Origin of the sequence: Pseudomonas sp. BF-R-30, from assembly GCF_019956175.1 — a bacterium.
Lineage (GTDB): Bacteria > Pseudomonadota > Gammaproteobacteria > Pseudomonadales > Pseudomonadaceae > Aquipseudomonas > Aquipseudomonas jessenii.
Map to the genome: position 1 here is coordinate 115111 of NZ_JAHBDE010000003.1, position 57671 is coordinate 172781.

A 57671-nucleotide genomic window follows, 5' to 3' on the forward strand; every position below is an offset into this window, starting at 1 on the left:
AAATGTACGTTGGTTACCAGGATGGCTCTACCCACTATCAGGACCCTTACGGGCGTACTTCAGGCAGCCATGAGTACCTGAAGAAATCGCCTCCCTCAGAACCCACCGATGATGAAGCCGAATGCGGTTGCGGTAGCGGGTATTCGTTTACAGCGTGTTGCAAGGATATTCCTGAAGCGCATCGGCCTACCTGGTCTGTTGCAAGCATTCGAGAGCGGAACCTAATGTTCGTCGGCAAGGTGAAAAACATCCTTGGACTGGACAACGGCAAAAGCTGGAACGACGTGCGCGCAGAACTCAACGACGAGCACGTCACGCAAATTTATCGGTGCCTTCAAGCACTGTGGCCAGCTGATACAAACTTCAGGGAGCTTTGGCCGCGGCCGGACCCTCGGATTTTCCGGGCGGTTTACATGGGCTGTATCGACCCTCGCACTGTGGTTACCAGTGTGCTCAGTTGGTCCAGCTACTTCGACGAGGTAGTTTTACTCAACCCGTTTATCAATCCGGCGTGTGTACGCCCCGAGTTCAGCCCTGTCGAAAATCCGTCTCAACACCGGGTACAGACCCTGAAAAATGTAATGCTCCTACTGGAGCTTGAGCCCTTCATTCGGGCCGGTATAGTTCATTTTGTTCCTGACCCTGGGGAGGTGGAATTCGCTTTTGGTAAAGCGATGCGGGACATGGCTGAATCACGCGTCAGTGATGCAGGGGACTTTCACGACGACACCGGTATGTTTAGGCTGCTTGCCGAGGACGACACTGAGCGACTGTTCTCACGACTACCACTTGACTCTATCAGCAGTATCATCCGCAAATCGTCGCCTCATCTTAATATTGCCGCTGTCGATGAAATGGCGCGAAAGATCAAGAGGCTTAGGGATGATGACCCATTGGCGCTGCTTCAGCCGACTCAGCCTGGAAAGGATCATAGCCAGCTCATGGCGTTTCGCTGTGCACCGCTTGAACTTTCGATGTTCCTGGCGCAAGTGACCGGCGCCGCAATATTTACGGACCTTCCGATTTTCTGGCGGCAGTTGCATGCCGCAACGCAAGCTCAACCTACAGCTGCATGCTGGCTGCCGTTTACAAATTTGACCGAGCAGTTGATCTTCTCCCTGGCAGAGGTGCCGCACGAAATCTATCGAATGCGGACATCTGTAGATTTAGCCAATTTCCGAGCGGTTTTTAGATCTGTATCAAAGTTGCTTATCGCGCCTGAGGGCGAGATTGCAGGCCAAGTTGAGCAGCTTGCAAATGACACTGGTGTTGCCTCTCTGGTCGCTCAGGATTTTTGGGCAAAGGAATGTCCCGCTGCTTTTACACGACGACTCAGAGTTACGATTCCCGATGAAGGATTTGCCTATGCCAGTGTGCAACGCCAAGTCCTAACCTACGGACATGAGGACGCACTCAAGACCGTTCCACTGGCTCTGTTGATAGAATTGCCATAAAAACTGTTTTTCGAATGTGGCAGCTTTTTCTTGCGTACGATCTGCTCAAGCGGTTGGGATCGATCTGTAAACGATGCCCCCTTTTCCGTTGTGCTCTGGAGCCTCTCCCTACAAATAGGCTAGCAATTGCTGCCTGAAATGCTGGGAAAAGCTCACCTGGTAGCTAGGTCCAGATGCGCCCACGCCCAGTGAGACGATGTTTGTAGGGGCGGCACCGATGAATTGCTGATCTTCGCTTTCAATGTTTTTACCCAGGCCATTGTCATTGCCAACCGGGTCACTCATTCCTAGTTCTGAGCTGAAACTGAAAGCTGGCATCTGCATATCATTTAGCACCGCCAGATCATCCGGCAAGTCTTCTGCAATTCGCTCGGCAAAGCCTTGCAGCGTCGGCTCCGCTAGCATGAATAACCAAGCCTGATTATCCGATTCACCTGTTCGTCGAAGCACTCGTCCTAGCACTTGCCGATAATGCAATTCGGTGCGGATGCGGCTGAGATAGCAGCACACTTGCAGGCGTGGTATGTCGGTGCCTTCACTGATCATCCCAACGGCGACAATCCAACGACAAGAACTTTGCCTGAATGCATTGATCACTTGCTGAGCATCAGGAGTTTTGTTGGTAACGATGCGGCAAGCTTCCCCTCTGGCATTCAGGGCTTGAGCAATTTCTTGAGCGTGCTCAATGTCCGTGGCTACTACCAAACCCGCGGCATCCGGCTTAGTCTCGCGAACCTCTCTCAGCTTGCTGCAGCCAAGATCGAGCAGTTGAGCGATCACCTCATCATGCCGAAGCAGTTCTTCGTAGGTGATTGGAGATTCTCCCAAGAGATTGGCAATGCTGGGAAACACCCTTACGGAGCTATCAGCACCTGTTTCCTCAGTGAGCTTGACTTTCTTATTGTCGAGTAGGGTAATTCGAGGAGAGCGACAAACACCGTCTGCAATTGCTTCTTTTAGGCCATAGCGGTAGTCGCAGATCAAGCGCCCTTCGGGTGTGGAGTATCTTGCCAATGCGATGGCTCGGTCATCAGAGCGCCATGGGGTTCCGGAGAGGGCCAACGTAAAAGCAGCGCGATCCTGTATTCGGTGTAGGATCTGCTGTCCCCAAGCGTTGCACAGCAGCGGATCATGGCCAGCACAGTGGTGGATTTCATCGAAGACCACGAGCACACGATAGTCATCAAGAAGCTGCCAGAAAGCTTCATCTCGATGTTCCATGGCTTGGTAGGTGAATGCCGCACCCGCGGCACCGATCCGACCATCAAGGCGCCTGCCAAGTACGGCAGCAAAGGTTGAGCGAAAACCCTCCACAACCTGGCAGGACGGCGCGAAGCACAAAACTAGCTCGATTCTATCTTGCTCGAGCAATCGGCTAGCCAACTCTGCCGCCATACGCGTTTTGCCGGCGCCAGGCGTTGCCTGGCAGAAAAAATGTGGCATGACAGTAAAGTGAGCCAACGCCGTGTCGATGCATCTGTGTTGCCAGTCTCGGAGCCTAATCATTGTGTGGCGACAAGCGTCTTGAGTGTTTTCTCGATCGCGCGGAGATGGCCCAGCAAACGCGAACTGCGGTCTCTCGCTTCTAGATACTCGCTCTCGACCTTGTCACGCAGATACGGCATCTCATCCAGAAGCAGCTTGTACCGCTCCGCCTCGCCCATCGAAGACAGGAAGTCCAAACGGATTTCTTTATGGAGCGATTCTAAACGCTGATCTGAACCGCTCGGAGGGGCTAGAGGTGCGGCCGCATCATCGAGCATTAAAGGCTCCTGGTGTGGTTCCGGCGCAGTTTTAAGGCTGTTCTCAAAGCCGTTATCGATAAGCTCCAACTGCAAGTGGGCCGGAATGGGTTGTAGGTGGTAGACCTGTCCCCGCGCAAGACGCTCTTCATCGTGTGTGAGCCAGCCAATGCGTAACATTCGGCGGATCTGCTCATACACATAGCGGCGCACATCACCGATACGAAAAGTCATGCCATCCAGGCGTTTGGCATACGCATCACGAAGTTCCCGAGTCGTAAACGTAGAATGCCCTTCCTCGTGAAGCAGCTCATACAGACGCTTATCGAAGATATACGAGGCAGATTTCATTGAGGCACCAGAAGAGTTAACGCAAAAGAAATACGGATTATAATCCGTGGCTCCTGCGTCCGCAAACACACGATAGTGCCGCCTCATGTGAAATTGAGGCGGGCATGGATACGTTGGCGAAAGCGTTAGGGGAACTCATTCGGGCGCAGAGAAAGGCCCGCAGGGTTTCTCAAGATGCATTAGCGCTAGCCTGCAACATCGACCGTAGCTATATGGGGCGGATTGAGCGTGGCGAAGTAAACATCACGGTTGAGAAGCTGTATCGCATCGCAAGCGAGCTCGCTTGTGATCCATCCTGCCTATTACCTCAGCTGTCAGAGCTGTAGATTTGCATTTAATCAGGAACTGCTCTCAAGAAGGCTTGAGGTTGCCACCACTGTCGTCTCGCTTCGTGCACGCGTGCTGTGAGAGGAAGAGCTGAGCCGGCGGGAAGGGTTCTGAACGTCCTTCAAGAATACACTTCCAACCCCAGCTCCGAAATCTAGAGGCGCTCTCAAAGTCTTCGATAATTTCCGGTGAAATATCCTTAATGTCAGGCCTAAGCTCAAATCTTGGTCTCATGGCAAACTCAACGTCCATCCCCATTTTTCCGTGAATTAACCGGTGCATAACTTTGACGCGCTGAGGCCATTCCAGGCTTTTCCCTCTGCGGCTTTTATTTTGATAAACCATTGCGTTCAAATAAGCTGAAGCTTGCACGTAGTCACTGCTCGCCATCGAAACTTTTAAATGAGGTAACACTCCTAGGGGCAATATATGTTCAATAACCCAATCTAAGAATGGAAGTGCTATATGACGAGACTGCAGTTCAATTCCAACCATTAAAAGCACGTTATGCAAAGTATTTACCGCTTTTACAGCCGAGGAGTCGCGATTTTGCTGAATTGCTTCAAGAATTAAGCAAATGAGACAAGCTACACTGTCGAGACTGGCACGCTTTTCAAGCTTATCTAACATACGCTGTGTGATAGGTTCGCGTTTCGAATACGCACACAAACCTGAAAAGCCTGACGAATAGACCGCCTCTTGCACATCGACACTAAGTTTTCTCATGTGCGTGTCTAATTCGATATCCTTCTTAGCTACATGTCGCATTATTTCCCAGAGAGGATGTTCCACTTCTCGAGTTGAACCAGGCGCAAGCAGCTCAACGCGTTTGAGCGTTTTCGATTTCGGCGTATTGAGGTCGTTGTCGTAACCTTCCCACTTACTTCGATAATGTCGAATGGTCCCATTACTGTTTCGTTGGAACGACTCCTTTTCGAAGTATTTCTCCAGAGCATAGGCGGTCGACAAGTGAGTGCGCTGCTTCAGCCCTTCGTACCAATAGCGAGTTCGCATCGAATCAATCGGACTTCGTAGCGGCGATTTTTTTTCACTTGAAAAATTCCGCATCTCATATGGAAACGTTGCGTAGATTTCAGCTATCCGTTGAAAATCAGTCATTTACAGCGGCCTCGTGAAAGTCCGTACCGTAAAAAATGTAGAAGTCTTACGGCTGGAAGGCAAGAGTTTCGTTTATTAACATTAAGCGTGACTACACGGGACAATCGCGTCATGCGAGAAGACATTGAGATAGAGGACCTCGCCTCCGAATTGGAGGACGACCTTGTGGACCGTTACGGGCTTATGCTCGGAAGCAGTGCGCTGTCGCGGGAGTTGGGCTACGCATCGAATGAGGCATTTCGCAAAGCCAAACAGCGAGGGCGAATCGAGGTGCCATTATTCGATGTGCCAAACCGGCGCGGTTCCTTTGCGTTATCGAAAGAGGTGGCTACATGGATTGCCAAGCAGCGTTTGTCGCTTGCGAAGCTGCCGGATGGAATGCAAGAAGAGGCTCAATGAGGTGATCGATTTGATCTGCTACAGGAAAAAGAGGCAATGATATGAGAGCTGACTGAACCCTAATACGGTGGTTCTGGAGCACAAAAAAGCCCGGGGTTGGCGCCCCAGGCTTTTTTTGGTTATGTCAGGTTTCGACGCCAAGACAGTGCCATTCTGTGTTCCCTTGCGTTCGGCGTCAAGCCGGCCAAACCCCGTTCATCTGTAAATTTCACACGGCGCGATTTGTGAGGCGTTCACACGCCTGTCGCGGGGGAGCAACGATGAAACTACCAGTAGAGAAACAACGCGAGGTGTTGCGCCTAGTGGGTGATGAATCGCTGTCTAACCGAGCCATTGGCCGATTAGCGAAGGTATCTCACAATACGGTTCTGGCACTTCGAGATCAACTAAAGCAAAGTGGCGAAACCTGGGAGAGTCTCAAGATTCTCGACAACAAGATGCTCACTGCTCGGCTATACAGCGACGTAAAAGAATCAGTTAATAGAAAAGCTTGTCCAAGGTGGTTACATATCCACGAACAGCTTCAACTATCTGATATGACACTGGAATTGTTATGGCAGGAGTATCGGGAAAATGAGCCTCTGGGCGTTTCTTATGCTCAATTTACACGTCTCTATAAGGCTTGGCTAAACACCCAAAAGATCAGCATGAGACAGATACACTTGCCAGGCGACAAGATGTTCGTCGACTTTTGCGGGCGAACGATGCCTATAACAGACCCACTGACAGGTGTTGTCAGCAATGCTCAAATTTTCGTCGCTTCATTGGGAGCCTCGGGGTACACATTCGCTACAGCCGTTTCAAGTCAGACGACTCCGGATTGGCTTCGTTGTCATGTGCGAGCTTTCGAATTCTTTGAAGGTGCACCAAAATTTGTGGTTCCCGATAATTTGAAGGCGGCAGTACTTAAGACTACACGTGACCAAATTATATTGAATCGTGCGTACTCCGAACTTTCAGAGCACTACGGCGTAACTGTTACGCCAGCTAGGCCTCGAAAACCTAAGGATAAATCATTGGGTGAAATAGGCGTTCAGATTGTTCAAAGGTTCGTGCTTGCGAGGCTTCGCACACGTACATTTTTCTCATTAGAAGAACTCAATGAGCAAATATTTCACTGGATCGGTGTTTTGAACGAGAGAATTACTCGAACTTATCCAAAAAGCCGGATGATGCGTTACCTTGAGATTGACTTGCCAGCTTTGCAGCCACTACCTGAGAAAAGCTACAACTACAGCCAATGGGTTTACCACGTCCGCGTGGGCAGGGATTACCACGTTGAGTTCAATGAGCATAATTATTCGGTCCCTTATCACTTCGCAAACCAGATCGTAGACCTGCGCGTAAGCGATGAGTGGCTTGAAGTCTGCTTTCAACGGCAAATTATCAGCACTCATCGTGTAGAACACAGTAGAGGGTTCAGCACATTAAGAGAGCATTTATCTCCCAACCACGGGCACTTTCAGGATTCCCAACCTGAAATGTTATTAGTATGGGCAGAGAGTGTCGGTCCGGAAACTTTATTTTACGTCAAAAAAAATCTCGAGGATCGTAGGGACTTCGCCACAGGGCTCCGGGCTGTGGCTGCACTTAGGCGCGACGTACGTAAAGGACAAATTTTGTCATCTCGGTTGGAGTCGGCTTGCGCTTACGCCAACTCGTTGAACATCCTGAGCTCAGAACGCCTGCGATCAATTTTACGTAACGAGTCTGATCTGCGCCCTTCGTTCAGAGTTTCAACACCACTCATCGAGCACTCAAACATTCGCGGCGCTCAATATTACGCCACGCAGGGAGATGAACCGGTATGAAACAATCAATGAACACTTCTCAGGGGTTGCTGAGCCTTGGTTTGTCGGGAATGGCAATGGCTTATGAGCGCCAACTGGAGGAGCCATCCCTGCTCAAACAGCCTTTCGATACAAGATTGGGTCTGATGATGGAGGCAGAGACATCCCAACGCGAGACCAGAAAAATTGAGCGATTGCTAAGAGCAGCCAAGCTGCGCGAGTCGGAAGCAACCCTTGAAAATATTGAATTCAAAGCCAGTCGGGGGCTTGATCGCAATGAAGTCATTACTCTGGGTGAATGCGAATGGTTGCGACGTCGACAAAACTTAATCATCACCGGTGCAACCGGTACCGGAAAAACCTGGTTGGCTTGTGCTTTTGGAAATCAGGCTTGTCGATTTGGCAAAACTGCGGTCTATCGCACCGCCATAAAATTATTCGAAGAAATATCCCTGTCGTGTGCGGACCACACGCTCCCGAAACTGCGGCGCCAATTGATCCGAGCCGAGCTCTTGATCATTGATGATCTTGGTATTGGAGGCATCGATGCACAGCTTGGCCCTTTTCTCCTGGATGTTATTGATCAACAGGCTCAAAACGGCTCGTTGCTAATCACCAGCCAATATCCAAAGGAGAAATGGTACGACCTGTTCTCTGACCCAACGATTGCGGACGCCATCCTTGACCGAATCGTGCACAAATCTCATGTCATTCAGCTCAAGGGTGACTCTATGCGCAAGGTCAAAAGCCGCAGGCGCTAAGCCTTTCGCCAAGTGAGGATTGGTGTCTGGCGGTGGGCGCGTCAAAAGCGTTGCGGCCTGTGATGTCCAATACACTGGTCAGATTGAATGCAATTGGTCAGATCGAATGCAAACGTCAGGTCAAATGGCATGCAACTACCTGTTTTATAGGACGTTTCATGGATGAAGCCCGTGTGCCCACGACCTATAATGTTTCGGCTGCGCTTGAGGGATTCTGGCAGCCGTCATTTTTCGGAGCGTTATGGCTAGTCAAAATCTTTCAAATCTCCTCGCTCAAGTCACCCAGATCGTTGAACGCACAGGCGTTTTGCTCTCGAAGGAGTGGAATCGTGCGGATGGACCCCGCGGCCACGGCGACAAGGCCTTAGTTGACGTAGAAATCGAAGATATTTTGAGGCCTGAACTTCTCAACCTACTTGGGTGCGATTTTTGGGGTGAAGAGACGGGGCACTTGCTCACCGGGCATGCCTGGTGTTGGGTTGTAGACCCAAACGACGGCACAAGTGATTTCTTGAAGGGGCTAAAGGGGTCTGCTCTGTCGGTGGGTCTGCTGCATGAGACTATCCCAGTGCTCGGGGTTGTGTATGCCCCTGTCACTCCTGAGGGGCTTCCAGATTGCATCGGTTGGGCAGAAGGTGTTCCACACTTGATTCGCAACGGCAAACCAGTAAGCGTACGTCTTGCTGATAAAAAGCTCTCGAAAGGCAGCACAGTAATGGTCAGCGCCGCGGCGGTGAATAAACCGGAGCACAATCGTGAGCTGTGCGCACCGGCGTTTTTTCATGCAATGCCGTCAATTGCATACAGACTAGCAAGAGTCGCCATCGGCGATGCTGTATGTGGTGTCTCGCTCTATCCTGTCTCAGCTCATGACGTCGTAGCTGGGCATGCGCTATTGAGAGGTGCAGGAGGGGTGTTGTTGGACGAAAACGGAGTCTGTATCCGTTACACGACAGAGGCCGAAATGGCGACTGTATCGAAACGATGCTTCGGCGGATCACCTTCAGCGTGTCACAAATTAGCAACTCGTGAATGGGAACGAGTGCTTCGATAACATTCTTTACGAAAGCGCCGCGGCGTGTTCCGAGCACATCTACATACCGCGTTTAGTGTTATCAACGCTTCGACGTTCCATTGTGTGCGAAATTGCACTCCACTTGAATACCCGTTTGCGTTCGTCCTGACCAGTCATTTGCATTGACCAACGATTGCATCAGATTTGACCAGTACGCTTTGCAAACATCACCGACGGAGAACGGCCAAAAGCAGCAAGTAGGATGCGTCAAAAAACTAGAGGTGATTCGTACGTAGCTTGAAGATTACCGTTAGTGTCATTTTTACCCTACTTGACGGTCAGGCCACACTAAAATTACGCCCAATGCCCTAATCGGCGACACTGGGCGCGCTTTTTCAACTATTTAAATAGGCCTGCTTTAATGAGGTTTAGTGTGCTCCAAATGTTCGTTCAAGCTCCATATCAATTACACGACTAATTGCCTCGGTAGCGCTTTCTCGATCTTCAAACACAGCCACTAATCCACGCCACTGCTCGACGTATTTGCCCGAGCGTCTGAAAGCTGCTGCATCAAACCCAATCAAACCGATCTTCGCTGCAGATCTGTTGATTAGCTCATCAAAATAGTAAGGCGGCCAGTCATTATTGACAGCGAGTTTAAAGTTTTCTAGAAACAGATCACTATCGCCAGGGTCTTCAGTCGCAAATTTCCAAGCAGCGGTTAAGTTTTGAATGATTTTAACTAACTCTGCTAAAAGCGCATCACATCCTTTGCTCCAGTCTATCGGGTCGCCACTATTTTGCGCGTGCCAAATTGCAATGTCTCGAATTTTTTTTTCATTTTCTCTAGAAGTGGGGGGCAAATTATGGCTCTGTTGTGTACGCAGATAATTTATTATGTTTTTCGTTTTGCTATGTAAGCTAAATTTTTCGGGGAATGACGACCGCAATATACCGGTTAATTGTTTTTCTGCTACGGGGAATGCCTCATTTATAAAGACATAACCCCACGCAACTAACCTGCAGAAGTAAAGCTCATCTTTGGGGGGGGCAGGATGGGGGACAGTTATTTCCTGGAAAACTTCCGCACTGCCAAATCCATTTCGAATATTAGTTGCAAGCTCAACCGTCAGGTCCGAGATGTTCTCAAAGCTACTCATCAGGAATGCCTCCAGTAGGAGGTATCTGCGATCGGGCCTCTATAGTTGAAGCTGATAGCAAAAGATCGCACAGTTTTACCTAATGCAAAATCTCGTGTCGAAAAGTCACTCTCCTGCATATCAATGTCTTGATCAAGACCATCAACTTTTACCGACCAGCGCCCAGGCGCTAATGCTCTGACTATATGTCCAGAGAAGCTGATAGGCTTCCCATTTGAGTCAGTAACGGTATGCCTGATAGTAATCCTTTTTGATTCAATATATTCGGTATCTCTAGCAAGCTCCCTCCAGCTTCTAACGGCGTCACTTACATCGCCACACAACCACATAAAAACAGCTGCCAAGTATCGCATCTGCGGGGGCAGATTATTCCCCTCCGCTGCCTGCAACTCAAATATTAGAGATTTGATTCGTTCGCGCGTTTTTTGCTCGTAAGGCAAGGGTTGCCTAAAGCCTCGAAAAATCCATTGACGAGTAGCTCGAAGCCATTCCATTGATATTAAAAGCTGTATTGCGCGAGCATCTAAAGCTACTTTCTTTTTTGCTGACTCAAGATATTCCGCAACATCCGTGGCTTTTTTAATATCGCCATCGGTAACTTCCTCTATACTATCAGGGCGCATGGGGGCAATAGCCTTCGCCCGCAAATAATACCCAAGTGAGGACCCGCTTTGCTCCAGGGACAAAAATGCTTCATCACTCAGAGCTTGGTCTTCCAGTATGTCAGCGGCAAATAGCTTCTGCCTATCGTATAAAGATTTTTCTTTGCGCCCTAAGCTTGTGGGGTCTACAACATCTAGAGTGGCTCGAATATCTGCCTGCAACTCAGCCTTTTGTATATCATCGAGTTTAGTTGCTTTTTTTAGTACGCCAATTGGCACCCATAGAGCGATATCTAAAGGCTGATAGCTGAAAGCTTTTCCTATAGCGATACGCGCAGCTTCTCGGGCAGCACAATAGCTCGCCCAAACTTCATCTTCCCGAACTGCGCTGTCAATTGCCAGAAAACCATAAGTTGCTGCACGCTCTGTGAACAAAAATTCTCTAGTGCGCTTAGCGGCATACAGTTTTGAACTGCTTTCACTATCGATTGCAGACAGCGTATCATTTACAGCACTTGATGCTTCGGCCAAGACTAGTGTCTTAAGCTCTATGTCGATTTCATGATCATGTGTTCTGATATACGCTCTTCTTAGAGCAGATTCTTGGAGCATTAGCCTTGCATTAAGAACGCCTTTTTTAATTCTTAGATTTGTAAGGCAGCGAGCTATCTCCAAATAACTGTCTTTATAGCGCTCACCAACCGGTCCGTCACTGCCCATCGCGTAAACTATATCGACGGCAAAGTGCGCTTCTTCACCACCTTCTGACCCCGCACGATAGGCATTAGATAGCAGTTCTAGTATATATTTTGCTTCGGTCGAAGGCGATCCCAATCGCCTGTTGCAAACCAGTTCCGCTTCGATTTGTAGTCGCGAGCTAATTAATAACTCGCTTTCATCTTGACCGCCATAGTGCCAGCGGAATATATCCTGGCCCTCGAAAACATCGCGTATAAGTTCAAGGTCGATTCCATCAGAGTCTTTGCCACTGTAGGCGGTTACGGCTCTCAATAGAAGATTGATAGGGACCGATCTGTACAATCGGGATACTGCCATTACATAGTCAATTACCCTCGCCGCGGGAGATTCGTACTCGGCCTCCTCAGAAATTTGATTGTCAAAAAAACTAGTAGTGGATTCTGCATAACCAGCTTTAACTAGCGCCAAAGCTAAAGAGCTTAAATTTTTGCGAGGCCTTGGTTTTTCTCCCTTTATACGAAGATAGGTTTCAGTCAAGCGTACTTCACGACTAAGACCATCCGCTATTCCACTTCGGCTATCTGGGAGGCTCCAGTAAAAACGAGCTAGTGCGTGATCAGAAGCGGCATCAAATTTTGAGTCGAGTTGCGAAAATGATCGTGCAAGACTATTCAAAAGCCCCTGTTCCTCATTAGTTAATGAGGTGGGTGCATGTATGTGATAGCTTGCTTTAGTTTCGATTTTATAACTGGTGCCAACAATAACTACTTTGTGACCGCTGCTTCTAAGCGCCTGCAGCAGTTCGTCATATCGGTGAGGAGGAGAATTTGCATCGATCAATATAAGCGTAACTGCTGTCGTACGGCCCATAGCTTCTAGGAAAGGCGCCATTTCAGCCGCCTGCGGTATCCGTTGGCCACTCACCATCAAAACTGCCGCCTTTTCTTTCTCTCTTGCAGTGACAGCAAGACGGCCCAAGGCAATGGTCTTACCAACTCCAGATTGCCCATGAATAATTATGGCGTCTTTTTGTTCGTGATGACGATTAAGTGCTTTAGTTACCTTTCCACGCAATACAGTTTCAAAATTTCGTTCAAAAGCGAATCCTCGCCTGACTCCTTCAACTAGAGCCTTTTCTCCAATGTTGGCACCATGAAAACTCTGAAATGCTACTCGCTTCAAGTTTTCTGAAAACGGTTGTAAAAAGCCAGTCCAGGAATTATCTACAATAGATGCAATTGCCTCTGTTACCAGTCGTAGGCGGGGGCTTACGATGAAGTCCTCACCTGTGCTTAAAGTAATTAGCTCCGGGTCGTCCCAGTGTTGCTCGACCTGCAATAAACCGTTATACAACGCAACAGTATAAGCTTCACCGAGCGTCCGCTCATCACGAACAATTACTCCCGCTTCAACCAAGCCATCAAAATACTCTTGATCATCCTCATTTAAGAATTTTGGTGACTGTCCATACCAAATAACTCCGGACTTTGGCGCGGTGGAAAGGGAACTCAATAAGTCTTCAGCTCGAAACCAATCTTGGTCCGGTTGATAGCCATCTATCAGTATCAGCCCAAGTGCAGTTGCACTTTCCGTCAAGTTTAGCAGCATGGAAGACGTATGTTTTGCTCGTCGCACCGCTAGTTCTTTTTTATTTCTTGGCGGATCCAGCTCTGGTACGCCAACACCAGCCCGTCCATAAAGATAGAAAATTGGAGGTCTGCGGGCACTGCGAATTTCAGTAGGGGCAGGGGTGCCCACTAATATGGCCTCTGGTTGCCTGCCATTTGTACTGAATAAATTTGATAGGGTTGAATCTATCGACGATGTATATATAGCACTGAACGCAATATCTGCAACGCGTAACATACCCTCAGAAGGGGATCTACGGGAGTATCTTTCAGCGACCCAAGTGTACAGAAGACTTTCGACTGACTCTCTGGAAATCAGGTCATTCCAACCGTCACCCTCTCTTCCAGACTTCCGCAACGTCTGCTTAAGGACGGGATCGCCTTCGGAGTTTGTCCAGCCAAAGTTTTGCCCTAAAACAGCGACTAGCGGAACTCTATCAGCGAGAGCCGATATTAGAATCGTCTGCGGATCTGTTTCATCAATTGCAGGCGCATTTGTCATATTTTTCCCTAAACTTTTAAATGTGCTACACGTATTCGAAAGAGGCTTACTGCGCATCCACGGTCTAATCCTACCTGTCTATAAGACCATGCCATGGTCAAGATTCCACTTCACGGATCCTACCCTATCTTCTCACGCTGGTGGAGGGTAAAGCGGTGTCTAGGAATAGCACAACACCCTTTTTGAGACGCCTGAAACAGCCTTTCTGACTTGGCAAATTACCCCGGCCTCCATCGCCTAACCACTCCATAAGTCAGATAACCTTCTCCAACGCAAGTACGCCAATAAATTCAAACCGTTGGGCACTAGGCTAACGGCCACGTCCTGATTGACCGCTATTGGCCGATTTATGCCTGTTGGGAGGGGCAGAATCCGACCCATGGCAGACGATATTGACGTCATGATCACTCCTTGATGTCATCCCCGCTAGCGCTGGTCTCGCGACAGGGGTGTCTGTCAGCGGGCAAATATTCTGGGTAGGCAAGGATCGGCGTTGGCTACAGCAGAACTTGTGAGTGGCTACGCATTTATCCTCTATTACTCCGAAGGTTGATCCAAATTAGACTCCTGAATTTTGTCAAGAAGGTTTCGCAGGTCCGCAAGCTCTGACTTGTAAAAAGTCTTTTTGTAATAGCGTTTTACCCATTCGACTGAGCCTTCCATGAAATGCAGCTTGTTCTTCACATCAGCCAAGGCGTTTGTGGGGAAAAAGACTGTGAACGCCTCACCAGCCTGAAGCGCCAGCTTCACGTGTTCCTCAATTAAAGCCTTCAGCGTTGGCTGATCCAAGAACGGACCGCAGTGCGCGCCCAATCCTTTGGGCGCTAACATCTGAAATCCCTTGTAAGTCGGGTGAGCAGCGAGTTCGCAAAACTGCTTGTACGCAGCTTCACGTTTCTTTTCGGTGAAGCCTTCGTGTTTATCCAGAGCAATCCGAATCGGAGCAGGACCAAACACCTTCTGGCGCGTTTTCTCGTCCGCCATACGCCATGTGGTGATTTTCTCGGGGTGAATTCGTAGATAGGTGATCAGGAATACCGTTTCTAGTAGGTCGCGCTGAATCATGGCTGCTGTCTGGAAGTAACCTCCTGTTATCAAACGAAACGCAGACGCCAGGCCGTTGAACAAGCGGATACCGAACAGTTGGATTGTTTCCTGGTCAGAGCCATCGGCTACATGTTCACGGACGAAGAACTGAATCAAATTCATTGCCCGTTCAATCAGGTCGACATGGGCAGATAAGTCTTGGTCCTGCTCGATGATCTCGATGGCCTTTATCCAAAGGGATTCTTCGCCATTGTGGAGGCTTGCTAGGTTCTCAGGGAGCTTCATCAACCGTGCCCTCTATATGTATGCGCAGGATAGCAGTAGAGCGTCGTCAGGCTATATCTGTCGGTAAAGCGGCATGGCTCGCCGGAAATCTCTTCATCGGCGGCAGCGAGGTGCAACGTAGAGAAGTAGTTAAGATTATGAACCCAAAGCCAGGCAGCGACATTCATATTCTCGATCGCAATGTTCAGCTTGCGGGTGTCATTACTCTCACTGAGGTTTCACCAATAATTAAGGATTAGCTATTAATGGCGTGATTGTTAGTGATGCTGTATCGATTGGTAGCCATTTAGGTTCGCCTTCGTGGATAACAAACTCATAGTATGTTGTGGTCGGATCATCGCTTGAAATCGTCATGGGGTTACCAAGTCGCATAGTAATTAATACCCCTCCACGCCCTACGACGCCATCTGGGATATTGGATAGGTCAACTTCTTGCTTGGGCATTGATTCGCACATTGTAAACTCAGTTGCATCTTCCGTGCAGGACGCACTTAGAGGTGTAATAGCCCTTTCAATAATGTTCTCTAATATTATCGGGTATTGTTTACCCCTATCAATCTCGAGCCCACTTTCAAGCCGTAAATAATGCATGTTGAAGTTGATTTCGTTTATTAGGTAGGGAGTACACCCTGATAAAAATATTGCTGTGGGCTCCTTGAATATTATTTTGTTTGCAAAGCTGCATGGATTGTTTGTCCAAAACTTTGTATCTTGAGCTTGCCAGGTTTCAAGTAATAGTTGCGATAGGTTCTTTACAAATTTTTGTCTGGTGAAAATCATAGCACCGTCAGGTAACTCTTCTTTGGTATAACGGTACAAATCTAAATCAGCGTCAAAATCCATTTCATTTTGTTTTATTTCTATATTTGAGATCTTCGATTTCAGAAGGTTTATAGCTTGGCACTCGAATCCTTGCTCTGCAATTAACACCCCACCTAGATTTATGTCCACAGGTCGTGAGCCATGCATATGGATTTTAAATTTAATTATTCGTCCGGTGTAGCCGAAATCATCGTCATTTGATGGGCGAATTATGAATAGGTCTACTCCTTTACTTTTTGCATAAATTTCTGCGCCGGCCTCAAAGCCCACAGTTGTTATGACGGCATACTTGTCGAGTTTTAAATCTTCCTTTTTGGCCACAGCAATATCAATTATGTCGCCATCAACTTTTTGAGCCCAATATTTGCACTCAATACCAAGCGTAATGATGTGTGGGTTAAAACCAAATGTCACGCGCACGTCGACTTCACGATTTCGTCCTGACGCGCCTTTGGACCTAAAATTGCGCTCGACTTGAATGGCGGTGCTGCTCTTGGAGTACAACTTTTTCACAAACTCTTCAAATTCTTCCCAGTTTTCAATACCCGCAATTTTTGAAATTATTGTTTTGTCGTATTTCATTACATTGTCACCTTCGACGAATTTTTATGTGGAGTTTGATACGGTTGTTCTCACAACTTTATTTCGTTCAGCTCATAATAATTTATCGTCTTGTCGACTTGATCAAATCTTGCTTGGAAGAACCTGAATGTGCTACGACTGTGAACATCGCAAAGCTTCTTGATTTTTTGCATTATAGCTATCTTGTCACTGTCCGAAGTCTTAACTCCAAATATTATGCCCTCAAGACTTTTGAAGTTGTATTTTAGGGTCCGATCTGATGCGTTTTGTAAATTGTATGAACTCGGGTGGAGGATGAGCCTGTATTCGTTTTCGTGTTCCCAGACTTTGAGCTTTGAAGAAGTTGCGTCATAAAATGATTTCCAGTGTGCGTCGCGTGTCTGCTCATTCATGTTTTGAAGCCAGTCTATCGAATTGCTAATATTTCCAAGCTCGTCGCAATACCAGAATTTCTCGAGCGAGCTAGTGCTGGCATTCCCTAGAGATTCAAAAAAATTGATAGGTAAGTGCTCTGCATTGTAAATAACTTTTCTGAATTCAATGTTTTTTTGTTGTTTTATTATTCCCTCGCTTCCGGTTCCGACAGGAGCAAGTAATTTTATTTTGAAAGTTTTGTTGCTTGTTTCGACTCTAAATTTTAAGCAAACGCCTTTGTGATTATCTCCGTAACTCCCCCAGATGGAGGAGTTTTCGCAGTTGGTCATAAAGCACGCTGTGTACCAATTTGGATAGGTGAGGGTTTCTAATGCTTGGAGAAACGCAGAGGGAAATCCCACTAGAAGGAAGTCCATGTTGCCTGAAACTTTTTTCTTGTTTTCAGCCGCTTGGTACTGTTTTTGTAGCCACATTTGGTTAGTGTTAAATACAGTCCGTGTGAAAACATCATCCTCTACTCGATGAGCCTGCGTTGCTCGGTCTTTTAAGAATGGTATTGCGGTATTTTTGAAAAAACTCTCTCTGTCTTTTTCGAAATTCGTCAGAAAGCTCAGTCCCGGCCAAGGCATGTTATTTGCTTCGAATGCTCTATGCACGCAATAAAGCATGTTCTGGTGCAAGCTAAATAGATGCGCTGATAGTTCGTCTCGATAAATCTGTCGAGTAGTTAGGCATTCTATATATTCGGCCATTAAATGGTTTGAGAAGAAGAGCTCGTATACGCTGTCAAGTAGTTTGCGACCCTCTTCATTGGCGACGCTAAGGCTGTCTGGTATTGTTACCGTCTTGTTGAGAGTTGGCTTTTCTCCGAAGATGTAGAGGTCGAGAGCACGGTGGGTAAGGCAGAACAAATAATGTTTGAATAAGTTTTTCCAAACGATTATATCGCCTGACCAAAATATCTCTAAATAGCCTTCGAGAGGGTCATTTAGTTGGTCGGGTGGTGCAAAGTATATTTCTGTATTTTCAAGCTCTCCAGGCCTGGCCTCGTCTCCAAGTAGTCGGGATATGGGTCGAAATCTGTATAGGAAATTTTGCATGTCGATCATCTGTTAACCGATATCCCGTTTCTTTAGGCGAGCCAAACCTTGTGCAATATGGCCTGCATTTTCACCAATCGTTTCCAGCGCCCCGCGGACATTGCCCCCAACATCCTCCGAGCCCCGTTGCTCAACCCAAAGCGTAAGCTCCATCAGGGCAGCCTCCAGGGCCAGTTGGTTGTGGTAGATCCTTTCTAGTACGTCTGACAGCGAGTAATCGTTTGGCATGGTGTCGACTCCTTTCGAAAACAAGCATCAAGGATAGCAGCGACAATGCCAGACACCCGAAGCGCGGGGAGTTTGCTTGATTTTTTGCTGAAGCATCACACTCTCTCACCCTTCGATACCTCCACATTGCTGGGTTAGGATGAGCACTGTTTCTTTTTGTCACTCAGGAAGTCTATGGACGTCAGTAAGTTTCGACACGGTAAACGCGTCAGCATACCGAGAGAAAAGGTAGTGCAGCGCCGGCCTTGGGAAGAATCCTACGGAACGGTGGTAGGAAGCGTTAGCCCGGATGGGGTATCGGTTAGGCTAGACGGTGAATGTGCGACGATCATTAGGCTCCGACCAGGAGACCTGGACGACGAATAGGTCGACTCTGGTCTGCGTGGACAACCAGAGTGTCCACGTTGCTCGCGAGCTTATTCGGAAAAAGATAGAAAATATCCCATATGTCCCGAGGGTTACGATCAAAGCTCAAGGCATGCTCGTGGGGCGGGCTGATAGGAAATCAACTCAAGGTTTATGTGGTTGAGTCTATTAAAATCTATGAGCATGTCCTGTTAGCCCTATGCAACAAGGATTTTAACCAGTCGTGAAGGGCCGCTTCTGGCCGGTTTCGGCCCGTCTTGATAGGCAGAAAACGGCCAGGAGCGGACGTTTAGAGCAACTAGAATAAATTCTGGTCCTCTTTTTCTTCTTAGCACGACACCTAAAAAGTCCATCAACCGGACGCCCAAATGCTACGCTTTTGGGCTCCCTCCGCTGCGCTCCGGCGCCGGTTATGTCCAACATTAGGAGTGACGGATGCTTAAGAAACTACTTATTGGAATCTTTACGGCAGGAGCTGCGGCAGCTTCGCCTGCAACCACTCACCACGTCTTTGGCAACAACGTCTTTTCGCTGGACGCTCCAGCAATTTTCACGCGCAACGCTGGGACAGAGACGTTCCAGTTGGTAGCAACAGACGACCTCGCTGCAATTACGGCCACTGCTTACGCAAAAGCCGACGGCTCACTGGACGAGTTCTGCGATTATCGCTTCTCGACTGTCGAGGATTTCTATAGGGCTATCTCAGGGCCGCGTGTATTTCAGGCCGCTCAAGCCTCAGGCAAGACTCAAGAGTTTGAGGGCACTTGGCCCGGCGAGAGCCGACCCACCTATTATGTCGTTTCGTGCCTTCAGACTGGCAATGCATACGTCTCGCTAAACATAGTCACTACGAGGCAACATTACGCAGCCTATCGCGCCCAGTACGATGCAATGCTTGAGTCCATCCGGCCCGGCACCTAACAATTCTAGGCCGACGCGCGCTGCTCGCGGACTAAACCCCACCAAAACGAATGTCTGCAACGGGTCGGTCCCCGTCCTTCGCCACAGGCAACAACGCCAAAAACGGACAGTCCCGTCCGAAGCCGTAAGGGCATCATCTCGAGTTCTGGCGTGCCGATGGTTTTAGAAATTAGCCCAGAAACCTCGACAGTTATAACTGGATAGCGCTGCGCATTGCTCGTTATGTGTACAATTAAATTTAGTCTTTTGCCGCAGCACATCTAGTTCAAATGGTGATGCCCTGGCTGCGAGCTCTACTAAATGAGTCCTCCCTCAAGGCGTTCGATTTAAGTGATGCTCTTACAATTACCTTCAAAAATATTTCGGCTCAGCTAACGAAATAGATGGATGCGTCGCCCCTCATTCCGTGATGGCGCTTTTAACACATTCAGGTGTGGATTCGCAGTGATCGTCCCTCTATAAACGGTATGAAATTCTCACTCATGCTACCTTTTGTAACACCCATTATAATTATACGCAGAGTAACTTATTGCAAAATATTTTAGCGTGCGAGATTGACGACTGTGAGTTTCAAACTACTATGAACAACAAAAGCTGCGCAGTGCCTAAGAGCATAGCCACTACAGCCATAACCCCATTGATTGACCACAAATAAGGCCGCGGTAATGAAATCCAATTCGGCGCATGTAGCGCTTTACAGCACGAGCGAGTAAAAAAACATCATTGAGCTATATTCTTGCAGGGTATTCCGCCAGCATGCGTATGCTATTACTTTTCTAGGGAAGTATGGAATATAGAGTATATCTACATCTTAAGACCGACCAACCCCAGCTATAGCTGGCCTTCTTCTAAGGAGAATTCGAACATGAGCACAGAAATGGTTGCTGGGAAGGTTTGTGAAATGTTCATGTGCGTAGGTATAGAAGTTGATGGTTTCGCGTGGAAGTGGAACTTCGAGGATTGGGAGCCGGACCACTATCATTGGAGAGGTCCATCTTGGTTCGGATTTAAAACTGATGGAACTATTGAGTTTGGAGCTGCTTATTTAGCCAACATGCAAAGAACTGATCCAATATTTGATGTTGGAACCCCCCGAACATTCGCAGTGAACTGGGCAATGTTTGACTCAGCGGGTAATAAAATATTATATGGCGGACATGCTATTGCTGTTGGTCTTCACTACAAAGACGTAGCACGAAATAGAGTGCAACAGTGGAAATATGGCCAAGCTTACGCTGACAAAATAAAGCAGTCGACAAGGTGTACTGTACAGCGAGTTATAGTCCGACAAATTGTCGAACCTGGGCCAACCATCCCAGGTATTGACATTCCATGGGATCCAAAATAAAAAATTCATCACTGGCTCAAATCAAGGGAGTGAATGTTTTATCCAAAAATTCATTGATTACTGCGTAGGTGAACCTACAGTTTTCTGAACAGTTTTAGATGTGATAAATCCTATTAATACTTTATGGAAAATCGTTGCAATACCGTTTTTTGCCAAATAGTCATCGATAGACTTTTGCTCGGATAAGTTACGGCCCTTCGCGACTGACAGCAGTCGGCCAGAACTCTATTACGCTTGATGATGGCTTAAAGGTTCTTGTTGCTGGCTCAGCAAGCGGCTCTCATCGAAAGGAGTACGATGTGCACGGTCGCGATTTGGGTTCAGCATCGAAACTTAAAATACCTTGCTGCTCAGCACCAGAGCTTTGGACGAGTTTAAGGTTGGTGAAGTGACAGGAAGCTTGGTCGACTACTATGATGGCGAAGACGAAGCTGAAACACATTAGAGAACAAGCACTGTGCTCCAGGTCGCCGAGAGTACACCGCGAGCGACCCGCGTGCATATGCGGATCGGTATGGAGCACAGCCTAGCCGCAAAGCGAGCAATCATCGGTCATCGCGCCGTGACAGTCTGCTTCTGGTCCAGAGTGTGAGATAATGTATGCGCCGTTTTGAAGGCTGCGTTGCTACGTTAAATCTGCTTGTGCTTGTGTTAATCAGCAGACCAGAAATTTGCGTAGGAGCGCGATTTTTGCTCTAGTCCCGACTGTCAAATGTGTTCTAAAACGTTTTTACGCAGCCTCGGCCGAAAGCGGACTGAGCCTACTGTCGGCTACTAGTCAATTTTCTGTTGAAAAAGTCGGTCTTGGTTTCCATGGCCACAAAGTACCCATCTGAGATTGAGATCTTGAATCATCACAGAGAGATTCGGATTCAGATTTCGCGTTGCAGCACGCTAAAAATCCGATTTCATCGATCAGTCTTCTGGGAACATGGAAAATCAACCTTTCAACAGGACCGACCGAAACCAGTCAGTCGTGCGATTTTTGTAATCCTAAGTGGGGAGTGCTGCGCAGAAAGCTACCAGTGCGATCACCGTTAGCTCTGCTGAGGTCTAGGGCAATCCGAGATCTGCATGCGGCGCCCGCGCGGTGAAAATGAATTAATATTGCCATCAACTATAACAAATATTGCCATTGATTCTAATGCGTCGATATCGGCGGGCTACTATCAAGTCGACGAAAAACCGATTTAAATATTTATTTATGTGAGGTCGAGCCTCGGTAGTCATTATAAAAATGCGACTTCAGGGGTTATTAATGTGCCGGGCAAATCCATTGCTAGTAGGCTAATGTAGCCGATACTGGAAACAGTGTTCTGATGAATATATCGGAATCGAGTGCTGATGCAGACGTAAATAATATCTCTAAAAGTTTCTCAGCAATGCGACAGGCTGAACTTGTTCAGAGAGGTCTAGCATGTCGAAACATCAGATTTTCGTGGCGTCAGTGCTGTTAATTTTTTTCTCTTGATCACAAGCTGTTCGCTCTACCATAAGGAATACAGCCCCTGGGTGAGCGAACCAAACTATGAATTGCGTGTCGTGCAAGTCGATGATTTCGGTTCATGGTGGAGATGAGGATGGGACGCTCGGCGAATAATTATGGACTTCAACGGGCAGCCCGCTACGCTCCTCCACCGCCATCCAGCGAAACTGTGTGGTACTGACTGAGGGTACGTGAATGGCACTGACGATCACTTTTAATAAGCTGGCCACGAACAGGTTTGGAGCCGTTACCGGCGACCTCAAGTTGCTAGACGGCGCAACCGTCGTGCGAAGTGCAACCGCTTTTTCCGGGGGCGGCGGCAATAATCCTCTGGACGATGGCCAATATCGTCTGCGTCTCGATATCCGCGGCGATGAGAGCACAAATCAGGCAACAATCGATGGCGCGCTAAAGCCTTTTTACGGCATTCAGAAGGTCGGTACTAACGTCGCTTCCAGTGATGGAATACGTCGGGACATGCAAGTGGAATGGGGAACGATTCGCGCGCGCCTCAATCCCGTAGGCGGCGCGCCCGACCATGGCGACTATATCCACGGCAAGCACCGGCTTGATGACTGGACCCACGGCTGCATCTGTGACCGATCAGAAGTGTTGCTTGCCTATCTTTGGGATTTGCAGAATCCGCCTGTCGGTATCGACGTTACCGTGTCAGGTGGAACAACTTTCAATTTGGAAGAGATCGTCACTAAAAATGTTGGCAACATTGTTGCTGACAAAAAGGTCGCGCCGGATTGACCTGCATTCGGGTCGGCGGCGCTGATAGCTGAAGTAGCGCTCTTAGATCACGAGGTTATAACTACAAAGCTTAGGTCAAAGTCTACGTCCAACCGTTGGGGGCTCGTCGATGATCGAAGGGTTTGTCGCATTTCGCGCGTTCGGGACATTCGCTTGGCCCCCGCTTCCCTACTCTGGCGCCGGCGAGATCGTCGATGAGAAAGACGGTGTTGTCGAAATTCATTATCTAGCGCTTGGCCCCAGCGTGCCACTTGTCGCTTGTTTACGCTGGGTTCCGCGCGCGGACCTCCTCGCTGCAGCCAAGCACTGGGTGCCGCTGCCCTCGCAGGTGACACCGATCCCGTTGTTTCAGACTGACGAAGCGGGACTTAGGATCGCGCTCGGCGATGGCACCCAAGAAACGATCTTCTTATTAGCATCCCGCGAAGCCGCTAATCTCTTGGGCGCACGTCTTAGTTTCGATGGCATCTGCGCTCTCGAACAATTTGCTCCATGGGCGCTGTCATCAGTTGCAACAACGTTCGAAGGTTTAAGTCTTCGTTTGCCTATCGTCCGCTCCCAACGCGGGGCCGGCGACTATAGGCGAAGCCGGTTGAGCGCGCTTGTCGTCGGCCGCGACAATAAGACCGATTATCGGTTCGACCTTGCGCTGTCTTTGCCCCAAGCAGCAATGCTAGCGGAGAACGATAGTCCTCTGTCCATTTGCGGCTGGTCGAGCGTCTACCACTCCTCATTCGACGAAACGGACAATGGCGCTATCGGGGTCAAGGCGCAGAAGATTTTCTTCGGGGTGCGCGGAAATCAGTGCGGCTTAGCGAGCCAGCCGCGCGATAAGACGTTGGGGCGGTTCGAATTTGTGCTTGCCAAGCCGAGCGGCGGTCCGCCCTGGGCGCAGACCCACGCCAATCACTGGTCGATCGCCAAGCAGGCGCCGATCGGGCTGGCCCGAATGTTCGGCCTGAGCGGGCCTGCTTCGCAATCCGCATTCAAAGAAGTGGCGGTCGCACCGCCCAATCTGCCGGTCTTTCCCAGCATCGTCATTGCTGCGAGCGATGGAGGCAGCTTCCGTATAATTCAGCGTACCGCATTCAAGACACCGGGCGTCGTCTCAAACTTACTCGCCTTCCTCGTCGGTAGCAGCGTCGACAGGGATGGGCCCGATCTTCGGATCCAGAATGCCGAATTTCAATTGCGCATTGAGCCCGGACGCGACCGCTGGCTCAAGCTCGGAAAGACTCTCTATGGTGCGATCGTAGCCGAGGGCCGCCTTGATAGCCACGATGTCTGGCGCACGGCTGCCACACCGGTCGATCTTCAGCTGACCCTGGCAGCGTCGATCCGCGTCACCTCGTCCGGCTTGAGTAATACATCGATCGATCTAGCCAAGGGCGCCAGTCCGGCCGAACTGCTCGGCGCCGGTCTCGCTATGGCCAGACCGGTCTACGATCAACTGGCCAGCATCGAACCCCAGCAGCCGCAATCGACCATCCCAACCATGACGTTGTCGGACAAAGAATCCGACACTCTGTTTGCGCTCGTCGCAGATGTCGCCGGCCTACTAGAACGGAATGGGGGGATCCTACGCAGCGATGCGTCCCGACCGCACTATGCGGCCAGTCTGCTCGCCCCTGAGCGATTGGGTAGAGCCGACATTTTGCCTCCATCGATCGGCTTCAGAGCGCGCTGGCCCGCCTTTCACCGACCCCGACAGCCGGATATCACTGTCCGCCTGCGACCTCGGGCGCCGCAAGCTGGTGATGTCGGGTATTTCCTTAGCTTTGCTGTAGTGCAGGAAACGGATATCAAAGTCACTGCCGGCGGCACGCTTGGCGGCCTCGACTTCCGGCGCGCCAATGGCCCGCTTCTTGCGGAATCCGATTTCGAAGCGTCGACATTGCGCATTGGCATCGCCGATACCAAACGCAATGAATCGGGCCACCGGCTGCGACTCGCGGCCAATTTTCGGTTCGCACTCGATGCGGCGACACCGGTTGCGATCGATATCATGCGGGGCGATCGCCGATTTCTCGCGCGGCCGCTCTTGTTCGACGAGGCCGTTGAGCCGGACGGCCGTTATGTTCTGCTGACCGACGAAACCGTTGGCGGGGAGCGTGATCGTCGTCTCACTGCGCAATTGATTGAACAAGTCGAAATGGACCGCACGCGTGGTTCTAGCGTCACGCTCGGCACCGAACCGTTCGTTTTCCGCCGCAATTGGAGCCTGCCGCTCGGCGCGCGGGGTGATCAGTCGACCGCGATCGCCGCCATCTACGACAGCGACACGCGGCTCTGGCAATTTCGCCAGAGCGGCGATCCCTATCATTATGTGCAGCAGGCACAGCTGCGCGCCGAGAGCATGGACAAGCCGGGCCGGCTCGAGCTGCATGATGCGGTGCCGGTCGACGGCGTCGAGATCCTGCCCCCGCTACCCGACGCCCATGCTCGCGGGCTGCGCCGGCATGCAGTCGAATTCCGCCTTTCGCCGCCGGCCGATATCTGGGTCACGCCGAGCGAGGACGAGCGGGCCTATTACCCACCCGAAGCGTCCAGCGACCAGATCTTCAGCGACCGAGAAACCCGCGGCGTCGCGCTGCTCGCGCTGCGTGCCGAGTTCGCCTATGGGCTGCCGACCGCGCTGCTGCCCGCGCTCGAGGAGGGGCCATCCCGGAGTGCGCGTGCCGTCGAGATCGAGGCCTTGCTCGGCAGCTTTCCCGGTGAAGCCAGCCTCGCCGGCCCGGCTTCATCGATGCGCTGGGGCGATGTCCGCCGCGCCATCGCCAGTCGGCCGGAGCGGATCGAGATAATCTCGCGCGTGGCCGATAGTGAGATTGCTTATCCGCCCGCCGCCTTCAAGCGCGCCCGGTTCGCGGTGCGCACGACCGCGCTGCACCGGCCGCCGCTCGCGGTCGATGAAGCATCCGCGATTATCAAGGCGGCGCCGCTACTGAGCCATCCCAAGGGGCCACGGTTTCACTCGTTGGGGCTGTCGGGCGGACCATTCTGGCCGTTCGAATCGCACAACATCCTCGAGATGCTGCTGGCCGATCCCGAACCGATCGGCGGTATTGTCGACAATGTCGCACTCTCGCCAGTCGGCGCGGACGCAGACCAGACCGTCAGTTTCGCAAACGGACGCGTCAAGATCATCACCGAGACCCGCATGGGGCTCATCCAGCGGCAACGGGTAGAAGTGCTCGGTCGCGTCGGAGCCCTCTGGCACCGCTGCAAGCACGTTATAGTTTATGAGAGATCAGTAGCACCTTCGGCGCAGTTCACGCCGATCGCCGAGCCCGGCGACAATGACGCTGCTGCTGCCATTGCCACGCGCTCCCGTCGCGCCGTGCTGCGCAAGTTTTCCGAATATGTCGAGTTCATGCAACCCGAACGACGCTATCCCGATTTTGCCGGTGTCGCGGTCTCGACCTCTTCTTTCCTGAACGCGGTTCGCTTCAACAGTCGCATCATTCCGGTCGATAGCGCCTGGGGCCGCGATGTCGGCGACATCGGCTGGGAAGTGCCGCTATGGAACCGCCACGCCGCACGCCAACGCCCGCAAGTCTATGGCCGGCCCGATGTCAGCTTTCTCACTGCCTGCGAGGGACATGGCGCGCTCGAGGAAGCTGGGCAGGAATGCGACAACCCCGAGAATCTGTACTTCTTCGCCGACACAACCCGTGAGACGGGGGAAGATACGGATGTATGGAAAGAGCGGGCCCTGGTCGACTATAGCCCGCTCGGCCCGCCCGATCCGAAGACGGCGCTCGCCGCGACGCCGCCGGACCTCAGCGGCTCAGCCAAGAGCTTTCAAGGCGAAGCGGCCGCGGTGCCGCTTGGCCTCGGTCGCTTCACCTGGCGACTCGGTCCTCCGTCGCAACGGACGCGAATCAATGCCGGGCGCGGCGAGAAGCCAGTCTATGCTGCGCTACGCACGATCACCTTCATGCGTGCCGGCAAGCCCGTTGAGAATCCCGATGCCGGCACTCCGGGCCTGGCGGCGCTGAACATCGCCCGCAATATCAAGGCTCAGCGGGCAGAGCCGTTGCTCTCGACCTGGCGCCACGGCGAGTCACTCGCCCATGGGCCGGAGACGCTGGTTGCATTGTCGCAAGAGCTCAAGGCGACCGCGACCATGTTTGCAAGCGGCCCCGGCGCACCAGGTGCGAAGGAACGGCTGGTCGCCCTGCGCGACCAGCTCATTGCCCTGCCTAATGATCAGCGTCTCGAGCAGGCGATCGACGCGTTTAAGAAGCCGTTCGTCGACGCGTTGCCACTCGGCAACGCGGCGCAAGCTCTGCTAACGGATGAAGGAACGAAATATTGCGAGCAACTCGGCGCCAATCTCGAAGCGACCTTCCTTGCCCGCAAAAATGCCCTGAGCCGCGAGCTCGGCGCCGTCAAGGCAGAGCTCGACCAAGGCCTACTCGCTACAGTTGATCCCGCGCATTTCCCGCCATGGCTGGCCGACCGGGACGCGCTTCGCGCCTATGTCAGGCAGCTCATTGCCGAAGCGGTCGAGCCCAGCTTCAAGATGACGACGGCAGCGTTCGGGACGGTTCGCCACGCGATCGAAAGCGCACGCGACAACCTCAAGCAATGCCGCGGCGAGCTGTTGGCCGGAGTCGACCGGACGGGCCGCGACCTTGGGGCGCTGAAGCAGACCGTTGACCAGGCCAAGCCCTGGTCGGAGGCGCGCCTTGCCGAGCTCCAGGGCAAGATCGACGACCTGTTTAAGAAGGCCGCGCGGACGCTGGGTCAAGCAATTTCGGACGCGCGTGCTCGCCTGTCGGCCGAGATCGATGCCACCTCCCAAACGGTCGGAGAAGCGGCCGGGCAAGGGCTTGCTGCCCTAACTGTCGGGCAAGCCGATATTATCGGCTATCTGGATCAGGCCCGTTCCCATATCCTCCAGTTGACGACCGCCCTGGGGGCAACGCTGGCCCGGCAATTTGGCCCGAACAGCCCGCTCGAAAAGGCGCGCACGAGACTTTTGCAATGGGCCGACCAACATGATGCGCATGAGGCACAGGCGCGTGCGGCGGCAGCCCAGCTGACTCGCCTCGCTGAATTGCTGCAAGATGCACATGGCAAGCTTGCTGCGCTACCGACGACCGCGGACATCTTGGCAGAGCGGATCGACCGCGAGAGCCAGGTTGCGGTTGCCGAGCTCGCCGCGGCGATAGGAGCCGGCAAGACCGAAGCGGATCAACAGCTGGCCAATCTCGATGCCGATCTGGCTGACGCCGAGGAGACGCTGCGCCAGCATATAGGCGACCTCCTGGCCGATATCCACACGCCGACGTCCAAGGCGATGGACGATCTGTTCACAACCGTTGCCGGGGCTGACCTGGTGCAGGGGGCCGAGTGCTGGACCAATCTCATGATCGATGCGTTCGCATGCGAGGTCGAGGCGGTGCGTCCTTCCATCGAACACGGCATTGCGATGGCGTTCGAAGGGATTGATTGTGCAGCGAACGAACTTCAAGCCAAGGTCGCGGCGGTCGAGAAGCGGCTGCAGCCAGCCGCCTTGTCGAAGGAGGTGGCCGAGGCGTTGATCGATGCCGCGGATGTCGACGGCGCCATCGATCGGTTGCCGGAAGATATCTTCGCCGGAAATGCATCGCAGCATATCGATGCGTTCCGGACCGAACTGGGCCAACTGTTCGAGACGTTCCGCAAGCAGATCGAAGTCGAAGGCGTCGGCAAGCTGTTCGGCGACCTCAAGCAGGAGATTTGCGAAACCCTGGACACCGTCGTTCAGAAGGCATCGGATCTCCGCAATGAACTGGTCAAGCAAGGCCAAGCGGTGCTCGACGAGTGGCGGAAGGCCGCGCAGGATTGGATCGGTTTGTCCGACCAGGACATTGACGACATCATCGCCGATGCCGAGCGATTCCAAGAGCTTTACGATAGCTTCAAGACGCTCGACGACGACGTCCGGAAGGTCGGCGAGACCCTATCGAAAACACGCGAGGCCGCCGAAGCCTACGCCGATCGGATCACCAGCGCGGCATCGAATTTATTCGCGGACGGCGTGCTGGCGGCGCCCGGCAACATATTGCGAGCAATGGCCGCAGCGGCCTCGGTCCCGGAACTTCCGAATCTCGATTTCGTCCGAGACCGCCTCAATTATTATTATGGCGCGCTGCAGGATGTAGTCGAAACCACCGAGATCGAAGCCTATTTCGGCAAGCTCGGCGATAGCCTCAAAGCACTGGGTCTCAGTCTGCCGTTCGACAAGATCGGCGACAATTTACTCCCGGTAGACCTATCGAAGTTCGACATCGGCCGGATCTTCAACAACTTCGGTGGCCTCCAGCTTGACAAATTGTTCAAGGGTGTGAAGCTCCCCAAGGGCCTCGAAGACAATATTAAGGTGTCGCACGACTTCGACAAGAGCAGTTTTCGCGCCTGGGTCCAGATCGACGTCAAGGTCAAGATCGAGAAACGCAGCACATTGTTCGCGATTGGGCCGTTCCAGCTCGAGGTCGTTCAAGCCGAGCTGACCGGCTTCCTCAAGCTCGAGGCATCGAAGGATAAAGGTGAGGTCGAGACCAAGGGCAGGACGACCTTCAAAGCGGATTTCGACTGTGTCGTGGCGGGCCAGACGATGGTCACGCTTCGTGACGTCTCCATCACCTATAGCGAAGGCGGCGGCATGGACGTCGACTTCGATCCCTCGAAGATCAAGCTCAATCCCAGCCTCGAATTCATCCAGAAGTCGCTTGCGACGATCTTTCCCGACGAGGTCGGCGGCGTTGCGCTGATCAAGCGCGACGGCATCCCGATCGGCATTGAACATGTCTTCGACATGCCGCCGATCAGCCTGATGGGCGTTACCAGCGGCGTCCAGAACATCGCCATCGCCAATCGATTCCGGCTGGTCGCCTATCCCGACTTCGTCCTCTCCAATCGGTTCGAGCTGTCGCGCCCGGAACGGCCGTTCATCTTCTCGATCTTCATCCTCGGCGGGACGGGCTGGGTTTCGGTCGACGTCGAATATCGGCCGTTCAAGGACGAGCTTACCGTGATTGTGGATGCCGCGGTCGGAGGATCGGCGTCGATAGGGTTCGCTTTCGTCGGCGTTACCGGAACAATGTTCATTACGCTGAGCGGCGTACTCACCTACCGAAAGCTGATCTCGGGATCCGGCGGCGGCCTCGGCATTTCCCTAGTGTTGCTAATCGCTGGCATTGTCGACGTGCTGGGCATTGCCAGCGGCTACCTCGGCCAGACGCTTCGCATTTGCTATAAGGATGATGGCGGCATGGACGCGCGTGGGGATTTCACGATCGAAATCCGCATTACCCGCTTCTTCAAGGTCCAAGCCGGGGGCGAGGCCAATTATCCGATCAAGAGTGGCGGCGATAGCGCTGGCAACGGCAACCGAAGCGAGGTGCGGTCGGTCGCCGCCTCCGATCTCTCGGTCGACCGCGAAACGCACGAAATCGCACAAGGGCTCGCCGAAGCCAGGAGGGCAGGATGAGCGAGTGGATCAGCTGTATCGCCGAGCGGGAACCTCGGGAAATGCACGTCGACGGGCTCGGCCTCTCGGTCCGTCTCTCGATCGCCACCGAGGAAGTCGATAACGACATCGCCAAGGTGAAGATCATCGAGGCGCTCGAGAGTCTGCCATCGCTTCAATTCGCCATCTACATCGAAAATGGGCCACAGTGGAGATTGGCCGACCCCGCACCACAGATCGCGCGCGCGTTCAATGCCGATGCCCAGCAACGGCTGATCGATTGGCTCCACCATTATCCGCGCCCGAAGATCTTCGCCGAAGCCGGTAATGTTCACGGCCGCAACACTGATTTGGCGCGAACCGCCACCGACATTAATGCCCATGAATTATTGCTTTCGGCGGCCAGCCAGGTTGCCCCGGCGCCGCAGCATTGCGGGCTTGCGGTAATTCTGCTGACCGATGAGCCGGAGTTACTGGCAACTTCCGAGCGCCTGCTAGTCATGCCCTATCCGCCCGGCGCGGAACTGGAGCAGGCATTCAACGGGCCGCCCGGCGGCGGGGTGACGGGTGAATTGCTCCGCCACGCTTACACTGCTCCGATCATTGTCGGCGGAGTCACCTTCCTCGGCTTCGAGTCCCCGCCGGTTGCCGACACAGGAGGCAGGCCGATGATGATCGGCCCGGATGGCTTTGTGCGCCCCTCGGACGAGAGTCCTGATATGTATAAGCTGCTGCGGCGATTCGAGACCCAGGCCGGATCGGTGCTGTCCGGCAATATCCTCGCGCGATCGATCGATTGGACAGAAGGTCTGGAGCTCGAAAAGATCGAGGTGGATCCTCTGCTTTATCTGCGCCGGCTGGTCTGGACCGCCGTCTATGGACTTTCGAGTGCACTCGACACGTTGCTGCTGGCCATGATCATGCCACGTCCCGATCGCGGCCGGCCGGCCGGCGGCGTGCGTGACGGTGCGCTGCTCGCGCCGTTCTTCAAATATCTCGATGATGAATTGGTCAAACGAGCCGATGAACCTTCCCCGCCCGTCCAATATGCCCCGCCCGACCAGCGGCGGCAAATCTTGCGACGCGCCGTGCAACAGCGGGTGGCGGAGTTGGCGATCGCGGGCGGGCGCCGCGCCTTGCCCGATGCCGACAAGCGCCAGCAATTCATCGATGAACTGCGCGACATCGCCGGCCTTACCGGCGCGAGCGCGCCCGAGGTCTGGTTTCTCGATGCGCTACTGACGACCTATCAGTATCTCGACGATCCGGCGCAATGGGCTCTACTCACCGCGACGGCGGCCGATCTAGTGCAGAGCGCCCGCACCGGCGCGAGTGATACGCGCAATTATGCCGACATCCTGTCGCAGTTGCTGACCATGGACCTCGTCAAGGTCGATGCACAAAGCGCCAGCGAGACCGGCACCGAGGCAGCGACGCTCAGGATTCTGAAGCTGATCGAAGATCCTACTGTTTCCTGGATTAGGGACGCGATCCACGACACTCTCGATGACCAACAAATCCGCGGTGCTTGGCAAGCTGCGGTCGAGAGGTTGAGGGCCTTCTTTGACAAGGACGGCGGTAACGGCCTGGAGGCGGCGCGCATTTCCGCAGGATCGCTGTTCACCGACCAGCTCTACGCAGATTTGACCAATATTGACCTGAGTTTGCGCGACCTTCAGGACGCTGTCACCGCCTGGCGGTTCTGGCACGAGCGGTTCATTGCGCATACCGGAGTGTCGATAGAGCCGATCGTCGACGTCCTTGCCCATCCGATCAGTGATCTTGCAAAATTCTTTGCGACGGCCGACCCGGTCGGCTCTCCGCCACTCGACATCGACCAGGACGCCATCGATATTCTGTGCGCGGCCGCCGCGGCTGCCATGCAACCGGCAGTCGACCAATTGCTGCCGTTCGGCGGACGCTTCGTCCCCGACACGGTGCCGCAGCCGATCGCCATCCGCTTCCTGATTGATGCGCACGCCGATGATGATGGCACCACCGACGATTTTGCGGCCGCATTCTCAGGCATCGCGCTGCTGCTCAATCGTGTGTCGGAGCCTGGTCAGGCGGCTCGCTGGTCTTGGACCAATCTTGCCGAGCTTGTCTTCATGCGAGACAAAGCAATCTCGACACCTAGCTTCGACTGCGCGATCCGCCCGATCCCCGTCTCGGAGAATGACGGTCGGCGAGAAGTGTTCCTCCCTTATGACGGCAAGCCGTACACCTTGCTCATGCCCATGGCGCGACCGAACGAAGCTTCCTATCCCTTGGTCAAGACGCGTTATCCCAGGGCGGTGAACTGCGGCGCCGCCGCACCGGCCCTTGGATATGGCTCCGTCATCGAAGCGGTCGGCTGCGCTGTCGGCCGGGCCGGAAGCCTGCCGCACCCGGTCCAAGGCGACGAGCCGTGGCTGCCGAGCGCCGATCCCCGGATCGAAGAGGATTGGATTGCCCGTTATGCGATTTCACGGACTACGGCGATCGGAGCCGCTCAGTTGCTCGAAGGGTCTTCGAAGCGGCGCATCGGCGTAGTTCCCCAAGCCACCAAGACGCTTGCGCTCGACTATCCGCATCTGTCGCTGGGCGGCATCGCCGACAGCAACATCCTCGACATCTTCCGCGGCAAGGACGGGGTCGGTCTGCTCGCCGTCGAGCCCGGCAACGATCAACATATCATCCTGGATGAGATTCGCAGCTGGAAGGGTGATGCGCAGGTCGGCTTTGCGGCGCTCTGCGCTCCCGATACCAGTCTCCAAAAGGACCACAATGGGGCCTATGCATGGGTCCCGATCCCGGCTGGGGCGGCAACAACGGTGGCTTTGCGGATCAGCGAACAGAGCGGTGAAATCTTACTGACCATCTCGATCGACGGGACGACGGTCGGTCAGGTGCTCGCAGCAAGGCCTTCCTCGGTGCCTGTCTGGATCCGGGTCAAGCTGGCCGGCCCTTCGCCCCACACATCGATCAGCTTGCGGGACCCGGCCCACCATAGGGGGGCCGCGCCGCTCCGGCCGGAAAACCTCGTGCTGGCTGCCGCCGACGCGCCGATCTGGACCGAGGCCGTCCGCAAGCCTGCACAATTGATGCTCAGCGCGCCGCGCGTAAGCTCAGTCGACTTTGCTCGGGCGATGGAATATCGCCCGCTGTTCCAAGCCGTGTTCGGCGCAAACCTGGACCGGGGGCATGCGTTTCTTGACCTGCTGATGGGTGCCGAGCTCGATCGCGAACGCGGCGCCTCCTTCTTGCCCTTGCTCGATTCGCTGCCCGATCCACTGGTCGACGAATTGCTGATCGAACTCCTGCCGCAGGACAGTCTCGCCGACCGTCTCGAGGTGATCAGCAGCGCCGGCAGCCTGGCTGCGGCGCATCTCAAACTCAGCCTCCCAAACCTTGGCCGCTTGTTCGAGAAAATCGAGGCGGTGCTGGATATCGACCGCGCTCTGGCCGAACGCCGGCTCGGCGACATCCTCAGCGAAGTCGATCGACTTTGCCGTTTTCCGCTGTCGATTTCCGGCATTGACCAAGGTCCGTTGCGGCTGACCAGTGGCGCCCACGGCCTCAGAATCAACACTCCGGCCGGGTCGGTCAGCCGGCTCCGAGTGCGCTCATTGGTCGCCGCCCGGTACTTTGCGGTCGGCGCCGGGTCGGCGCCCGTGATTGACGACCGCCTGCTGCAATGGGCGGAAGGCACGATCGCAAGCACGGCAGGGGACCACTGGATCTTTGCCGGTCCCGATGTGCAGATCGAGACAATGCTCGGGCCGCTCGTTGCCGGGACAAATGTGCATCCCTGGCAGACGCGGCGTGACGAATGGGCCGCCCTCGTCGACTCAATTGTTGTGCATACGCCGCGCGGTATCGCGCGCAGCTATGAGCTTGCGGTCGACGTCGACCGGCAAGCGCATGACCGGCTCTGGTGCTGGCGCCAAGTTGGCTGGGTGGAGACAGCAACCCAGCGCTGGCGCTTCATGGGCCAGCCGATCTATCATTGGGCCGATCCCCGCTCGATCTCCCGTCCCGTCAAATATCAAGCGCAAGCCTCGCTCGAGCTCGATCTGGCGTCTCCGTCGGATCGTCCGGAATGGGGGAGCGTCAATCGCGGGGCCAGCTGGCTGCGCTTCGAGACCGAAGCCTTTCTCGGCCGCGACGATGCCGACTACGAGCCGCAGACGGTGGACATCACCTCTGGCGGCGCACGCACGCGCCTGGTCGAGATCGAGTGGGAGAAGCCTTCGGCGACGGTTTTTCGGCATCGCTTCACGCTCCGGTCACGCTACGCTGGCGCGATCGCCACCGGCCAGGCGAGTGTCCTGGCGACGTCGCCGCCGGGTAGCAGCAACTTCGAGGAAGGAGCTTGGCGCCGCATCGTCATGCTCGCCGATCGTTCGCACCTGACCTTGCCGCGACCGCAGCTGCGTGCGCTGATGCCGTTGACCCGGCCTCCTGAACGCGACGCACTGGTTGCCCCCCCACTCCTGGCGATGTTGCAGGAACAGCCGTTCGCTTATGGAGGGCTGGCCGATCGTGTCTCCGCGCGGATCGATTCCGCGATTCGCTACAGCATCCTCGACGGCACGCTGGTTATCGAATCAGTCAGCAGCGAGTTCGGGCCCGGTCCCGAGGCGCGGCCGATCGCAATACCGGAGTCGGTCGCCGAACGTTTCGTCACTCCTGCCGAAGGGCCCATCGGCCTCACCTTCGACAGCCTTGCGGCGAGCGCACCAGCGTATGCCAACACCGGCTACCTGCTGGCGCTCAAGACTTTGGGAACGGATGGGACGATCACGCCGGCCTCGATCGACTATGAAAACCACCTCGTTAAGGTCGTTCTTCAGCGTTATCTCGCTGCGGAATGGCTTGTGGCGTCGCCCTCGCCAGTCGACGTTTTTCATTTCGCGCAAACGCATTGGCTGGAGGCACTCGCCGTACCATCGACATTGGCCTTCATGCCCGTGGATGCGGCACCGGCCATGCTGCCAGCGGGCGAGTGGCTCAAGATCGAAAGGGCCGGACCAGACCTTAAGCTATGGATTGCGAAGGTCGCGATAGATCCGACCTTCTGGAGTACCGTAAGCACCCTTCCGCCAGGTGCCTCGCCGGTCGAGCCATGGCTTCGTGTGGCGACCATCGCAGTCGGTGCCGACGTGACAATGAGTATTGGCTTGTTGCTCGTGCCGCTCGATGCGCGCCGCGGGGCGGTCAGCGTCTTCCTGCAGCGACCGGGCGAGGTGCCAATCCTTCTGCGCTCACTAACCTACGGCGTGCCCGACGCGTTTGCAGCTGATACGATCCGTTATAATGGCCTTTCGGCGACACGAACCGAAGCCAGCGATCAGACACCGCCGCAATGGTCGCGGATAAGCCCCAATTTCAATATCATCCATGGGGCCGTACCGGGTTCGGAGGGTGTGACCAAGCCGATGCTTGTCGAGCAAATTGATGCGAGGCTCGACGCAGCCAGCCGACGGATTTCCATGTTTGGGCCCGGTCCCGCCGCAGCTCCGGTGTGGCCGCGCGGCAAGGTCGAGACGCCGCGCTCGCCGAGCCATTATCAGTCGCATGTGGCTGTATTAGTAAGCCAGAGCGTCGAAACACTCGGCACGCCCATCGAACGTCCGCATCTCGCCCGATTGATCAATGGCAACGGATTCAATCTACCCGACGACTTCGCGCTGGAGCACGCCGACTTCGTGCGCTTCATGGAATTCCAAGTTCCCGGAGCGATTTATGGCTACCTGCCGGGGCAAGGCGAACAATTACCCGATATCTACCGCCGCGCACGTTTCGATCTCACGGCGATCGGCTTCGATCGGGCAAGGCCGGCGACGACTTTGGTCTTCTCGGTCTGTTTCAGGTTGCTCGGGGACATCGCCGCGCGCCAAGCACTTCGATCGCTGGAGATCGACCTCGAAGCGGACCAAACGCCGATCGAGGAAGAGTCGGTGCTGGCTCTAGCACCCACCAAGCTCGCGCTGTCGCTCAATCTGCCAAATAGCGTCAACAAGGCGGTAGCGGAAATCCTGCTCGACCTAGAGGTCGGTGAGACCGGCAGTCTCAAGCCTAAAACCACACGCTGCATCTTTGACGATGGTACCAGCCTCGACTTTACCCCCGACGCCGTCGGGGCCAAGCTCCTACCCGCTTTCGACGATCCCGTCGACGAGCGCGCGCAAGGACTCGCTTTCACTAACATACAACCCGTGTTCGCGCGCGGTGATCACTCGATCTGGTTTGAGATCGGTATGCTCGGTACCGGTATGGGGCGAGGCTTTCAGGAGCGACTTGATTTCGATTGGTTCTTCGGAACGGGCGAAGTGCTCGCCGACAAGGGGACATTGTGTGAGGAACTACGGACCATGTTCGAAGCGCAGGCCGTAATGGTGCGCTTTTCGCATGCCGTGCCAATTTCGAGTTCGATCACTACAAAGTGAAACAACTGCCATGGAGGGCATGTCCGTCGAATTATTCGACTGCTATGCTTCTACCTGTCATCGACCCAGTTTGAGCGTCCGGTCCCGACATTCACTGACGGTTGATCGCGTGATGTTCGCTATGGGTGGGAAATTGCATCTCACCAACGGCAGCTATTGGCCCAGAGTGTGTAAAAACGCTCATAACCTGATCGTCTTGGGTCATTGACGTTCGTTGGTTGAGCGATCGCACGGCCAATGCTTCGAGTCGCATCGGTCGCGACCTGGAACACGTAACGCTGTTTTTACAGCCTCTGGGATGGGCCAAAACCAGCCTTTTTTATGCCGACAGCGCCTTCATCAAACCGTTAGCACCAATGATTTTCATGACCCGTTTCAAGTTGTAGGCGAGCACATTCAAGCTCATCTCTGCGCTCACCCCGGCCAGCTTTCGCGTCAGGAAGTGCGTTGCACCCATCCATTGTTTGAGCGTCCCGAAGGGATGCTCAACGGTCCGTTTTCGGACTCGCATCATCTCTGGTGCTTTGCTCAGCCGAAGCTGCATCTCCTCCAATACGTCTTCATGCTCCCAGCGTCGAACTCGTCGTTCCGTGCTCGGTGTGCACTGCAATTTCAACGCGCAGCCCTGGCATTTCGAACTCCAGTAACGATGCAACTTCAGGCCTTTTTCAACGTAGGAGTAGTGCCAGATCAGCGCCTCTCCAGCCGGGCAAATGTATTCGTTTTTTGCCGCGTCATAGACGAAGGCATCGTTATTGAAACGCCCGTCAGCCTTGGCTCCAGAGGTCATCGGTTTGGGCACATAGGCGGTGATGCCGGCATCGTGACAAGCCAGGATTTGTTCGCTTTTGAAATAACCTCGGTCCGCCACCACCGACAACGTTTCTGACGCTATCGCCTCGCGGGCCTGCTTGGCCATTGAACTGAGTTGATCGCGGTCGGAACCGACGTTGGTCACCTCATGTGCAACGATCAAATGGTGCTGAGTATCGACCGCTGTCTGCACGTTGTAGCCGACGATTCCTGTGCCGCGCGTCATCATGGAACGGGCGTCTGGATCGGTCAGTGAGACCTGTTTATCCGGCGATTCATTGAGCTGGATTTCGATCGCCTGAAGCTCCTTCATTTGAGTTTTGAGCTTGGCGATTTTCTCTTCCAGCCGCCCGGCACTGGGCTCGGAAGCTGTGGGTTCTTGCCGATCGGCAGCATCGAGTGCCGCCAGGTAACGGTTGATGCTCGATTCAATTTCTTCCATGCGCCGCTTCAGTTTGGCGCTGGTGAAATTGCGGTCGCGGTTGTTGACTGCTTTGAATTTACTGCCATCAATGGCGACCAGATTTTCTCCAAACAGTCCCAACTGCTGACACAGCACAACGAACTGGCGACAGACGCCTCGGATGGCCTTGCTGTTGTCTTTTCGGAAGTTAGCGATGGTCTTGAAGTCCGGCATCAAACGCCCGGTCAACCACATCAGTTCGACGTTGCGCTGGGCTTCTCGTTCCAGCCGCCGGCTCGACTGGATGCGGTTGAGATAGCCGTAGATGTAGATCTTCAGCAGGATCGCGGGGTGGTAAGCCGGCCGGCCAGTATCGGCTGGAATGGCACCTTCAAAACCCAGATTGACCAGGTCGAGTTCGTCGACGAAGACGTCGACTACCCGCACCGGATTGGTATCGCTGACGTAGTCGTCGAGGCTCTCGGGAAGTAAGGTGCCTTGGCCTCGATGTTCACCTTGGATAAAGCGCTTCATGGGCGATCCCTGCGATGAAATCATCAAAAATCATAGCAAGGGTTCGCGCAGGCGTTTTTACACACTCTGGGCCGTTCTCTGCCGGTCATGTCTCCACAAATCTTGCTGGTCAAATACAGTGCACATGACTGGTCAGGACGAATGCAAATGGGTGGGCAAGTCCGTGCAGTTACCCACTGTGCTATGAAGATGGCCGAGAGCAAAATTCTCATGCTCTGAGGAATCCATTCAAAGCATCTGGTCAAGTCCCATGCAAACAGCTGGTCAGGTCCAATGCAAATGGGTGGTCATATGCAATGCAAACGGGTGGTCAAGTAGGGTGCAATTTCGCAATGTTTGCTGAAATTCTGCGCGAGAATGCCTATGGTGCCTACCGTGTGCGGCTGGAAGCACTTCTCTACATCCCAACGGACGCTTCAGATCAGGATATCCATGAACTGATCGAGGCGGGTTTCTCGGCTGGTAGTGTCAAAGCCCTTTGCGACCTTGGCGCAATAAGCTCGCTAGAGCGCGATCAGATCATTCCACTCAAAGCTCTCAAAACGAGGTTGGCGCGCGGCCAACGATTGACGGTGGAGGAGAGCGATCGCCTGTTCCGTGTTGCACACATCATGGCCATGGCCCAGACGCTCTTCGGGGACGACGAAAAGGCCAAGCACTGGCTCTCCAAGTCCAAGGATCGCTTTTCGGGCAAAAGCCCTATTGCGATGCTTTCCACCACCCAGGGCACCCGACTGATTGAGGAGCTGCTGATTCAGATAGCAGAAGGGTTTGCATTTTGATCCTATGGCGCATTGGTACCTTTGCAAATATCACAGGCCGCGGGGGAAGGGCTGGTCAACGTTAGGGGTATATCGCCGGAAAACCAATCGTTTACCTAGCCTGCATGCCATCGGGGCCATGTTGGAGATTTTTGTATACCTTGAGTACTGAATAGGGAACTTCCCTAAAACACTCAATTTGCTCAAGGTCGAGATCACTTGACTCAGTACGAGACGCCAGACAACGCTCTGCAATAGTTCGACATCACCGGCGCTTAGCTAAGAGTTTTGGTCTGTATTGATCTCGCGTCGAATTCGTTCAAGCAGCGAGTCCAAATCTGTATCCGGATCGAGGAGCAAAAAGCTCTCAAGGAGGAGAGTGAGTGGATGCACACCCATTCTGTCGGCAAGCTCCGATGCCTTTTCCAATGTAACGTTCTTAAGGCCGCGCTCAAGCGTACTCAAATATGTCCTGCTACTGACGATTCCAAAATCTTCTTGGGTCAAACCCCGGCGAAGCCGTGTGTTACGTAACGCAATGGCAAACGCTTCCTTCAGTTCCATTTTGCATAACCCACAAAAGGAACGATGAAGCCTTTTTGAGCTCTATAGAGCTACAATCTATAGTGTTCATTTTGAGAGGGACTTATGCCCGCACTTCAGATTAGCGCCCGTCAGTTATCTGCGACGAGTAATGAGCACAGTCCTTCAACCATGCTGATAGTCGCGGTGGCGAACGTTGCGCAGCCGGAGCAGGGCATAGAGATAGTCAAACGGTTCTCCGGCCAACAGCTGATCGACCTGTTCAACGAAATGGATCGGCCTGATTCAGATAAGGCCATCGTTGGTGTCCTGCTGGCAATTCCTCCAAAACTTAACGGCTCTCCGCGTTGGATCGCTGAGAATGTGCTTAATGTTGGCCGAGTCGAGCTAAGGTTGGCGGATAACACTTGCTTGGATACATACGCCTACCGGCTTGCTTCAAAAGCTGTATTCAGAGACAACGCTAAGGTCGACCCAGCAGATATCCTGGGCTGGAGATCACTCTATGAAACGTCCAATGCGGATGGTGACGATGACCCAGAGCTTGTCGCCCATCAAACATGGTTGTCTATCGTCATTACTCGAATGGTCAACGCAGTAAATCTACCTGATGACGAGGATGCCCCTGAGTAGTTGTCGCTTCTCCATTGGTACCGTAGCTCAATCCCAACGGAGACATTTTTGTAGATCAAACCGGGGAGGAGGGTACGGATTCTTCTGGCTTTCAAACTTATCGACCTCCACGCTAATCATCGCTGCCGGCGTTAGGCCACGACGAGCGCAACGACGAAGCCCCCTTACCCAACAGTGTTCACGAGAGGCGGCCATGAAAGGAAGGCGTAAAGTCAAAACGTCTAAGTGGTTTTTAAAGGCTCAATTTGAGGCCGAAGCTCAGCGCATGATGGCAAATAGATCTAATGAAGTAGCACATAGATTTCTTGATGCGGCCTCGCAATTCGGAATAGAACATGAACCTACTGGGCACCTTGCGGGCGGCTAGCATAACCCTAATCCTCAAGGTGACCGAAGCTCCACACGCCTATTTTCGACCCGTTACATGTGGTCAGATAATGCCCCCAGGATGCATAGACAAATCTGAATTGCCTAGCTGACAGCCTAACCCTCATCAAGCGTCCCAGTATTTCTTCCGATATTGAGAGCCCCATGCACAAATCAGATCTTCCAGTGCTACTCACTCAGACTATCGAGGTAGTTATCCGCGCGGGGCAGCTACTTATTGCGGAATGGGCGAGGGTGAATGGACCACGAGGGAAGGGCGATAAGGCCATAGTAGACATAGAAATCGAACGCGTTCTACGCCAGCAACTTCTAGGACTTTTTTCTTGTGACTTCTGGGGCGAGGAAACCGGACATAGCCTTACGGGACATTCCTGGTGTTGGGTCGTCGATCCTAATGACGGTACGAGTGATTTTCTCAAAGGTCTCAAAGGGTCTGCCATTTCTGTCGGCCTCCTGCATAAGCAAATTCCGGTGTTGGGCGTGGTCTACGCACCAGTCACTGTTGAGGGCTCGCCTGATTGCATCGCCTGGTCTGAGGGACTACCCGATTTGTTACGCAATGGACAGCCAGTAGCAAGAAAGCTCTCTGGACTGGCATTGTCGAGTAGCTCCTACGTGATGGTGAGTGCCGCCGCGATTTTCAAGCCAGAGATCAATCGTGAGCTCTGTACCCCCAGCAGTTTTGTTGCGATGCCCTCAATTGCCTATAGGCTTGCAAAAGTCGCCGCAGGAGATGGCGTCTGCGGAGTTTCTCTGTACGCGGCTTCTGCACATGACGTCGTTGCAGGACACGCGTTGTTGCGAGGTGCGGGTGGCATTTTGCTCAATGAAAATGGTGAGTCAATTTGCTATGTAACAGAAGCAAACATGCAGACGGTCTCAAGACGCTGCTTCGGAGGATCAGAGATCGCGTGTCGGACATTGGTGGCTCGAGATTGGAATCGTATTTTCACAGCGAAGGAGAGCCAAGCTTAAATCATTGAATTTAGCGTTTATAATCAAGCCATACCAATGTTGACGCCTGAGGTGTCAGGCAATTTTCCCGCTGCTCACCAGCAGCGCGCTTCGTGCATCAGGAGAATTGGAAGGTAACTAGGAGGCCAACCCATGACGATTGATCCCGATAAAGATGTCAAAGCTAGCGCGATTGAGGCATTCAGTCGGGTCGAGAGCTCAGCTCCTGCGGGTAAACCACTAAAGGAACATGGAATAGACGTGTGTCCTCGCCCAGGGGCGGCGCCTGCAGGAAGAAAAGAAAAGCGTCGGACTATCGAAGAAAGAGAAGATGAGATGGCTGCCCTTGCCAGAGCTCATATTCTGACATGCGGAGACTTCCTGCTAGTTCAGGAACTAGCTAACCATCTGGGTATTCACGTTGAGCTCCTGAGTCCCGCACTCAAGGAGTGGGAAGCGGACCACCGAATTTTCTCGATCGATCACGATGGTTGCAGGTCTTTTCCAGTATACGCCTTCCCATCGCAAGGCGGCGCCAGCCCGATTCCCGGGCTTAGAGATGTATTATCTGTTCTCTGTCCTATGAAAGATGGATGGGGAGTTTCATTCTGGTTTATCTCTCCCAACGGATGGCTTGGAGGTAAGCGCCCACAGGATCTGCTTTCCACCGACCCAAACCGCGTGGTATTAGCTGCACAGGAAGAGGCTAGGGGTGTCATGCATGGCTAAGTCCGCGAGCGCCTCGCCATAGGAGGTCACATAATCCCGCGGTATCCAGGAACACCCACCTTGAGCGGGAAAAATCGATATTAAAAAGGCTACCGAGCTCTTGATGTCGGAAGATAACGAGCGACCGCGCTGATCAAACAGTTGAGCGTCCATAAGCCGATTGATTGGCCGTGCAAAGTGTTTGATATCACCCACTCAACCTACCACGCCCACCGCCTCAGGCGCCGAAAGCCCGGTGTCGAAATGCCTCGGTTGTGCAGCCGTATAAAAGAACTGTTCTCGTTAAATCGCAGTGCTGCCGGCAGCCGTAGCGAGCTACTCACGACTAAAAGTCCATCTTTTGTGACGCATCCGACGGAAACTCCATGAATCCGTTCGAGCGCGACGAAAAGTCCAGAATTTCTGTCTTATTGGGATTCTGGAAGCCTTAAAAATGGGTAAATAGTCCAAGATTTCTGTCGATGCGGGGCCGCTCTCAGTTCTAATGTCATCACTCTCATTTCTAATGATCACCTACGACCGCCTTCGCGAGCAAGCCCGCTCCCACAGGGAGATCGGCGTCATCTACGTAGAACTACGTAGACGCCACGTACGTAGTAACGCGGATTTATTTGTGGACGACATGCGCAGATATTGGGCCAGCTCCGCACTGCGGACACAATTATAAAAATTACCGCCGCAGTCACTGGCTGTCGGCAGGAGACACGCTATGCCCCGTCTGGCTAAACACCTCGCCTGGTTTGCCGTGGCTGTCCTGGGAGCGATTGCGCTGAGTGTCGTGGCCCTGCGCCGCGGCGAAGCGATCAACGCCCTGTGGATCGTAGTCGCAGCCGTCGCCATCTACCTCGTTGCCTACCGCTACTACAGCCTGTTCATCGCCAACAAAGTGATGCAACTCGACCCCAATCGAGCCACTCCGGCTGTGCTCAATAACGATGGTCTGGACTACGTGCCGACCAACAAACATGTCCTGTTCGGTCACCACTTCGCGGCCATTGCCGGTGCAGGTCCGCTGGTCGGCCCGGTGTTGGCGGCGCAGATGGGCTACCTGCCCGGCACGCTGTGGCTGATCGCCGGCGTGGTGCTGGCCGGTGCGGTGCAGGACTTCATGGTCCTGTTCATGTCCACCCGCCGCAACGGTCGTTCCCTGGGCGACATGGTCCGTGAGGAAATGGGCCGCATCCCCGGCACCATCGCGCTGTTCGGCTGCTTCCTGATCATGGTCATCATCCTCGCGGTGCTGGCGCTGATCGTGGTGAAGGCCCTGGCCGAAAGCCCTTGGGGCATTTTCACGGTAATGGCGACCATCCCGATCGCGATGTTCATGGGCATCTACATGCGCTACATCCGCCCGGGTCGCATTGGTGAAATCTCGGTGATCGGCGTGCTGTTGCTGCTGGGCTCGATCTGGCTCGGCGGGCAGATTGCCGCGGATCCGGTGTGGGCCAAGGCCTTTACCTTTACCGGTATCCAGATCACCTGGATGCTGATCGGCTACGGTTTTGTCGCGGCGGTACTGCCGGTGTGGCTGATCCTGGCACCCCGTGACTATCTCTCCACCTTCCTGAAAATCGGCACCATCGTCGCCCTGGCGATTGGCATCCTGGTGACCATGCCCGAGCTGAGAATGCCGGCCCTGACCCAGTTCGTCGACGGCACCGGTCCGGTTTGGAAGGGCGGTCTGTTCCCGTTCCTGTTCATCACCATCGCCTGTGGCGCGGTCTCCGGTTTCCACTCGCTGATTGCTTCCGGCACCACGCCCAAGCTGCTCGCCAGTGAGGGGCATGCCCGCTACATCGGTTACGGCGGCATGCTAATGGAGTCGTTCGTCGCCATCATGGCCATGGTTGCCGCGTCGGTGATCGATCCGGGTGTGTATTTCGCCATGAACAGCCCGGCCGCTGTAGTCGGTGCCGATGCGGTGACCGTTGCGCAAACCGTCAGCAGTTGGGGCTTCGCCATTACCCCGGAAGCCTTGCAAGCCGTAGCCCATGACATCGGTGAAACCACCATCCTGGCCCGTGCCGGTGGTGCGCCGACCCTGGCGGTCGGTATCGCGCAGATCCTGCACAGTGTTCTGCCGGGTGAAAACACTATGGCGTTCTGGTACCACTTCGCGATCCTGTTCGAAGCGCTGTTCATCCTCACCGCAGTGGATGCCGGTACCCGTGCCGGTCGCTTCATGCTCCAGGACTTGCTCGGCTCTTTCGTGCCGGCGCTCAAACGCACCGAATCCTGGACCGCCAACCTGGTGGCCACCGCCGGTTGCGTGGCCATGTGGGGTTATCTGCTGTACCAGGGCGTGATCGATCCACTGGGTGGCATCAACACCCTGTGGCCGCTGTTCGGTATCTCCAACCAGATGCTGGCCGGTATCGCGCTGATGCTCGGCACCGTGGTGCTGATCAAGATGAAGCGCCAGCGTTATGTGTGGGTGACCTTGCTGCCGGCCGTATGGCTGCTGATCTGCACCACCACCGCCGGCTTCATCAAGCTGTTCGACGCCAACCCGGCGATCGGCTTCCTGGCCCTGGCGAAGAAGTACAGCGATGCGCTGGCCAATGGTCAGGTGCTGGCCCCGGCCAAGAGCATCGACCAGATGCAGCATGTGATCTTCAACGCCTACACCAACGCGACCCTGACTGCGCTGTTCCTGTTCGTGGTGTTCAGCATCCTGTTCTTTGCGCTCAAGGTCGGCATCGCTGCCTGGGGCACCAAGGAACGCACGGATAAAGAAGCGCCATATCAAGCGCTGCCGGATGCCTGATCATGTTCAATGACCTGAGTCGCCTCGGTAAATACCTCGGTCAGGCCGCGCGCCTGATGGTCGGCATGCCCGACTACGACAACTACGTCGAGCATATGCAGACCAAGCACCCGGACAAACCGGTGATGGACTACGAGGCGTTCTTCCGCGAGCGCCAGGAGGCCCGTTACGGCAGTAAAGCCGGACCGAAGTGCTGTTGAGTGACATAAAAAAACCGGCTGAAAGGCCGGTTTTTTATTGAATACAGGAATGCCCTGATGACAACATCCTTGCAGCCAATGCTGCTCATCCACTGTGCAACTCGTTACTGATTTGAACTGTTTATCAGCTATCTCCAAAGATGGAGCGACAGTTTCCCCGACCGGGACTTTAATGGAGGGTCTGGAGCGACTGATCGCGGGGCTGTCATAGCCTCAAGGCTATGGATCCCATACCGAAAAGCTATTTCATCAATCGGTGATCCGGAGCCACGCTCAAAGGTGGTTAGCTGAAAACAAAATCAAGAGGAGATGCCATGTCAACTGAATCGAAATGCCCGTTCAATCACGCCGCTGGCGGTGGCACGACGAACCGCGACTGGTGGCCGAACCAACTGAACCTGAAGATCTTGAGTCAACACTCGCCCAAGTCTGACCCGCTGGGAGGCGACTTCAACTACGCCGAAGCCTTCAAGAGCCTGGACTTCCAGGCGCTGAAAAACGACCTGACTGCGCTGATGACCGATTCCCAGGATTGGTGGCCAGCGGACTTCGGTCACTATGGGCCTTTCTTTATCCGCATGTCCTGGCACGCCGCAGGCACCTATCGCACCGGTGACGGTCGAGGTGGTGCCGGTTCCGGCCAGCAACGTTTTGCGCCGCTCAACAGCTGGCCGGACAACGTCAGCCTCGACAAGGCCCGTCGGCTGCTCTGGCCGGTCAAGCAAAAGTACGGCAACAAAATCTCCTGGGCCGACCTGATCGTCCTCGCCGGCAACGTCGCACTGGAATCCATGGGCTTCAAGACCTTTGGTTTTTCCGCTGGCCGCCCCGATGTCTGGGAACCGGACGAAGACGTCTACTGGGGGGCTGAAGGCAAGTGGCTGGGTGGCGACGTGCGTTATGGCAAGGATGCCGGGCAAAATCCCGTAGAGCGCACTCTGGAAACCCCCCTCGCAGCCGTGCAGATGGGCCTGATCTACGTAAACCCGGAGGGCCCTGAAGGCAACTCCGATCCGGTTTCCGCCGGGATAGATATCCGTGAAACCTTTGCGCGCATGGCAATGAACGATGAGGAAACCGTCGCGCTGATCGCGGGCGGTCACGCCTTCGGCAAAACCCACGGTGCGGGTCCCGTCGATCATGTCGGACCTGAGCCCGAAGCCGCCGGCCTCGAACTGCAAGGCCTGGGCTGGAAGAGCACGTTCGGTACCGGTAAAGGTGGCGACACCATCTCCAGCGGCCTGGAAGTCACCTGGACGACCACGCCAACCCAGTGGAGCAACAACTACCTGGAGAACCTGTTCGGTTACGAATGGGAACTGACCAAGAGCCCGGCGGGGGCAAACCAGTGGAAGCCGAAAAACGGCGCGGGTGCCGGCACCATTCCGGATGCACACGATCCGTCCAGACGGCGCGATCCGACCATGCTGACCACGGACCTGTCGCTACGCTTCGACCCGATCTATGAACCGATTTCGCGGCGCTTCCTGGCCAATCCAGACCAGTTGGCCGACGCGTTCGCCCGTGCCTGGTACAAGCTGATTCACCGTGACATGGGTCCGCTCTCACGCTACTTCGGCCCGGAAATGCCGAACGAAGAACTGCTGTGGCAAGACCCGATCCCTGCCGTCGATCATCCGCTGGTCAATGACAGTGACGTGGCGGGCCTGAAAAGCAAGGTGCTGGCGTCCGGCCTGTCGGTCTCGCAGCTTGTATCTACAGCTTGGGCGGCGGCTTCCAGCTTCCGTGGCTCCGACAAGCGCGGCGGTGCCAACGGCGGGCGTCTGCGCCTGGCACCGCAAAAGTCCTGGGAGGCCAACCAGCCAGAGCAACTGGCCAATGTGCTGGCCAAACTCGAAGGCATCCAGAACGAGTTCAATAGCGCGCAAACCGATGGCAAGAAAATCTCCCTGGCCGACCTGATCGTGCTCGCCGGTGGCGCGGGTGTCGAACAGGCTGCGAAAAACGCCGGCCACAGTGTGACGGTGCCGTTCAGCCCGGGACGCATGGACGCCAGCCAGGAACAGACCGATGTCGAGTCCTTCGGATTCCTTGAACCGATTGCCGACGGCTTCCGTAATTACCTGAAGCAACAGTACCGGGTGCCGGCCGAAAAATTGCTGATCGACAAGGCACAACTGCTGACGCTCAGTGCGCCGGAAATGACGGTATTGCTGGGTGGCTTGCGCGGGTTGGACATCAATGTCGGCCAGAGCAAACACGGTGTGTTCACCACGCGTCCGGAAGCCTTGACCAACGACTTCTTCACCAACCTGCTGGATATGGGCGTGGAGTGGAAGCCCGTGTCGGATGCCCAGCAAGAGTATGAAGGACGTGATCGCAAAACCGGTGCAGTGAAGTGGACGGGCACCCGGGTTGACCTGGTCTTTGGTTCCAATGCGCAGTTGCGTGCGCTGGCTGAAGTCTATGCCTGCGCCGATGCGCAGCAGAAGTTCGTCAAGGACTTCGTCGCTGCGTGGACCAAAGTGATGAATTTAGACCGGTTCGACTTAAACCGCACTGTCTAGAGGGGATGTTGTCATAACGCTGGTTGTTGATGTTTGGTGGGCTGGCATGGGTAGTTTTAATGTGGTTCCTGCAAGCTATGATCGATACACACACTCAACACAAAAACCCGGCCACCGTGCCGGGTTTTTGTTGCCCGTTCATCTGCTCGAATGCACCCTGCAATCCACACAGCTTCAAACCAATACGACTTGCACTGTGACAAGACGCCCGGTGGGATCGATCGGCGAGCCAAGTAAGTCGCGACACGTTTCGCGAATCGTAAGCGTCTGGCCAAGGCATGATGGTCACCTTCCGACAAGAGAAAGCGAGCTCTCTCCTGTCGGTCCCTTTCATACATTGGAGCTTGTCAGCGCTTGGCAAAGCTGTGCCCGAATGATCGCGCCCTGTGATTTACGATAATGGCGGGATTACTTCTCGACCAGTATTTTCGGGTTGGCACTGCCCCAGACGGTATAGAGGTCGGCCAGTAGCGCACCGTTGATCTCTTCGACTTCAGCCTGGCTGACCTCGCTTGCGCCTTGTTTGCCAAACAGCACTACTTCATCATCCGCCTTGACGTCGGGTGCATCCGTGACATCGACCATCACGGTGTTCATCGAAACCTTGCCTACCACCGGCACGCGATGACCATTGATCAACACCACGCCTTTATTGGTGAACACACGGCGATAGCCATCGGAGTAACCGACCGTGATATTGGCCAGTTTCGAATCACGTGTCAGTGTGAAGGTGCGGTCGTAACCCACTGTGTTTCCAGCGGGATAGTTATTGACCGAGGCGACATGCGACTTGAACTGCATCACGCGCCGATATTCAGTGCGCGAAATGACGGTATCGCCAAACAATGCGCCGCCCGTGCGCACCATGTCCAGGCGCGATTCGGGTACTTCCAGGGTGGCGAAGGAGTTGGCCGCGTGCAGGGTGATTTTCTTGCGATCGAGCTGGGCCACGTCCATCAGCCAGGCCGCTTGTTCGTTGAAGGTTGCCAGGCCCTTGCGTACATCGTCCTTATCTTCCACGGCGAAGTGGGTCATGATTGCGACCACTTCCAGATTCGGTACCTTTGTGATTGCCACGGCGTCTTTCTTGCCCTGTTCGGTGGCCATTTCCACGCCGTTACGGCTCATGCCGCTTGAGTTGAGACCGATGTGCACCTGCAGTTTGCGACCGTGTTTATGTGCAAGATCGGCCGCCTGGCGGGCGAAATCGAGGTTGCCAACCAGTTCCTCGACGTTGTACTGCAGAGCATTTTCCAGCTCCCCCAGGGAGGCGGTGCGAACACGGATTAACTGGCCTTTAAAACCGCTTTCGCGAACCACTCGCGCCTCTTCGTTACTGGCGACCGCTACACACGGTACACCCAGCGCGATCACTGAAGGCATCACCAACCCGATACCATGACCATAAGCGTCGGCTTTCAGTACCGCACAGAGTTTCGACTTGCCGGCCAGCTCGGCTTGCAGGGTACGGATATTGTGTTCTAACGCGGTCTTATTGATTTCTATCCAGGCATTACTGATTTGCGCAGTCAGCTCGGAGTTACCGCTAGCGAGTGACAGCGGCGGCGCCGCCTGGGCATTGCTCTGTAAAAAAACCAGGCCGAGGGACAACGCTAGAACAGTACGGGTAAAGGGCATTTGAAACTCTCCATGTAATCGGTCTTTTTATTATTCCGGTGCCGATTATTGGAAGGCGATGTAAGTTGCCGTTGTACGCCGGGTTCGAAGATGTAAAAACATGTAAGGAATTTGTTCGCGCTCAGCTTGGCCCTAAGCGATGGCATCAGGAAGGTTTGTTGCCAGAACGGTTACCGCACAACAGAAATTCATGTCGCGACATTGGAGAGGGCACGACCAACGCCACTCGCCTGCACGGGCACGCTCAGGTGCAGACCAACATCATGGTGAAGTGAACTGTTCAATGCTGTGGATTCATCTGTCTGCACCAGCTACTTTGAGATTTCACGCAAGGAGTTCGGACATGGCAGATAAATATGTTGGAAAAATAGTTGGGGTTGGCACAGATAACCAGGAATACGTGATTAACATCTATCAGGACGAGACCGTTGAGCGCTCGCCAACTGGCATGGTTCGACATGAAGGTCTGAAGCATTTCGAAATGCAATTTGGTGGTGCCGTGAATAAAATTTCCGAAACTGAGTACGAGATTGTCGCTACGGGAGTTAGGGTCACTGTGCATGATGGTGAAAGCTAAGAGGGTCGGCCTCTCATGCCTGACGGTGAAAGAGTTCGGCTTCATCGGCGTGCTCGGCGTAGAGCAGGCTCGTCAGCTTGGCAAGCGCTGGGCTGAGCGAAAGGCAGACGAGATCCAGTTCGCGACACGTTTCGCGAATTAGCAAATTGTGTCGCGGATACCGGGAAGGCTCGAGTGCTATTCGCGAAGCTATCTGCCATCAATCGAATACTTGCCAGGACCAGTAATGCCCAGCAGCAGCAAGCCGCCCATGATACTGAGGTTCTTGAAATATTGGGTCATGTTGGCCGCGCGCTCTGGGTCAACCATAGTCCAAAAGTGATGTCCGATTAGAGCAGTACCGAGTACGAACAAGACGTAGAGAAATGCGAGTGGGCGGGTGTAGAAACCCACGACTATCGCTATAGCGACAAAGAACTCCATGACGACCGCAATCCCCGCAGCGACCATGGGCATGGGCACGCCGAGAGAGCTCATGTAAGTAGCGGTACCGTCAAAGTTGGTCAGTTTGCCCCAGCCGGAAATGATGAAAAGGATCATCAGAAGGATGCGCGCGAGCAGGATGATCTCGTTTCTCTGATTCTCGAACAGGTTGTATCTCATGATTACCTTCCTTTTGTGATGGGCAGTTTTATATTAGCTGCCGCCTGGAAGTTCGCCTGGGCACGACAACGCACTCTCTTCTGGTAGGACTCTGAAGGATTCCCATGACAACCAAGCAACCCGACTGGGAGGCAATTGAACGTGCCTCCCGGGCCGGATTGCTTTCCACCCGTGAGATCGCATCTGCCCAGGGCATCACCCACGGTGCAATCAATAAGCGCGCCAAGCGTGATGGGTGGGAGCGAGACCTCAAGGTGCCGGTCAACAGCATCATTCACCTGCCTGTGCAAGCGCGGCAACCAGTTCATCGGTGGTCAGGATGGCGTGAGCGAAGGTCGGACCGTTCAGCTCATGGGCCGAATGCATCATCTCCTGCATGAAGGCCGCGGTCGCATCCCGCACCAGGGTGACGTGATAGCCGAGTTCCTGAGCGTAACGGGCGGTTGCCTCGATGCAGGTATTGGCCAGCAGGCCGACGATGATCACGTGGGTGATACCCTTTTGTTTGAGGCGAAAATCGAGGTCTGTATTGGCAAAACCGCTGGAGCCCCAATGTTCCTGCACGACGATGTCACCGTCCTTCGGCGCGAAGTCGGGGTGCCATTCGCCGCCCCATTCACCCCGTGCGAAGTGATGCATATGCATGACCTTGCACTGGGTGGGGCTTGGGTGATCCCAGTTTTCGTAGTCGCCTTTTTCCCAGCGGCGGTGCGGTACGATGACCACCGGGATGTTGAGCGCGCGAATGGTGCGATCAAGCGTGCGCAGGTTGTCGAGCAGGCCGACTTGCTTGGCCATTGGCTCGATCAAGGGGTAGATCTTTCCGCCCTCCGACAGAAAGTCGTTGTAGGGGTCGACCAGCAGATAGGCAGTCCGGTCAAGAGGGTAGGTGGCGTTGGGCATGACGGTTCTCCGCAAAACAATCCGTGGATGGTGAAGTGTAGTTGCTCAGGATTTACGTTGATATGATAATCATAGCAACTAGGAAAGAGGCAATGCCGCATGTCGGTGAAAACAACCGTTTCTGAAACCCTGTGTCCGATCTCCCGGGCCGAAGTCATCGTTGGCGACCGCTGGACGGTGCTGGTGTTGCGGGAGTTGTTCATGGGCAGCCATCGCTTTGATGACATCCAGGCGCAGACCGGCGCTACGCCGCAAATGGTCGCGGCGCGCTTGAAGAGCATGGAGGCCGACGGGCTCGTAGAGCGCCGCGCTTATAGTGAGCGGCCAAAACGCTACGAATATCACCTCACGGAAAAAGGCGACGCGTTCTACTCGGTGGTCCTGGCGTTGCGGGCCTGGGGTGAAACCTGGTGCAAGTCGCCCGAGGAAGGCCTGGCGGTGGTCTATACCCACCGCAGTTGTGGCGAGCCGGCCGGGCTCGGACCGATGTGCGCCCATTGCGGGCAGCCCTTGCGCCGCGCGGACCTGATCAGTGAGCCGAGTGCCGCCTATGTCGCCGAACGCAGCGCCCGGCGCGACGCTTTCAAGGGCAGTCGCGGGGCGGCGGGGGAATAAGACCAACGACGTGCCCGCAGCTGCGGGTTTGTATCCGCAGGTATCCGCAACGACCGCCGTTACCGGGGCATACAAAACCGCTGTTTCCCGACACCTGGGCGATACACGGCGGCCTTCAAATGGAACCACCGGCACCGCGCCACTTTCGGCGCGGCCTGGCGTGGTTCAATTGGAGGAAAGACAATGTTGCGTACCCACACCCGTCACACCCTCGGCAAGCTTGGTCTGGCTCTGGCCGCCGCTGGGCTCGCCACTGTAGCGAGTCTCTCTCAAGCCCAGGAAACACAGCCGGCCCCGGCGATGAAAAGCTGGCAGCAGGGCCTGCATCGCACCGACCTGGTACGCGAAGACCTGGGCGCCGCCGATCGCGAAGTCCTTCAGGTGCTCGTGGACTTCGATCCGGGCGTGACTTCGCCCAAACATGCTCACCCGGGCGTAGAGGTGGCGCACGTGATCAGCGGTACCTTTGAGTATCAACTGGAAGGTCGGGCACCGGTGACGCTCAAGGCCGGTGATTCGTTGTACATCCCTGACGGCGTCGCCCATGTGGCGAAGAACGTGGGTGGAGGCAAGGCCTCGGAACTGGCGACCTACATCGTGAAGAAAGGCGAACCGCTGCTGATCCTGAAGGAATAGTAGGAGCGAGCTTGCTCGCGATGGTCGTTAACGAAAACGCGCGCTTGCTGGCTATGCGCGGCGCTCTTGAGACCATCGCGAGCTCGCTCCTACACCTACAGCAATTGCGGTGTTCAAAAAGCCTGGCCTGACCGGTATCAAGACGTCAGGCCAGGCTTTTCCGCATCGGTCAAACCAGATTGATTTCGACGTCGATGTTGCCGCGGGTCGCTTTGGAGTACGGGCAAGTCTGATGCGCCATTTCCACCACCTTGCGTGCGATGGTCGGGTCCAGGCCCGGCAGGCTGACATTCAGACGGGCTTGAAGGAAGAAAGCGTTTTCGGACTTGCCCAGATCGATTTCGGCATCCACCGCAACGTCGTTCGGCAAGGCCACTTTCAGCGCGACGGATGCCTTGCCCATCGCCCCGATGAAACAAGCCGACCAACCCGCCGCCAGCAGTTGCTCAGGATTGGTGCCAGCACCTGAAGAGCCGGGAGGCGAAAGCTTGATGTCCAGACGTCCGTCGGTGCTGCGCGCCTGACCGTCGCGGCCGCCGGTGGTGTGGGTCTTGCCGGTGTACAGCACGGTATCGATTGCATTGATCATGGTGGTTTTTCCTGTCAGTGGGTCGCTGGAATGCTCGGAAAACCTGCGCTTTCCGATGCGCCACACTTTTTCATTTCCATGTACTGCACATATGTCCTGAACCTGGCGGATTTGTATCGCTGTGTAAGGTGGCCGGGGGGAAGTACAGTTCGATACAAACCACTTGAATGCCTCCGACTGGGGAGGGTGTGGCGGTCAAGCTTGGCGTTCCACACTCAGTTTCCCGGTGGTGTTATTGACTGCAAACCTCCCACACGCACCCGCGTAGCCAGCGATGGGCCGGGTCGGCGTCCATGCGCGGGTGCCACAGCATCGAAACCGTGATCGCCGGCGTGGGGAACGGCAGGGCAAAGCAATGCATTCCCTGGCACAGGTTGCCGACGTGCCGCTGCGGTACGCTGGCGACCAGGTCCGAAGCCCGCGCCAAAGCAATCGCCGAAGAGAAGCCAGCGACAATGGTGGCGATGTCGCGCGTCAGTCCCAGCTCATTCAAGGCATCGTCCATGACGCCTTTTTCGTGGCCCCGACGCGAGACCAGGATGTGCCGGGCGGCGGCATAACGAACCGCTGTCATCTCGCCTCGAGCCAGTGGATGACCCTTGCGCACCACGCCAATGAACCGGTCGCGAAACAGCATCCGGGTCCGCACTTCCGGGCTGGTCGATTCGCCGATCACACCGGTTTCCAGGTCCACCGAGCCGTCGCGCAGCAGGGTGCTGTCCTTGTTCAGCTTCTGCACGAAATTCAGGCGGACACCGGGTGCTTCCTGGTGGAGGCGGGCGATCAGTGGTGGTCCGAAATTTTCCACGAAGCCATCGCTGGTGCGCAGGGTGAAGGTGCGCGCCAGTTGATTGAGGTCCAGTGCCTCGGCGGGGCGCAGGACGGCTTCGGCATCCTGCACGAGTGCGCCGACGCGTTCACGCAGCTCCAGCGCCCGGGGCGTGGGAACCAGTCCGCGACCGGCCCGCACCAGCAGCGGATCACCCGTGGTTTCGCGCAACCGCGCCAGCGCCCGGCTCATGGCTGAGGGGCTCAGGCGCAAACGCTGCGCAGCGCGGGCCACGCTGCCTTCTTCGAGCAACACGTTCAGGGTGATCAGCAGATTCAGGTCTGGCATCGAATCAATTCCTGTGGGAGCGAGCCCTGTGGCGAGGGGGCTTGCCCCCGTTGGGTTGCGAAGCAGCCCCAAAATCTCTGATGCACCAAAGATCTTGTGAGTGCTACGCACTCAAACGGGGGCAAGCCCCCTCGCCACAGGGCTCGCTACCACATTTTTGAGTGTGGCGTTGTATGCACGTATAAAGTGCAAATGCTGCGTCTTCCGCCATGTTAGGTGCGGGCTTAGGCTCGAGACAACCTATTTGCGGAGTCGCGAGAAAATGAAGTCCATATCGATTCGGGGTGCCTTGGCCAGCCTGTCGTTATCCATGTTGCTGTCGTCCCTGGGCGCCAGCATTGCCAACGTGGGTTTACCGACACTGGCCGCAGCGTTCTCGGCCTCCTTCCAGCAAGTGCAATGGGTGGTGCTCGCTTACCTGCTGGCGATCACGGCGCTGATCGTCAGTGTCGGCCGGCTCGGCGACATCATTGGCCGTCGGCGATTGCTGCTGATCGGCATTGCGGTGTTCACCGTCGCCTCGTTCCTGTGCGCCCTGGCGGCCAGTCTGTGGTTGCTGATTGCCGCAAGGGCCTTACAGGGCATCGGCGCGGCCATCATGATGGCGTTGACCATGGCGCTGGTGAGCGAGGCGGTGCCCAAGGCAAAACTGGGCAGTGCGATGGGCCTGCTCGGCACCATGTCGGCGATTGGCACGTCGCTCGGCCCGACCCTCGGCGGTTTCTTGATTGCCAATCTGGGGTGGCAGGCGATTTTTCTGGTCAATGTGCCGTTGGGTGTTTTGGCGATTGGGCTCGCGCATCGTTTTTTACCGAAAGATTGCCGTGAGAAAAGGGCGGATCGAGCGGGTTTCGATGTCCTCGGCACCTTGGTACTGGTCTTGACACTGCTGGCCTATGCGCTGGCGATGACCCTCGGGCGTGGCGGTTTTGGTCCGCTGAACACGGCACTGTTGCTGGTGGCGATGGTCGGGGCGGGCGTGTTTGTGTTCGTCGAGCGCACAGCCGAGTCACCGCTGGTTCGACTGACGATATTCCGCAATCCGCAGCTGAGTGCAGGTTTCGCCATGAGCGTGCTGGTGACGACCGTGGTCATGACCACCCTGGTGGTGGGGCCGTTTTATCTCTCCGGCGCACTGGCGTTGAATGCAGCGAGCGTTGGCCTGGTGATGTCGGCGGGGCCGCTGGTCGCCGCATTGGCCGGGGTTCCGGCGGGTCGATGGGTCGACGGATTGGGCGCGCATCGATCCAGCATGCTCGGATTGATTGCCATGTTGACCGGCGCTTGCATCCTGCCCGCCGTGCCAACGGGCTTCGGTGCGTTCGGCTACATCGTGCCACTGGTGGTCATTACCGCCGGTTACGCGCTGTTCCAGGCGGCCAACAATACCGCCGTCATGTCGAATATTGCGACGCCGCAGCGTGGCGTGGTGTCCGGTTTGCTCGGGTTGTCGCGCAATCTTGGCTTGATCACCGGCGCTAGCCTGATGGGCGCAGTGTTCGCCTTCGGTTCGGCCAGCAACGATGTTTTGCAAGCGCAACCCGAAGCCATCGCACAGGGAATGCGGTTGACGTTCGTGGTCGCCGCCGGGCTGATCCTCGTCGCCCTGGTGATTGGCGCAGTCAGCAAAATCGTTTCACGTCGCCTGATCGCGCCGTGCTGAAAAACGGCGCGACTGTCGTGAAAACGACCTGTTTGCGCTGAACGCGAAGCCTCGCGAGTTTTCTGTTGAACGAGTGTTCAGTCTGGACTATGTTGAGGGCCACCTTCCCCCGGCTGGTTGCGGGCTTGCGTTTCTTCAATTCGAACGAGGCACTGGCATGCGGTTTTCACCCTTTGTTGAACGGATCAGTGGCCAAGGCGTTGCTGCCTGGGATATCCACTACGCGGCCAACGCTGCGCAGCGCAATGGCGAGGACGTGATCATCCTAAGCGTCGGCGACCCGGATTTCCCCACTCCCGATTTCATTACCGATGCCGCCATCCACGCCCTGCGCGAAGGGGATACCCACTACACCGAAATCGCCGGTCGACAGGCCCTGCGCGAGGCCATTGCCGGCCGCTACAGCCAATTGATCGACCGCGAACTGCAGGCGACCAACGTCATTCTCACGGCAGGTGCGCAGAACGCCTTGTTCGCCACCTCGATGTGCCTGCTCGGTGCCGGCGACGAAGTGATTGCCTTCGATCCGATGTACGTCACCTACGAAGCGACCCTCAAGGCGTCCGGCGCCACGCTGGTGCGGGTGCCCTGTGCGGCGGACTCGGGTTTCCGCCTCGATGCCGCCGTGTTGGCCAAGGCCATTACCCCGCGTACCCGGGCGATTTTCTTCTCCAACCCGAACAACCCCACCGGCGTGGTGCTGGGTCGTGAAGAACTGCAAGCCATCGCCGACCTCGCCATTGCCCATGACCTGTGGGTGGTGGTGGACGAGGTCTACGAGAGCCTCGCCTATGAGCGTGAACACCAAAGTCTGGCGGCGCTGCCGGGCATGGCCGAGCGCTGCGTGGTGATTGGCAGCCTGTCCAAATCCCATGCCATGACCGGTTGGCGCATCGGCTGGGTCGTGGCCAATCAAGCCCTGGTCAACCATGTCGAAACCCTGGTGTTGAGCATGCTGTACGGCTTGCCCGGGTTTGTCATGGAAGCGGCGCTCAAGGCCGTGCAGTCCCATGACGAAGTCACCCACGGCATGCGCGAGATCTATCGTCGGCGCCGCGATCTGGTGGTGTCCGGCCTGGCCGATTGCCCGGGCATCAGCGTGCTCAACCCCGATGCCGGCATGTTCGTGCTGGTGGATGTGCGCGGCACCGGCCTGACCTCGCTGGAGTTCGCCTGGCGCCTGCTGCGCGAAGCCGGTGTCTCGGTGCTGGATGCCGCGGCATTCGGTGAGCCGGCCCAAGGGTTTGTACGGCTGTCGTTCACCCTGAGTGACGAGCGACTGGCCCAGGCCTGCCAGCGTATTCGCGGCTTTGTCCAGGT

General features: G+C 54.9%; 40 protein-coding genes and 1 pseudogene (2 of these 41 only partly in view). 25 read left to right on the top strand and 16 right to left on the bottom strand.

The annotated features are described in order from the left end of the window. A protein-coding gene (locus KGB20_RS02245; RefSeq protein ID WP_223531934.1) for a DUF4238 domain-containing protein crosses the window boundary here: on the top strand, positions 1–1454 show its 3' portion. 940 nt of this gene lie to the left of the window's left edge; the window shows 1454 of its 2394 coding nt (coding positions 941–2394); its start codon lies beyond the left edge, outside the window; its stop codon occupies positions 1452–1454. Between the two features lie 108 nt (positions 1455–1562). Here KGB20_RS02245 and KGB20_RS02250 read toward each other — a convergent pair whose 3' ends face one another. Continuing rightward, positions 1563–2960: a DEAD/DEAH box helicase gene (locus KGB20_RS02250; protein ID WP_223531936.1), complete on the bottom strand. Its 1398-nt coding sequence runs from the start codon at positions 2958–2960 to the stop codon at positions 1563–1565. Further along, positions 2957–3547, bottom strand: a complete 591-nt coding sequence (locus KGB20_RS02255) for a hypothetical protein (RefSeq protein ID WP_223531938.1) — start codon at positions 3545–3547, stop codon at positions 2957–2959. The genes KGB20_RS02250 and KGB20_RS02255 overlap by 4 nt, the downstream gene beginning before the upstream one ends. Before the next feature lie 104 nt (positions 3548–3651). Between KGB20_RS02255 and KGB20_RS02260 the strand changes: the two genes are divergently transcribed. After that, a complete protein-coding gene (locus tag KGB20_RS02260; protein WP_038613673.1) occupies positions 3652–3873 on the top strand; it encodes a helix-turn-helix domain-containing protein in 222 nt (73 codons plus the stop codon). A 25-nt stretch (positions 3874–3898) separates the two neighbouring features. On the opposite strand, the gene KGB20_RS02265 is transcribed toward KGB20_RS02260, so the two are convergent. Then, on the bottom strand, positions 3899–4993 hold the full coding sequence (locus KGB20_RS02265; RefSeq protein WP_223531940.1) for a hypothetical protein: 1095 nt from the start codon (positions 4991–4993) through the stop codon (positions 3899–3901). 111 nt (positions 4994–5104) lie between these two features. On the opposite strand from KGB20_RS02265, the gene KGB20_RS02270 reads away from it, so the two are divergent. The 4 genes from KGB20_RS02270 to KGB20_RS02285 all read left to right on the top strand — a co-directional run bounded on the left by KGB20_RS02270 (position 5105) and on the right by KGB20_RS02285 (position 8997). Next, complete coding sequence (locus tag KGB20_RS02270; RefSeq protein WP_223531942.1) at positions 5105–5392, top strand: hypothetical protein; 288 nt, start codon at positions 5105–5107, stop codon at positions 5390–5392. Positions 5393–5652: 260 nt separating this feature from the next. Next, positions 5653–7203, top strand: a complete 1551-nt coding sequence (istA, locus tag KGB20_RS02275) for an IS21 family transposase (RefSeq protein ID WP_223531944.1) — start codon at positions 5653–5655, stop codon at positions 7201–7203. After that, the gene (istB, locus tag KGB20_RS02280; protein ID WP_223531947.1) at positions 7200–7943 is read left to right on the top strand and encodes an IS21-like element helper ATPase IstB; all 744 of its coding nucleotides are present in this window, start codon (positions 7200–7202) and stop codon (positions 7941–7943) included. The genes istA and istB overlap by 4 nt, the downstream gene beginning before the upstream one ends. Positions 7944–8184: 241 nt before the next feature. Further along, a complete protein-coding gene (locus KGB20_RS02285; RefSeq protein WP_223531949.1) occupies positions 8185–8997 on the top strand; it encodes an inositol monophosphatase family protein in 813 nt (270 codons plus the stop codon). 389 nt (positions 8998–9386) lie between these two features. Here KGB20_RS02285 and KGB20_RS02290 read toward each other — a convergent pair whose 3' ends face one another. The 6 genes from KGB20_RS02290 to KGB20_RS02315 all read right to left on the bottom strand — a co-directional run bounded on the left by KGB20_RS02290 (position 9387) and on the right by KGB20_RS02315 (position 17988). Beyond that, complete coding sequence (locus KGB20_RS02290; RefSeq protein ID WP_223531951.1) at positions 9387–10118, bottom strand: hypothetical protein; 732 nt, start codon at positions 10116–10118, stop codon at positions 9387–9389. Then, positions 10118–13549: a hypothetical protein gene (locus KGB20_RS02295; protein ID WP_223531953.1), complete on the bottom strand. Its 3432-nt coding sequence runs from the start codon at positions 13547–13549 to the stop codon at positions 10118–10120. The genes KGB20_RS02290 and KGB20_RS02295 overlap by 1 nt, the downstream gene beginning before the upstream one ends. 537 nt (positions 13550–14086) lie before the next feature. Next, positions 14087–14881: a hypothetical protein gene (locus tag KGB20_RS02300; RefSeq protein ID WP_223531955.1), complete on the bottom strand. Its 795-nt coding sequence runs from the start codon at positions 14879–14881 to the stop codon at positions 14087–14089. A gap of 228 nt (positions 14882–15109) precedes the next feature. Then, complete coding sequence (locus KGB20_RS02305; RefSeq protein WP_223531956.1) at positions 15110–16285, bottom strand: restriction endonuclease; 1176 nt, start codon at positions 16283–16285, stop codon at positions 15110–15112. Between the two features lie 50 nt (positions 16286–16335). Continuing rightward, entirely contained in the window at positions 16336–17760 is a 1425-nt protein-coding gene (locus tag KGB20_RS02310) for a DUF2971 domain-containing protein (protein ID WP_223531957.1), read from the bottom strand. A gap of 12 nt (positions 17761–17772) precedes the next feature. After that, the gene (locus tag KGB20_RS02315; RefSeq protein WP_223531959.1) at positions 17773–17988 is read right to left on the bottom strand and encodes a hypothetical protein; all 216 of its coding nucleotides are present in this window, start codon (positions 17986–17988) and stop codon (positions 17773–17775) included. A gap of 801 nt (positions 17989–18789) precedes the next feature. Here KGB20_RS02315 and KGB20_RS02320 point away from each other — a divergent pair. From KGB20_RS02320 to KGB20_RS02340, 5 genes are all read left to right on the top strand, one after another. Then, positions 18790–19275, top strand: coding sequence for a hypothetical protein (locus KGB20_RS02320; protein WP_223531961.1), 486 nt, complete (start codon positions 18790–18792; stop codon positions 19273–19275). Between the two features lie 865 nt (positions 19276–20140). Further along, positions 20141–20623, top strand: a complete 483-nt coding sequence (locus KGB20_RS02325; RefSeq protein ID WP_223531963.1) for a hypothetical protein — start codon at positions 20141–20143, stop codon at positions 20621–20623. 1681 nt (positions 20624–22304) lie between these two features. Beyond that, a complete protein-coding gene (locus KGB20_RS02330) occupies positions 22305–22865 on the top strand; it encodes a hypothetical protein (protein ID WP_223531965.1) in 561 nt (186 codons plus the stop codon). 109 nt (positions 22866–22974) lie between these two features. Continuing rightward, positions 22975–30348: a hypothetical protein gene (locus KGB20_RS02335; protein WP_223531967.1), complete on the top strand. Its 7374-nt coding sequence runs from the start codon at positions 22975–22977 to the stop codon at positions 30346–30348. Continuing rightward, positions 30345–36758 (top strand): hypothetical protein, encoded by a 6414-nt coding sequence (locus KGB20_RS02340; protein ID WP_223531969.1) that lies wholly within the window; start codon positions 30345–30347, stop codon positions 36756–36758. Before KGB20_RS02335 ends, KGB20_RS02340 begins: the two co-directional genes overlap by 4 nt. A gap of 319 nt (positions 36759–37077) precedes the next feature. On the opposite strand, the gene KGB20_RS02345 is transcribed toward KGB20_RS02340, so the two are convergent. Beyond that, positions 37078–38508: an IS1182 family transposase gene (locus tag KGB20_RS02345; protein ID WP_223531971.1), complete on the bottom strand. Its 1431-nt coding sequence runs from the start codon at positions 38506–38508 to the stop codon at positions 37078–37080. A 332-nt stretch (positions 38509–38840) separates the two neighbouring features. Between KGB20_RS02345 and KGB20_RS02350 the strand changes: the two genes are divergently transcribed. Beyond that, a complete protein-coding gene (locus KGB20_RS02350) occupies positions 38841–39290 on the top strand; it encodes an antitoxin Xre/MbcA/ParS toxin-binding domain-containing protein (protein ID WP_223531973.1) in 450 nt (149 codons plus the stop codon). Between the two features lie 258 nt (positions 39291–39548). Here the strand turns inward: KGB20_RS02350 and KGB20_RS02355 are convergent, their stop codons facing one another. Beyond that, positions 39549–39833 (bottom strand): helix-turn-helix domain-containing protein, encoded by a 285-nt coding sequence (locus KGB20_RS02355; RefSeq protein ID WP_019649822.1) that lies wholly within the window; start codon positions 39831–39833, stop codon positions 39549–39551. An 84-nt stretch (positions 39834–39917) separates the two neighbouring features. Between KGB20_RS02355 and KGB20_RS02360 the strand changes: the two genes are divergently transcribed. The 7 genes and pseudogenes from KGB20_RS02360 (at position 39918) to katG (ending at position 48010) form a co-directional block, all read left to right on the top strand. Continuing rightward, on the top strand, positions 39918–40445 hold the full coding sequence (locus tag KGB20_RS02360; protein ID WP_223531975.1) for a hypothetical protein: 528 nt from the start codon (positions 39918–39920) through the stop codon (positions 40443–40445). A gap of 531 nt (positions 40446–40976) precedes the next feature. Then, positions 40977–41807 (top strand): inositol monophosphatase family protein, encoded by an 831-nt coding sequence (locus tag KGB20_RS02365; RefSeq protein WP_223531977.1) that lies wholly within the window; start codon positions 40977–40979, stop codon positions 41805–41807. A 132-nt stretch (positions 41808–41939) separates the two neighbouring features. Further along, a complete protein-coding gene (locus KGB20_RS02370; protein ID WP_223531979.1) occupies positions 41940–42515 on the top strand; it encodes a hypothetical protein in 576 nt (191 codons plus the stop codon). A 44-nt stretch (positions 42516–42559) separates the two neighbouring features. Then, positions 42560–42836, top strand: a pseudogene (locus tag KGB20_RS02375) (IS3 family transposase); the annotation flags it as partial. 388 nt (positions 42837–43224) lie between these two features. Beyond that, complete coding sequence (locus KGB20_RS02380) at positions 43225–45282, top strand: carbon starvation CstA family protein (protein WP_090456291.1); 2058 nt, start codon at positions 43225–43227, stop codon at positions 45280–45282. A 2-nt stretch (positions 45283–45284) separates the two neighbouring features. Further along, on the top strand, positions 45285–45482 hold the full coding sequence (locus KGB20_RS02385) for a YbdD/YjiX family protein (protein WP_007976534.1): 198 nt from the start codon (positions 45285–45287) through the stop codon (positions 45480–45482). Positions 45483–45796: 314 nt separating this feature from the next. After that, a complete protein-coding gene (gene katG, locus KGB20_RS02390) occupies positions 45797–48010 on the top strand; it encodes a catalase/peroxidase HPI (protein ID WP_154862041.1) in 2214 nt (737 codons plus the stop codon). 408 nt (positions 48011–48418) lie between these two features. On the opposite strand, the gene alr is transcribed toward katG, so the two are convergent. Beyond that, entirely contained in the window at positions 48419–49648 is a 1230-nt protein-coding gene (alr, locus tag KGB20_RS02395; RefSeq protein ID WP_223531981.1) for an alanine racemase, read from the bottom strand. Between the two features lie 343 nt (positions 49649–49991). Between alr and KGB20_RS02400 the strand changes: the two genes are divergently transcribed. Continuing rightward, the gene (locus KGB20_RS02400) at positions 49992–50225 is read left to right on the top strand and encodes a hypothetical protein (protein ID WP_154862039.1); all 234 of its coding nucleotides are present in this window, start codon (positions 49992–49994) and stop codon (positions 50223–50225) included. Beyond that, the gene (locus KGB20_RS02405) at positions 50209–50367 is read left to right on the top strand and encodes a hypothetical protein (protein ID WP_223531983.1); all 159 of its coding nucleotides are present in this window, start codon (positions 50209–50211) and stop codon (positions 50365–50367) included. Before KGB20_RS02400 ends, KGB20_RS02405 begins: the two co-directional genes overlap by 17 nt. A 47-nt stretch (positions 50368–50414) precedes the next feature. On the opposite strand, the gene KGB20_RS02410 is transcribed toward KGB20_RS02405, so the two are convergent. Beyond that, positions 50415–50828 carry a DoxX family protein gene (locus KGB20_RS02410; protein WP_154862037.1) on the bottom strand — a complete coding sequence of 138 codons (414 nt, stop codon included), beginning with the start codon at positions 50826–50828 and terminating at the stop codon, positions 50415–50417. A 270-nt stretch (positions 50829–51098) separates the two neighbouring features. Then, complete coding sequence (locus KGB20_RS02415; RefSeq protein WP_223531985.1) at positions 51099–51731, bottom strand: isochorismatase family cysteine hydrolase; 633 nt, start codon at positions 51729–51731, stop codon at positions 51099–51101. A gap of 99 nt (positions 51732–51830) precedes the next feature. Here KGB20_RS02415 and KGB20_RS02420 point away from each other — a divergent pair, with 99 nt between their 5' ends. Both KGB20_RS02420 and KGB20_RS02425 read left to right on the top strand, forming a co-directional pair. Then, positions 51831–52346: a winged helix-turn-helix transcriptional regulator gene (locus KGB20_RS02420; RefSeq protein ID WP_223531987.1), complete on the top strand. Its 516-nt coding sequence runs from the start codon at positions 51831–51833 to the stop codon at positions 52344–52346. A gap of 183 nt (positions 52347–52529) precedes the next feature. Beyond that, complete coding sequence (locus tag KGB20_RS02425; protein ID WP_223531989.1) at positions 52530–52982, top strand: cupin domain-containing protein; 453 nt, start codon at positions 52530–52532, stop codon at positions 52980–52982. 169 nt (positions 52983–53151) lie between these two features. On the opposite strand, the gene KGB20_RS02430 is transcribed toward KGB20_RS02425, so the two are convergent. Continuing rightward, the gene (locus KGB20_RS02430; RefSeq protein ID WP_090456278.1) at positions 53152–53571 is read right to left on the bottom strand and encodes an organic hydroperoxide resistance protein; all 420 of its coding nucleotides are present in this window, start codon (positions 53569–53571) and stop codon (positions 53152–53154) included. A 232-nt stretch (positions 53572–53803) separates the two neighbouring features. Beyond that, a complete protein-coding gene (locus KGB20_RS02435; RefSeq protein WP_223531991.1) occupies positions 53804–54688 on the bottom strand; it encodes a LysR family transcriptional regulator in 885 nt (294 codons plus the stop codon). 244 nt (positions 54689–54932) lie between these two features. On the opposite strand from KGB20_RS02435, the gene KGB20_RS02440 reads away from it, so the two are divergent. Both KGB20_RS02440 and KGB20_RS29085 read left to right on the top strand, forming a co-directional pair. Continuing rightward, positions 54933–56351 carry an MFS transporter gene (locus KGB20_RS02440; protein ID WP_411740884.1) on the top strand — a complete coding sequence of 473 codons (1419 nt, stop codon included), beginning with the start codon at positions 54933–54935 and terminating at the stop codon, positions 56349–56351. A gap of 157 nt (positions 56352–56508) precedes the next feature. Then, positions 56509–57671, top strand: partial view of an aminotransferase class I/II-fold pyridoxal phosphate-dependent enzyme gene (locus tag KGB20_RS29085; RefSeq protein WP_317850881.1) — the 5' portion only. 841 nt of this gene lie beyond the right edge of the window; the window shows 1163 of its 2004 coding nt (coding positions 1–1163); its start codon is at positions 56509–56511; its stop codon lies off the right edge, out of view.

Coding starts and splice junctions, on each gene's coding strand:
- KGB20_RS02250 (WP_223531936.1), bottom strand. CDS start 2,960: ATGATTAGGCTCCGAGACTGGCAACACAGATGCATCGACACGGCGTTG.
- KGB20_RS02255 (WP_223531938.1), bottom strand. CDS start 3,547: ATGAAATCTGCCTCGTATATCTTCGATAAGCGTCTGTATGAGCTGCTT.
- KGB20_RS02260 (WP_038613673.1), top strand. CDS start 3,652: ATGGATACGTTGGCGAAAGCGTTAGGGGAACTCATTCGGGCGCAGAGA.
- KGB20_RS02265 (WP_223531940.1), bottom strand. CDS start 4,993: ATGACTGATTTTCAACGGATAGCTGAAATCTACGCAACGTTTCCATAT.
- KGB20_RS02270 (WP_223531942.1), top strand. CDS start 5,105: ATGCGAGAAGACATTGAGATAGAGGACCTCGCCTCCGAATTGGAGGAC.
- istA (WP_223531944.1), top strand. CDS start 5,653: ATGAAACTACCAGTAGAGAAACAACGCGAGGTGTTGCGCCTAGTGGGT.
- istB (WP_223531947.1), top strand. CDS start 7,200: ATGAAACAATCAATGAACACTTCTCAGGGGTTGCTGAGCCTTGGTTTG.
- KGB20_RS02285 (WP_223531949.1), top strand. CDS start 8,185: ATGGCTAGTCAAAATCTTTCAAATCTCCTCGCTCAAGTCACCCAGATC.
- KGB20_RS02290 (WP_223531951.1), bottom strand. CDS start 10,118: ATGAGTAGCTTTGAGAACATCTCGGACCTGACGGTTGAGCTTGCAACT.
- KGB20_RS02295 (WP_223531953.1), bottom strand. CDS start 13,549: ATGACAAATGCGCCTGCAATTGATGAAACAGATCCGCAGACGATTCTA.
- KGB20_RS02300 (WP_223531955.1), bottom strand. CDS start 14,881: ATGAAGCTCCCTGAGAACCTAGCAAGCCTCCACAATGGCGAAGAATCC.
- KGB20_RS02305 (WP_223531956.1), bottom strand. CDS start 16,285: ATGAAATACGACAAAACAATAATTTCAAAAATTGCGGGTATTGAAAAC.
- KGB20_RS02310 (WP_223531957.1), bottom strand. CDS start 17,760: ATGCAAAATTTCCTATACAGATTTCGACCCATATCCCGACTACTTGGA.
- KGB20_RS02315 (WP_223531959.1), bottom strand. CDS start 17,988: ATGCCAAACGATTACTCGCTGTCAGACGTACTAGAAAGGATCTACCAC.
- KGB20_RS02320 (WP_223531961.1), top strand. CDS start 18,790: ATGCTTAAGAAACTACTTATTGGAATCTTTACGGCAGGAGCTGCGGCA.
- KGB20_RS02325 (WP_223531963.1), top strand. CDS start 20,141: ATGAGCACAGAAATGGTTGCTGGGAAGGTTTGTGAAATGTTCATGTGC.
- KGB20_RS02330 (WP_223531965.1), top strand. CDS start 22,305: ATGGCACTGACGATCACTTTTAATAAGCTGGCCACGAACAGGTTTGGA.
- KGB20_RS02335 (WP_223531967.1), top strand. CDS start 22,975: ATGATCGAAGGGTTTGTCGCATTTCGCGCGTTCGGGACATTCGCTTGG.
- KGB20_RS02340 (WP_223531969.1), top strand. CDS start 30,345: ATGAGCGAGTGGATCAGCTGTATCGCCGAGCGGGAACCTCGGGAAATG.
- KGB20_RS02345 (WP_223531971.1), bottom strand. CDS start 38,508: ATGAAGCGCTTTATCCAAGGTGAACATCGAGGCCAAGGCACCTTACTT.
- KGB20_RS02350 (WP_223531973.1), top strand. CDS start 38,841: ATGTTTGCTGAAATTCTGCGCGAGAATGCCTATGGTGCCTACCGTGTG.
- KGB20_RS02355 (WP_019649822.1), bottom strand. CDS start 39,833: ATGGAACTGAAGGAAGCGTTTGCCATTGCGTTACGTAACACACGGCTT.
- KGB20_RS02360 (WP_223531975.1), top strand. CDS start 39,918: ATGCCCGCACTTCAGATTAGCGCCCGTCAGTTATCTGCGACGAGTAAT.
- KGB20_RS02365 (WP_223531977.1), top strand. CDS start 40,977: ATGCACAAATCAGATCTTCCAGTGCTACTCACTCAGACTATCGAGGTA.
- KGB20_RS02370 (WP_223531979.1), top strand. CDS start 41,940: ATGACGATTGATCCCGATAAAGATGTCAAAGCTAGCGCGATTGAGGCA.
- KGB20_RS02380 (WP_090456291.1), top strand. CDS start 43,225: ATGCCCCGTCTGGCTAAACACCTCGCCTGGTTTGCCGTGGCTGTCCTG.
- KGB20_RS02385 (WP_007976534.1), top strand. CDS start 45,285: ATGTTCAATGACCTGAGTCGCCTCGGTAAATACCTCGGTCAGGCCGCG.
- katG (WP_154862041.1), top strand. CDS start 45,797: ATGTCAACTGAATCGAAATGCCCGTTCAATCACGCCGCTGGCGGTGGC.
- alr (WP_223531981.1), bottom strand. CDS start 49,648: ATGCCCTTTACCCGTACTGTTCTAGCGTTGTCCCTCGGCCTGGTTTTT.
- KGB20_RS02400 (WP_154862039.1), top strand. CDS start 49,992: ATGGCAGATAAATATGTTGGAAAAATAGTTGGGGTTGGCACAGATAAC.
- KGB20_RS02405 (WP_223531983.1), top strand. CDS start 50,209: ATGATGGTGAAAGCTAAGAGGGTCGGCCTCTCATGCCTGACGGTGAAA.
- KGB20_RS02410 (WP_154862037.1), bottom strand. CDS start 50,828: ATGAGATACAACCTGTTCGAGAATCAGAGAAACGAGATCATCCTGCTC.
- KGB20_RS02415 (WP_223531985.1), bottom strand. CDS start 51,731: ATGCCCAACGCCACCTACCCTCTTGACCGGACTGCCTATCTGCTGGTC.
- KGB20_RS02420 (WP_223531987.1), top strand. CDS start 51,831: ATGTCGGTGAAAACAACCGTTTCTGAAACCCTGTGTCCGATCTCCCGG.
- KGB20_RS02425 (WP_223531989.1), top strand. CDS start 52,530: ATGTTGCGTACCCACACCCGTCACACCCTCGGCAAGCTTGGTCTGGCT.
- KGB20_RS02430 (WP_090456278.1), bottom strand. CDS start 53,571: ATGATCAATGCAATCGATACCGTGCTGTACACCGGCAAGACCCACACC.
- KGB20_RS02435 (WP_223531991.1), bottom strand. CDS start 54,688: ATGCCAGACCTGAATCTGCTGATCACCCTGAACGTGTTGCTCGAAGAA.